The following is a 56543-nucleotide window of genomic DNA, read 5'->3' as shown; positions in this document are numbered from 1 at the left end:
CAGTAGCCACAGATAGCCGCGCAGCAACCATCCGCCCAGCGGCAAAAGGGGCAGCAACAACCAGGCGCCGTCTTCGATCCAGGTAGCGGCGGTCAGGTGCTGCGCCGAGGGATCTTTCTGTTCGTTGGCGGCCGCACGATGCCCGGATGTTTTCAGCAAGTAATCAATATCATGATCGTCGGCAGTTAACGTGGCGTAACGACCGCCATGATCGTCCGCCAGCTTTTTCAATGCGTCGGTGTCAAGACGACTGAGGACGATATCGCCCTGCGCGTCCTTGAAAAATCCACCGCCTGGAAGGGGGATCGGAGCACCGCTTGCGGTGCCGACCGCCAGAACATGCAGGCGCAAGGACGGCGGGAGATCGAGGGGGTCGTTCAGCGTCACCGCGTCGCTGATCAGCAGTAGCTCGCCGCGCGGCTGGCCCGCCTGGCGAAAAAGTTCCAGCGCCTTGGTCACGGCCCGGTCGGTGCGTGTCCCCTGGGTCGGCATCAGGGCACTATCGAGGGCCGTGAGTTGGGCAATAATTGTCCTCGTGTCGTCGGTGAGGGGGGTAACCACAAACGGTTCCGCCGCAAAGACGACCAGGGCGGTTTGCCCTTCGCGACGCTGGCGACAAATATCGATGATTTTGAGTTTGGCGCGGGTCAGGCGACTTGGCGCAACATCGGCGGCGTCCATCGAGCGTGACAGATCGAGGAGGATAACGAGAGCCGTAGTGGAGTGAAAGACCGGACGCGGTCGTTCGCGAAAGACCGGCCCGGCCAGCGCGACAACAAGCAGGACGATTGCCAGCGGGATGAAACGCCCGGACCAGCGCTCTGTCGGGCGTCCTGCGCTGAGCAGGTAGGGGATCAATGACGGATCGCAGACCTTCAGCCAGGCGCTGTTCCCTGCGCCGGGGCGACGGAAAAAATAGAGGGACAGCAACGGCGGCAGGGCCAGCAACCAGAGGGGGCGCAAAAAATGAAAGTTGCTTAAAAACTCGTTCAGCAAGGGGGTCATCCGCGCCTCCGGGGGAAGCGTGCCACAAGCAGCGAGGCAGCCAGCGCGGTGGTGAGCGGGTAGACAAAGAGGGCGGTCAGGGGGCGGTAGACGCGCGCATCCTGTGCCACCGGTTCGAGGCGATCGATAATGCGGTAGATCTCTTCGAGCTGAGCGGTGTCGCGGGCACGAAAGTAACGTCCCCCGGTTTGCTCGGCAATCGCGGTCAGGGTGGCTTCGTCGAGATCGGCAGAAGGGTTAACGCGGCGGTTGCCGAAGAATGAGCGCACGATCATCTCATCCGCGCCGATGCCGACGGTATATATTTTCAACCCTTCAGCGGCGGCCAGTTCTGCGGCCTTGAGCGGTGCGATCTCCCCTGCGGTATTGACGCCGTCAGTAAGGAGAATGAGGATTTTATCGCGCACGTTTTGCCCCTGGAAACGTTTAACTGCCAACCCGATGGCGTCACCGATGGCGGTTTCCTTCCCGGCCAGTCCGACCGCGGACTCATCCAGCAGGGTGCGCACTGTTGTGCGGTCGAAGGTCAGCGGGGTTTGCAGATAGGCTTGACGTCCGAAGAGGATGAGCCCGATGCGGTCACCGACGCGGCGCTCGATAAACTCTCCGGCAACCAGTTTGGTCGCTGTCAGTCGATCGATCATGGTATCGCGATACTGAAAATCCTCGGTGGCCATACTCCCTGACAGGTCGGCCGCCAGCAGCAGATCGCGTCCCTTGAGCGGCAGTTCGATCGGCGCGCCGATCCAGTGCGGGTTGGCGGCAGCGCCGACCAGCAGGAACCAGGCGAACAGCGCAACCAGCCGTCGCCAGCGTGGGGGCAGGCTGGTGTTGCCGGTCGCGAACGGGGTGAACTCCGGGGCATGCGGGATGCGCAGCGCCGCCTCAGCCCCGCCGTGCGGTCGTCCAAAAAAGAAGCGTAACAGCACCGGCAACGGTAAAACAAGGAAAACGTAGGGCCAGAAAAATTCGATCATCTGCAAACCTTTCTGGCCGGCAGTTTGCACAACCAGTCGCGACACAATGCCAACAGGTCAGCGGCTTCGCAATCAGCGCCGTTCGCCGGTCGGTAGGGCCCGGTCGCCAGAACCTGTCCCGCTCCCGCGGAGAAACCGTCAAGCTCGGTCGCCTGGTCGAGAAAACGCAGCCAGTTTGCGCCGGTCAGGGCAGCGCAATCGGTGCGCGGGAAACGGCTGATCGCCACCCGGCGCAGCAAGGTGGAGAGCTCGCGCAGTAATTGCTCGCGGTTCCGAGTACGGGAAAAAGTGTTTTCGATCCGGGTCAGTTCCGCCAGTGCAGCGGTTCGCCAGCGGCGTTGGCGGCGCATTTGCCGAAACAGGTAAATGAGCCCGGCAATGACAATCAGCAGCGCACCGAGCAGCCACCAGCCAGGGGCGGGGGGCCACCAGGGAAGAGCAGAGGGCGCGGGAAGGTGAATATCGCGCAGCGGCAGTTCGGCGGCGGGTCCAGCGGCGATCATCGCTGCCCCCGGCGCAGCAGTCGGTGCAGTGACTCCGCCGGTGCAACGGCGGTGGAGAGTGGCAGATAGAGTGCATCGTGACTGCGGCAAAAATGTTCAAGGGTGTGCTGGCGCTCGTCAAAGCGCGCGCGAAAGGCCGCGCGGGTGGCGGAACGGGTGCTGTCGAGACAGAAGACCGAGTCACGATCACGCAGCAGATAGTGCCCCGGTGGTGGCAGTTCCTGTTCGATCGGGTCGAAAATGTGTGCCAGGATCAGTTCCGAATGTACTGCCAGCCGACGCAGCAACTGGAGATCATCTTCGCTGAGGGTGCGAAAATCACTGAGGATAAAGAGGCGGCCCCCCGGTTTGACCAGGCGGGTTAACGGCGCAAAGTGGTCACGCACCGTACCGTTTGCCGGTACTTTTGCCGTACCAGCCCAGGCCGGGTGCCGACAGATTTCGCCGATCAGCCCGGTGACGGCTACCTTGCCACGCGCCGGACGCAGGATGCGGCTTGCTGCGGGGGTGAAGATCACTCCGCCAAGGCGGTCGCCACTGTGGAGCGCGTGCCAGGCGAGCAGGGCGGTGGTTTCGGCGGCCAGCACCGCCTTGTAGGCACGGCGGGTGGCGAAGAACATCGAGTTGCTCAGATCAAGCCAGAAGAGAACCGGGCATTCACATTCCTCACGAAACAGTTTGGTGTGGGGATGGCCGCTGCGGGCGGTAACGCGCCAGTCGATGGTGCGCACATCGTCCCCCGGCTGATAAGGGCGTACTTCGTCGAACTCCATCCCCCGCCCTTTGAAGGCGGAGAGATACTGGCCGCTCTGCCGTGCGCGAATTGGCCCGCTGCGCAGCGGCAGTCCTTCTCCCGCCGCCCGCAGGGCGATCAACTGGCTGACGGTGACTCTGGTTGGGTCGGTCAGGGATGCACGGTCGCCGCCAGGGCGGCGCATGCCGAAGGGGCGCATCACGGCACCGGCACCCGCGTCAGCAGTTCGCTGATCAATCGCTCGATATCCCAGCCATCGGCTTCTGCCGCGTAGGTGACCATGATGCGGTGGCGCAAAACGTCATGGGCAATCTCCTGAACATCTTCCGGCGACACATAATCGCGCCCCGCCAGCCAGGCGCGCGCGCGCGAACAGCGATCCAGAGCAATCGTCGCCCGGGGACTGGCACCATACTGCAACAACGTGGCAAGATCGTCGCCGTAGAGCTGCGGATTGCGCGTCGCCATCACCAACTGCACAATGTACTCTTCCAGCGGCTCGGCCATAAAAATATCAAGGACTTCGTCACGTGCGGCAAAGAGTGTCGCGGCAGGAACTTTCTTTGGCCGCTCATGCCTGGCGAAAAAATCCGCATGTGCTTCGCGCCGTGCCAGGTGCAGAATCTCACGTTCAGCGCTGATGTCCGGATAATCAATGCGCACCTGCATCAGAAAACGGTCGAGCTGGGCCTCGGGGAGGGGGTAGGTGCCTTCGTGCTCAATCGAGTTCTGCGTCGCCATAACGAGAAAAAGTTGCGGCAGCGGATAAGTCTGCTTGCCGACTGTAATCTGGCGTTCGGCCATCGCTTCGAGGAGCGCCGATTGCACCTTCGCCGGAGCGCGATTGATCTCGTCAGCGAGGATCAGGTTATGAAAGAGCGGGCCGTGCTGAAATGTGAAATCGCCAGTCTGCGGGCGGAAGATCTCGGTGCCGGTGAGATCGGCAGGAAGCAGGTCGGGGGTGAACTGGATACGATGAAAATCCCCGTCCAGCCCGTCGCACAGCACTTTTATCGCCCGCGTCTTGGCCAGCCCCGGAGCGCCTTCAACCAGTAGATGACCATCGGCCAGCAGGGCGATCAATAAACGCTCAATCAACTTGTCCTGACCGATAATCTGCGTTGAGATGTAGTTTTTGAGGTGGCAGATAATTTCTTGAGTGGACATGATAATTCCTCGCGGTTAGCAGATTAATGTCAGCGACAGGTTTATAGCAGGGTTTGAACATTTCCTCAAGGAGAGCTGCTGATAAGTGTCCGGGGATCAATATAATTCACACTCTTGCGATTTCAAGGGGCAGGGTGCGTTGCGGGGGGATAAATGCTGGTGGTATTGAAGTAAAGAATATGTTAGACCTACCAGAAGGTTACACTGAAGGCCGGATTCATATCTTTGCAGCTGTGCTTGATGATACGGGGATTATGCCATGACCAGATTGAATGCTGAAAAAAGATCGGGGCAAAAGGGTTTTACGCTGATCGAGTTGCTTATCGTCGTTGCGATTATCGGGATCCTTGCAGCGATCGCTATCCCCCAGTTTTCCGCCTATCGCATGAAAGCCTTCAACACCTCCGCCCAGAACGATCTGCGTACGATCAGAACTTATCTGGATGCATACTTTTCTGATAACTATCACTATCCCTTCTGAGCAAGCAATTCCCCCCCCTTGCGTTTGCGTACCGTGCGGTTTTTGAACAGCTTCTTCCGACAACAGGGCTCCCGTTCGCGCCCGGCCAGATAACACGGTCTGGTTTTTGATTCATTTCGAGCAGGTAACAACCGCAATGCACAATCGTGCTATAATCGCGAACAAAGGCAGCATTAATCCATGCAAGCGATAACATCGGAGGACAATCATGGCGACTCGAAGATGGCTTCTTCTCCCCCTGCTCGGCATCTGTTTCACTCTGGGCATACCGAACCTGACCGCCGCGGCGGAGAAGCAAACCTCAATTGAGAAGATCCACAAAGAGACGCGTAATCTTCTGCGGACGATCAAAACGTATACCGTCGAACAAAAAGAACAGGCTGTTCGCGAAATCGCAATCACCTTGCGACAACTCGACCGCCAGATTGAAGAGCTTGAAGCACAGCTTTCCGCCCGTTGGGACACCATGAGCGCGGTCGCGCGCAAAGAGACCCGCCAAAGCCTTGCCGCAATGCGGCAACAGCGTGACGAACTGGCCGCCTGGTCCAAGGATTTCCAATCGAGTTCCGCGGACAGCTGGGATCATATCAAGGAAGGATTTTCGAAGGCCTATCAAGCGCTCGACGAATCGCGGGAAAAAGCGCTGAACGACCTTCAGGGGGATTGATCACGCGGCAATGGAAGCCCTTGATGATCGCAGGACATTAACCTGCTGCCGCGTTTTACAACATGGCGATAATGAAGACATCGGGGGAACCCCTCCGGGAACGACACGAAAAGGAGTATTTATGCGATACGCACTTATCATAATCGTTCTGACACTGATGACGGCAACCGCCGACGCGGCCGTGGGACAAGCCGACCGACCGTTCGGCCTGGTACCCTGTAACCCATAGGATTTCGAGGGATTGCGCAGGGCTTTGACGTGTCAGCAAGGCGCGATTTCTGTTGCCTAGCCGTAGCTAAACAGCTGAAATCGGAACGTAGCTGACGCGACAAAGAACAAGCAAGATGTGAAAGATTATGGGTTACAGGGTACTCGGCGTGATCGTCGGCGAACCGACCGGCATCAGCGGGAAATACTGGCTCGACACGCGGCAGGCAATCGACTTCGCCGCCGCGTGGTCGTTTTCGGCCAACAATTCTTTTCAGTTTCATGCCGACTCTCTGCGCCACAACCCCGAGATGATTAAAACTCCGGAGCGCTGGCGCGGAAAATTCAACGCCTATTTTGGGGTCGGGGGCGTATCAAGCTGACAGAAGATCATAACGACAGCGGCCGCAACAACGATGACGACCTGCTCGGCGTCCGGGTACCGGGGGGCGTCACCTTCGTGTTCGATCAGGTGCCGGTGAAATTGTTTGTTGCAATCGCACCGGTGCTCGACATTGCGCCGGACACCGACCTCGACGTTAATGGCGCGACTGGAGCGCGTTTCTACTTCCATTGATGAGGCCGTGCCGTACCTTCGATGGAACTTCGGGGGGATTAGTTTATTTGAAATGCGATGGTTGCGTATACTGTCCACGGCACGTGCTTGGGGGAGAGAGGTCTTGAGCCGTCGGACGTAGCAAAAGGGCCTGACGTCTTCTCAGGCCCTTTTGCTAACGCAGAAGATATATTATTGTTGGTATAGTACCTTCGAACTGATTTCCACCGGGCCTTGTTTAGCGTCTAGTTCAGTTAACGTCATTGTCCAGGCCATAGCTGGTTGCACTTTCACATAGTAAGTTTTTCCACTAACAGTTGTCAGCGTCAGACTGTCTCCCTTGCCGAGCAATTTCTTATTGAATGCGGCCTTAATTTCCGTTGAGCCAGGAGTTACCTGAATCGGTAAGTAGGCATTGTTAACCAGCAAGTCCTGTTTGATGCCGTTGACGTTAATGCTAATCATTTCGCCTCTGGCAAAAGGACTGTTGGGGCGAAAGACATAAACTAGTGCTTTGTCTTGTTCGATGCTTGCCGGAGCAAAGGGGGTATGGCTGGCGCACCCTCCGAGCAGGCCAATTGTCAGTGTTGCCAATAGAAAAAAAGATACGCTGAATCCTTTCATTCTTGCCTCCTGATTGTTTTAGGCTAATAATTTGTAGGATTATACTTATATTTTCCCATTGATCAAACGAAAACTTAATTGCTCAGGATCAAAAAACAATAACGTTGTTAAGCTGGTAAACTTGCCATTTTCAAGTGACATTCCCACTTCAAATCAAGAGCAGGTCGAGAGGGGGCAGGGGGTACATTATAAATGGACAGGAGGGTCACAATTCTTGTCAAAATAATGAAGACTCTATCAGAGGTTGAGACGGGACCCTCCGCGTGCACTCTACCTTCCACCAAAGGCTTCGCGACAGGATGTCGCTCCCACAAAAAATATCATCATTGCTGCCCAGCCCCTGTGGGAGCGGCTTTCAGCCGCGAAAGATTTTGATTTAAGTCGATGGAGTCGTAGGGGTTATCAAAACAATAGAGGGACGTTGTTAAGCTGGTAAACTTGTCATTTTCAAGTGTGAGTTCCGGGGACAGTTTACTTAATTCACCGAGCCCCGAAATGTAGGGGTTCCCAGACAATCAGAATCCTTCAATGTGGCCAGATCGTTGCAGGTAGGATTAACATCCGGCTCGTAGCGATCGGGTTTGGTGACACCTGACTTCAGATTGTCCGGGATGATAATCGGAACGGGTGGACGATTTGCGTCGGAATCAGTGGCGGAATTGGCTCGGAATAGGCACACCTATCCGGTGCTCCACAAATTTCATCAGCCATTCCTGGTTGACGTTGTCGAAGAAGCCTTTGAGAAATAGGGACACTTCCCCTATTACTTATCCTTCCACCTCATCGCTCGATGGAAAACGGAAAATACAGAGCCACCATACCTATTCAACCCCCCAGCCCACCTCGATGTCAGGGCTCAAACGTGGGGATTGCGCGCCTCATGAACTCGTCAAACAAAGGAACAGTGAAAGCCACATCTCCGTATGATGGGCTATAGATCATTCCTTTTTTAATCAGGCCGGCACGCAACGGTCCCATGGTGCTTATCTTTATATGCAACTGGTCGGCAACGTCACTGGTACGACAAGCGCCACCACCAAGTTCGGCCATTGCTCGCAGAAACATTTTTTCGCGCGGGGTCAACCGGTCGAATCGCACCCTGAAAAAGTTTTCGTCCAGTCGCCTTGAAACCAAGGCACTGGCCTCCTGCACAATCTGTAAGGAAATGGGGGAGGCCAGTGCATGGTTCCAGACCTGATAGCCCCACTCTTGCAGGAAGTAGGGGTAACCTTGAGTCAACCTGAATATTTCCGCCAGAGCCTCGGGGGCAAATTCTTCGTGAGCGGCACGTACTGGATCTTGAAGCGCCTGATTCGCATCCGGTTCCGGCAGTGGACCAACCTCCGGGAAACTGAACAATCGCTCGGCGTACGATTTTGACTCCCCGGCCAGACCAGGCAGTATCGGCAGACCTGCGCCGATCAGCACCAGCGGGAGCTGATTTTGCTGCATCTTGTGCATGGCCATGATCAGGGCGCTCAGTTCTATAGATTTGAAATATTGAATTTCATCGATCAGCAGGGCCACAGCGACACCACGCTCTTGCGCTGCCTCTGCCACACTCGTGAAGAGGCTGGGGAGATCCACCTCAAGATCACCGCTGTCAGCCGCGCCCAATTCCGGCTCAATATCCAGACCGATGTCGAACTCTCCTACTGAAATCTTGATTGCACCGGCAAAATTTTTGAGTACGGCGAGACCCCGGCGAACCTTATCACCGGCGCCAGCAATCCGGTCGAGTTCGAACAGAAGACGCCGCAAATGGGGAGCCAGTAAAACCGCCAGCGACTTTCCCTCGTGTGCCTCAACCAGAATGGTGCGATACCCGGCGTGACTCGCCCTTCGCTCGATTTCATTGAGCAGCACTGTCTTCCCGACTCCGCGCAGGCCGGTGAGCAACAGGCTCTTTTCTGGCCGTCTTGCCCGTACCCGGCCCAATAGAACTTCCGCCTGCTCCAGGATGGTATTACGGCCAGCTAGTTCAGGTGGTGGAGAACCCGCTCCGGGGGAGAAGGGGTTTCTGATCTTATCCATGACGACCTCACTTCTATAAAGGTATAGTAGGTTATATCATAAAATCATTATAGGTGCGTATAAGTTTCTATCTGAAGTTTAGTTGAGTTCCGGGGACAGTTTACTTAATTTCCCGAGCCCCGAAATGAAGGGTTTCCCAAACAATCAGAATCCTTCAATACGCAGGGTGCCCGCAATTTTATCCCTCCACTTAGAGTCAACTCTGGCGTCCTCCGCATAATCCATCCAACGAGCAACAGCGCCCCGCACCTGCTCAAGGATTGTTTCGGCGCGACCGCGTTTCATGGAAGCCGATTCGGCACAGGCCCTGAAGTCGGCGAGAGTAAACCCGTCGCACTTTCCGTTCAGCGTCATCTGGTGGGTTGATGTCCACTTGCCGGTCGGCTGAAAACTGTAGGTCATATCAAAGGCCGGAGCAAGTGACCATTTTCCGGTTTTATCCATCAGGAAGGCAATGTTTTTGACATGATCGTCCTGGTTGCGGGCGATGATGTTAAACGCCATCCTTCTGAACATCTCTTCGATGTCGTCCATGGGCAGCCCTAATTGCCGAATAACCAGCAGCGCCTGCTCGTAAGAGTAGGCCCCCGGCAGGTTGTAATCGAAATGGGCCATCGCGCCGAGTGACTGCATGTGAATTTTGCCTCCGTCGCTGTTGCGATCAAAGCGGCGGGTCATGAAATTCCGCCGACCATTTTCTTCAAGCAGTTGGCATGGGTTCATGGTGATGCGGGCGTCCGTTGCCATCTTGTAATACGCATACTCAATGGCACCATACCCCTTCGGGTCGTCCATTTCCTTGTCCTTGTTGCCGGACACGCCGTCGAACTTGAGCAACCAATGTTCGAAACCCGGGTCTGCCCGCAGCTGGCCAGAGCGCACCTCGTTGGTTGCCGGATTCCAGGCAATGACGGCTTTGGCACGTGCCCCGCCGGCCGAGGTTCCGACCCGCAGAATATTCCGTAAAGCGTTTTCCTTGCTTTGGTCGTCACCGAATGACGCCTGCAAATTGTTGCGATGTGTCAGGATCTCGGAGACAAGCTCGACCAATGCGTCAATATCAATCCGGGTCGTTTTGCGCGCTTTCGGGCCGAGTCCCGGCGCGTATTCCAGGGCCCCCATGCCGCGTGTCCCGGTATAGCACAAGCGCTCAACCGCATCGAAGCTTTCCGGGGGTCGGCCTTCCGTCGCCAGCCATGCGTCGATCAGGGCATTGCCGAACCGGTCCGGCAGCGAGTCCGCAAGCAGGCCGGGCAGTCCGTGGAAAGTTCCTCTCGACAAGTTAGGGAAGGTATAAACACGACGATCAAGAGGCATGCGCAATGGCGAAATTTCGATACCGCTGCGGATAAATGCTTCATCATATTCGAAGGAAGCAATCCCTGTCCCTTCATCGAGAGCAACGGCACCGATGGTGCGGCCCCACAGATTAACCTGAGCGATGGCGCTCATCCTTCATCCCCCCATTGCCAATTGTCGTCAACAGGGTTTTTTTGCGTTTTTGATGATGCGCGTTGACGCTCTTTGCCGTGCAGTTTCAGCAGATTCATGGGACGCGGGCCGGAACTCGGGATGGCGGCATAGAGGGCGTCGAGGATATCAAGCGCCCGCATAACGCGAACCAGCGTCGAGCTCTGCGTTGATTCTCCGGCTTCGATGCGTTCGACGGTCCGCTTTGAGACCCCTGCTTCCCTGGCCAGGCTGGCTTGTGTGCGTCCACGTTCGATGCGAAGACGGCTCAGCCTGTGCCCGATTTCTTCCAATACGGTCTTGTCGCTCGCAGTAGTGTTCATGAGATTTATCGCCTCCTTTGACGACTTGTTGGCTAAATAATAGCTTATTTCGTCAAATATTGCGAGTTGTAATATGTATAAAATCATCTATATCTCTATATTTGTCGAATAAAAGCTGAAAAAAACAACAAGTCGCCAAGTTTGGCGACTTGTTGGTATGGTCATGAAGTTTTCGGGGGTTGAACTGATCAGCGGCAACTGCACGGCGGGGAATGAAAACAGGAAAATTGTGAAAATCAGCAGATTATCGACAGGGCGGGATCAGTGTTGCCGTCCGCCGGTCGCCCGCTTTTTGAACAGTTTCATCCGGTAATAGGTCTCCCGTTCACGCTCAGCCAGATAGTGGGTAATATCTTTGATCTCACTTTTTAATGCCGGTTGGACGCGTTCTTCCAGCACCCTGATCCGCCGTGTTACCCGCAGCAACTCGTCGCCGATCCGCCGGAACATCCCTTCATAACGCGCCATGGCCAGCATTTCCTCGATAATTGTTTCAAATAGATGCAGCGTTTCATCAAGACGGGGGGTGGTTGACGGGTAATCATAGCCACGCTCAACTAAAGTCCGGCGCACGCTTTCGACCTCCTGCAGATCGTAATAATGCAGCCCGAGGATGTTCGTCTGCGTTACCGTGACCCCCAGATGGCGTTGACTGATCAGTGCCAGCGAAGCAATATAGTCCTGCCCCTCCAGCCCGATCGAGGTTTGCAGTGCGTCGATTCCCTGCCCGTAATGCTGTCGGGTTTCCTCACGCGAGGTGATCAGGGGACGACCGATCTCCAGAAATTTTTTGATCAGTGCCTGACGCCGTCCCTTGAGGATTGTGGTGCAGTTGATCACCGCATGACGACGTTCTTTGAGCAGCAACAAATTCGTGCGAGTGGCCTGAATCATAGCGTTCCCCGTTTGTATTCGTTGAGTAACTCAAGTCCCAGATCAAGGGTTTGCAAGATGTCGCGGCGTTCTTCCCCCTGATGAACAAAACGTCGCTCGAACTCGTCGGCCATGTGCAGAAATTTCCGGTCTTCTTCAAGCAGTCCGTCCGTACCGACGACGGTAGCCAGTTTGCGCAGTTCCCGCCCCTTGGCGTAATTCTGGTACAGCTGGTTGGCGATGTCGCGGTGATCGGCGCGGGTCTGGTTGGCACCAATGCCGTGTTGCATCAGCCGTGAGAGGCAGGGGAGGACGTCGATCGGGGGGAATATCCCTTTTTGATGCATCTCGCGCGACAGGACGATCTGCCCTTCGGTAATGTACCCGGTCAGATCGGGGATCGGGTGGGTGATATCATCCTCGGGCATGGTCAGGACCGGGAGCATGGTGACTGAGCCTGGCCGGTCACGCAACCGCCCGGCGCGCTCGTAGAGTGACGCCAGGTCGGAATACATGTAGCCGGGATAACCGCGCCGTCCCGGCAACTCTTCACGTGAGGTTGAGATTTCTCGCAGCGCATCGCAGTAGTTGGTCATGTCACTGATAATGACCAGCACATCCATCTGATGATGAAACGCCAGATCTTCGGCAACGGTCAGCCCCAAACGCGGTGCCAGCAGCCGCTCGACGACTGGTTCCCCGGCCAGATTGAAGAAGGCGACAAACCGGTTCGGCATCTGTTCCAGGGTGTTGCGAAAAAAATTGAATTCGTTGAAATGCAGCCCCAGGGCGACAAAAACCACCACAAACTCGCCGGTCCCCGGCAGTCGTGCCTGGGAGAGAATCTGCGCTACCAGTTGCTGGGCGGGGAGTCCGGCAGAGGAGAAGATCGGCAGTTTCTGTCCTTTGATCAGGCTGTTGAGGCCGTCGATAGCCGTAATCCCGGTCTCAATCATCTCGCGTGGATAAGCGCGCGCCACCGGATTGATCGGTGCACCGGAAACCGCCTCCCAACGCTCCGGGATATACATCGGCGCACCATCGAGGGGCTCGAACGATCCGTTGAATATTCGTCCGAGACAGTGGCGGGAGAGTGGCGCGCGTTTGACGGTGTCATGGAAAGTGACGCTGGTCTTTTCAAGATCAAGACCGGAAGTTTCACCGAAGACCTGAATCAGCACCTGTTTGGTATCGATCTTCAATACTTCTCCCTCCAGCCGTTGACCGTTGGGAGCCACCAGGGTGACGGTTTCGCCGATTCGCGCTTCAAAAACCCGTTCGACAAAAACCAGTGGCCCACGAATGGCGTCAATCGAACGATAACAGTGCTCAGCCAGGCGCATTATTCTCTCCCTGAAGGATATCTGTCAGCAGATCACCCTGTTCGAGCCGTTTTACAGCCTGATCGTAGTCGGCAATAATCGCGGCAATGCGTTGTGCTGTTTGCTGTGGCGACGAAAATGCATCTGCGGTGAAACTGTTCTGACAGAGGAAGTCGCGCCGGATGCGCTCGGCGGCGGACATCAGCAACTGATCCCGGTCCTGCAACCCTTCCATGCCGACGACCTCAACCACTTCGCGCAGGGCACTTTCCTGTTGCAGAATATCGCGGCAGCGGTGTTGTAACGTTGGCCACTGCGCGTCAATCTCGCGGCTGAAATATGCGGTGCATTCTTTACTGAACAACGAATAACTGTGGTTCCAGTTGATCGCCGGAAAATGGCGACTGTGAGCGAGTGACGTGTCAAGCTGGTAAAAAGCTCCGGCGGCGCGCAGGCACGCCTGGGTGACCGGCTCGGAAAAATCGGCACCGGGGGGGGAGACCGCAAGGATCATGCTCAGCGAACCGAGTTTTCCGGTAGCGGTTTTGACAACCCCGGAGCGCTCGATAAATCCGGCCAGCCGCGAGCTGAGGTAGGTCGGGTAACCGTCTTCGCCGGGGATCTCCTCCAGTGCGGCGGAGATTTCACGCAAAGCCTCGGCCCAGCGCGACAAACTGTCGGCAAGAAAGAGGACATCGTACCCCATGTCACGATAATATTCCGCCATCGTCACCGCAGTGAAGATTGATGATTCCCGCGCGGCGACCGGCATGTTGGAGGTGTTGGCGATGATAATGGTTCGTTCCAGTAGCGGCTGCCCGGCTGCGTCGCGCAGTTCATCAAACTCACTCAATAAACCGGCCATTTCGTTCCCTCGCTCGCCGCAACCGACATAGACGACCACGTCGATATCGGTGAATTTGGCAATCGACTGCTCAAGCACGGTCTTGCCGGTGCCGAATCCGCCAGGAATAATAGCTACCGCACCTTTAACCATCGGAAAGAGAAAATCGATGCAGCGCTGGCCGGTGATCAACGGCACCTCGGCGGGACATTTTTCCCCTCCGGGGCGCGGTCGACGCACTGACCAGTCCTGAAAACCGTACAGCTGCTCCCCCCCCTGCAAGGTGACCAGCGGTTCGTTCAGGCGGATCGGCCCGCTGTGAATATGTTCGATTTTACCGGCGCAACGGGCAAAGAGCGGGTGTTCGATATGTCCCTCGATGACAACGCCGAAGATGTCACCGGCAGCCAGCACTGCGCCCACCTCTTTGCCGGGGGTAAATGGCCAGCGACGTTGCAGGTCGAGAGACGGAATAGTGCCGCAGTTTCTGATGAAGGCACCACTTTTTTGCTGTAATGCCGGCAAGGGGCGTTGCAGGCCATCGAAAACGCCGCCCAGCAAACCCGGACCGAGAGTCACCGTTAACGGTGCTTGTGTCCCCTCCGCAGGTTCGCCGATACTGAGACCATGGGTGTCCTCGAAGACTTGCACGGTGGTGTGATCTTTTTCAAGATGAACCACTTCCCCGGAAAGCCGGGCGTGACCGATATAAACCCGGTCGTAGAGTCTCAACCCGCGCAGATTGATCGTGACGGTTGCTCCGGAAATGCTTGTCACCACACCTTTCATAGTTGCAGCCTCACATGATAACCCAGTACCCGCCTGATCAGCCGTTGCAGATAATCTTCCTCGCCCCGGACATCTCTTTTTGGTGTCGGCAAGGTCACCAACAGCCCTCGCCAGTGTCTTTCGAGTTCGCTGAAACGTCTGGACTCAATCGACTGCACCAGTCGCTCGTCGATGACCACGACCGCCACGCTACTGTCGCCGATGGTTCGGCAGAGGAGCTCTTCTGCCTGTTCCGGTGCGGTTGTTAATTGTTGCGTGCCGGCCAGGCTGAACCCGTAGCGGGCATCATCGGCAGTGATAAAGACGACCTTGCTCATTGTACCCCTTGTCGTGGTTCATGGTGTGACGTCGCACCGCTCAGGGACCGCCCGCGATCTCTGGCGGCCATCCAGCATCTCCAGAGATAATCGAGAACCAGTCCGATCTGCAACGGTTCGCGACCGATGTGGCGCAGGCGCCGGGTTAACCCGCGCAACAGAAAATCTTCGCACCCGATCGTTTCAGGATCGCCCGGCAAGCCGGTCTGCTGCTGCATTAAGTCACCGACCTTGTGCAGGTCGCGGGTCGCCCAGATTTTCTCACACCCTGGTGCGCTCAACGTGCCACCGTTCAGAAACGGCGGGGGCGTTGTCACCTGCCAGTGCAGGTGTTTGTGGAGCGCCATCAGATTGCGCATATCAAGCAGGTAGACAAGCATTTCGCGGAGCGAATGGCAGCAATTGCGGGTGACCGCATGCTGGAGGCAACCACCGAGCAAAGCCTGCTCCAGTCCGCCCGGTCCCTGGCGCAGCCAGGTTGTCGATAATCCGGAAAAATATGGATAGCTATCAGCCAGCTGACGCTCAAGTGTGCTGATCGCCGTCGCGACGTGCGCGGCGTTGCGCACGATTTTTTTCAGTTGCGGACCGAGCAGGCTCAGGCGCAGCTGCGTTTCGACCGCCGCCGGGTCGTTGGCAGCCAGATAACGCAGGATAATCACCAGGGTGCGCAGCTCGACATATTCAAAAAACGGTAACAGCTGCTGACGCAGACGATGATTGAGTTGTTGATACACCCAGATATATTCGCCCAGCATGGTTTGTCGCGGCCCGCCGCGCCCCCCCGGTCCGCTGCTGTCAAGGGTTGCTCGCCGGTAACGAATCCGCGCAAAAAGATAGTCGCTGGGGTAGCCTGCGGTTGTGCTGTCAATCAAGAGGTTCATCGTCACCGGCGATCTGCCGCAGCTCATGCATCAGCTCAGCAAGAAGCTGCGGCCAAAGATGTTCAAGGCGTTTTCCCAGTGTGTTGCAGATATGAATTCTATCGTCGGCACTGACGACTTCCAGCCCACCGCTGATCTTTTCGTCGGCCATGATTTCAGCAGCTGGGAATATTTTGCGTGCCTGTTCCTGATCACGAGGATGAACCCTGACCTGCTGCCAGGGGTGGTCGGGAAGCTCGGCTGCCAGCGCTTCGAAAAGGGCGGAACCCTCAGCCCCTGCCAGTTCAGAGAGCAGTTCCAGGGCCAGTGTTTTCATGCGTCGCGCCACGGCATCCTCGGCGTGAAGTCGACAGTTCTGGGACTCCCTGCGGGCAACGGAAAGAGCTTTTTCATGCACCATGTTAGCCTCGCGTTGCCAGCGCACAACGGCCGTCTGCCGTTGTTGCTCAACGCTTTGGCGGGTGGCATCGCGCAGTTGTGAGGCCTCCATCTCAATGCGTTGCCAGATGGCGCGCGCCTGATCTTCCCCTTCGTGGCACAAGGCATTTTCAAGTTCTTGTTGGGCCATCGATTCAGAGCACCAGAATCATTGCCGCGACAACAAAACCAAGAATCACCATGGTTTCGGGAATCGCCAGCAGGATGATGATTGTTCCGGTCAACTCAGGTTTTTCCGCCAGGGTTCCGGCTCCGGCCGAGCCAATGCGTGACTGGGCCCAGGCGGTTGCCAGGGCGGGGAGTCCTACTGCCAAAGCGGCAGCAAAAGCCATCAATACTTTTTCCATAAAAATTCCTCCTTTGCAGGTTGATCTATTTATGTGAACCGCTGTTTTTACGGTGCAGCGGTTTGAACTGTTGTCCCCCCAGATCCAGAAACTTGCTGAAAAATTCGACATAGTGCAGACGCAGGGCATGTACCGTCGGAGCAAAGACCCCGAGCAGCAGGTTGAAAAAATGCAGGACCCCGGCGACCAGGATACCGGCAAAAACATTGCCGCTCATCCCGCCCAGCTGGTTGGCGATTTGTGCCAGCATCACTGAACACAGGCCGATGGCCATGATACGCACGTAGGAAACGATGTTGCCGAAGCTTTTCAGCAGCTCCAGGGGGGCCAGCAGACCGCCAACGACAATCAGCGCCGGCAGGAGCAACAGAATGGCGGTTAAAAGTGGCACCATCAGTTTGCCCAGGTCGAGGAACTGAAAACCGAGCAACCAGATCCCGCCAAGGATGATCAGCAGCAAAGTGATGCTTTTCACCAACGCCTCGCGTTGCAAATGACGTTTGCAGTCGTAGTGGATGCCGAGCGCCAGCCCGAACAGAATATGGGCGGCGCCGACGGAAATCGAAAAGGCGATCATCGGCACAATCGCCTGACTGCGTTCAAGCCACAACGGTTGCAGATGCCAGACCCGTTCGCCGAGATCACCGAACAACTCGCCGAACAACAGCCCGAACACCAGGGTATACGCGGCGGAAGCGCCGAGGATTTTCGCTCCGTCAACGACGTTGGGGTGGGTGGGACAAGAGTAAATCAGCAGCCCGGCGAGCAGCGCCAGCAGCGCACCGTAACCGATATCGCCGAGGATCATGCCGAACAGCAGTGGAAAAAAGAGACCGAGAAAAGGGGTCGGATCATAGGAACTGTACCTGGGCAAGGGCAACAGTCGGGCAAAGAGTTCAAATGGTTTAAAATAAAGAGGGTTGCGCAACAGCACCGGAACCCGATCAAGATCCTCCTGGCACATCTCCTTGACAGTCAACACAACTTCCCCGTGAAAGTGTTCGGTCAGGTGCTGCTGGAGCATTGCAACGTCTTCCGATGGCATCCAGCCGTGAACCAGAAAACATTGACGGGTCTCGTAAGCGCTGGCGGTCGATTGATAGAGGGCGATGCGTTCATCGAGCCAGTCGAGAGATTGCCGATAGATCGGCAGCCAGCGCCGCGCAAAGGTTTCTGTCTCGGCGGTGAGGGTGGTCAAGCGCTGCCGGGCCTGCTGATAGAGGTTGTCCAGGGCGGAAATTTTCTCCCGAAAGGGGAGCTCGGCCAGTTCTTCGGGCAGGGACAGCTCGGGAACCTGCTCTGACGCGAGTAATTTCCGTAAAGGTTCCTCCATCTCCTGGTCCGTGGTGATCAAACCGACAGTCGATTCATCATCAACGGTTGCGGTGGTCAGTCGGATCCGCCCCTGTGAGTGCTTTTCAAGCAGCGCTTGCAAAGCTGGAATCTCCGCCGGATTGCGTATCGTGATGCCGAAAAAGATCAGCTGGGAGTTGTCACTGACTTCAGCCACCAATGGTTCGAGTACCATCCAGAAACGTAACTGGCGCGAGAGGTTTTCGACCTTTTCCTGCAGCTGCTGCGATTCTTTCTGCCAGTTTTTACAGATCACCAGATGTTTCTTGACCAGTTCGTTCAGCACATCGATGATCGGCAGGGGGTGCAGGTAACTGGTGCGGGAGGGGATGTCGGGCAGACAGGCCAGCAAGGTGGAGATGCGTTCGTGCAATGATACAAAAAAAAGTTTTTCGCCAACGGTAGCTTCGTCGAGCAATAATTCCCTGATGTTGACTTCATCTTCACGCGAGACGAAGCTGTGAATATCAGCTTCAGGATGAAAAACCCCCTTGTCGCGTAACAGATCCAGGGTCGTCAGGAGGCGCTGCTTGGGCCCGACAATTTCAATTTTTGACATCTTGATGATCATCAGCGTACCCCGGTAAAATTTTTTGCAACTGGCGGCGTAATATCATCAGCACTGTCCGCTGATCAATTTTTTCCAGGCTTTGGCAATAGCGATTTTCGCGCTCGACCAGCGTCATTGCAGTTTGAGCGGATTTTTTTTGCGCAGCCAGTAACGCCTGTTCCTCTTCCCTGATCAGTTCATCTTTTGCATGTGCAAGCATTTTGTCCTGTTCGGCGCGTACCCCCTCCAGCCAGTGCTCGGCTTTTTTCTGCTCCGCTTGCAACTGCTGCTGGATGCACTTTTCCAGTTGAATTACGGAATTAAGGAGTTCATCGGTCATTGCTTTAATCCATCATTGGTGTCCATTCATGCCAGTATATCAAATGGATGGAGAATTGCGGTAGTGAAAGGCTGGATTGTTGATTTGCGCAGACGGCGTGAATATTTTGACGAATGGCGACGATGGGGGGAGAGGTTTAACGTAACAGTTGCAGCATAAAATGACTGCGGAGAAGTTCATGAAATTTATTGATTTCTTCAAAAGCCAGTTTCAGACGCCCTTTTTCCATGTGATTGAGTCTGCCGATGCTGATGTAATTGTTTGCTTCGCGACCGGCACGCAGAGCCTCGACCTGGCAGCGCAGGCGCAAAAAGACCAGAAAATTGTAACTGGCTTCGAGGTCATCGGCCACACTCTGCTTGAAAACACTTGCCTTGACCAACCCCTGAATGCGTTCGATCGTTCCCCCCTCCATAACCCCGGCCTCAAGAGCCAATGCCTTGACCCCCTCGGTGACAGTGAAAATGCCGGTTTTTTTGATATCGATTTTGCCCCGATGCTCTCCTTCACGTTCGACCTTGATCCTGCCGAAAAGGCCGACCGGCGTCCTGAAGCGGACGGCATTTGCCGCCGCATGCATAAGAAACCGCTTGTCTTTGCTGAAATGCGTTGCCAGCCACGCTTTGATCTCGCGCTCAAATCCGCGATCACCATAAACTGTGCGTAAATCAAAAAACATACTTCCGGTCAGAATGTTTTCAGGGGTCGGCATCTCCAGCCATTTTTGCAGAATGGCATTCCAGGCAGCATGACTGCGTCGCCAGAGATCGTTTTTCGCCATGATTCCGCCGGGACATGCGGGAACCCCGATATCGATCAGGGCATCGATCAAGGCATGTGAAAACAGTTTGACCTGGTCTACCTCTTCTGGAGTCAAGTCGTCCGCGTAAATAATGGCATTATCCTGGTCCGTGGTCAGCGTTTGCTCACGGCGGCCTTCGCTGCCGAGGACGATAAATGCAAAGCGATTGGTCACATTGGCAAACTTCTGGGTGCGCAGCAGGGTAATCAAACGCAGCAGCAACTGATCGTTGAGGTGGGCGATCATCGTCACCAGATCACGCGTGGGGACGCCGGTGCCGATCAGATGCAGCACCAACCCCTGAATCTGGCGGTGGCGCTCCTTCAGCTCATTGATCGATTGTGCCTCTTCAATGTCCCTGACCAGCTTTTGCGGTGAATGGGTCTGCAACTGCAAAATGTCTGAATCGGTAATGATTCCGACCAGGCGATGATCCTTGTCGACGACACAGACGCGGTGAATATTGTTGCGCGAAATGGTGTACAGGGCTTCAAAAATAAAAGCATCTTCCGGGACGGTGATTAATGGCTTGTTCATGATTTCGCCGGCGCTGAGGGTTGTCGGATCAATCCCCTCCGCCACAATTTTGTTACGCAGATCACGATCCGTAAGGATGCCGATCGGTTGCGACGCTTCACAGACGACCATGCTCGATATCTTCTGCTCACGCATGGCCGCAGCGACCTGCAATACAGAATCTGTATGCGCACAGCTTGCAACGGTATTGCGGCAGTAGTATTTGACAGGCTGAAAAAGCAGGTTCACTTCGGACATCAGACTCACCGTACCTTTCGTGCGGGTGACGAGCTACCGTCATTAACTTAACTTTGATCGGGCCGGCAGACAAGCAGAAAAGAATTTGCAGATATTTTCACTAGACGCACGGGGGCTTGACCGATACCATCAGACAGACATGAATTAAAAGGAATACGCCTTATGGAAGAGATTCTGAACCGTTATCAGCAGCTGCTCGAAACCGTCGACAGCTGGTTCGCCCGCTCCCAGGCGCGGGCCGCTGATCCCGCAGTTGTTCCGCCAGGGGTTAAATCGCCTGTGCTGTATGGACTTACACCATGTATGCGCCTCAGAACGGCGAACGTATCACCAACGACAATCAGGCCGTTTTTTGGAAAAGTCGTCTCTATTCGGCACAAAACGCTTGATTTTGGCAATCCATCAATGTAGTTTATGGAGGTTAATTTGCGGCTCTGCGTCCGGATTTCGGGTTTTCCGGAGTCCTTCGGACTTTTACTGAAATTATGATGAACGAAGGACGAAAGCTATGGATGAGAGATGGCTGACGGTTGATGACATTTGCAAATATCTGAATGTAAGCAACGAGACGGTCTACAAGTGGATCGAGCAACGGGCCATGCCCGGTCATCGTGTCGGCCGTCGCTGGATGTTCAAACAAGACGAAGTGGACGAATGGGTCCGCTCCGGCGGTGCGGCTGATAAATCCGATAAGCCGGGCACCGAGCAATAAGGAGCGACCATGGCCGAGCCGATTCACGACAAGATAAAACGATCCCTACAGGCAGCCGAAGGCTTGTATCACCGTCTGGTGTTGCTGGTGGGTGAGACCGGTTCCGGCAAGACCGGCGTTCTTCGGGATATTGCCGAGGAATTCGGCTCATCTGTCGTCAACGTCAATCTGGCGCTTTCAGGCGAACTGCTTGAGCTGACGGCAAAGCAGCGGTCGCTTCGGTTGCCGGGCATCCTCGATCAGATCGCGGACCAGGCTCAAGCACCGGTGGTGCTGGATAATCTCGAGATCCTCTTCGACAAGGATCTCCAGCAGGACCCCTTGCGCCTGCTGCAGTCCATTTCGAGAAATCGGGCCGTGGTGGCTTCGTGGAACGGAATCATGAATTCCGGGAGGCTTTTGTACGCCGAAACCGGCCATCCCGAGTACCGCAGCTATGACTCGGTCGATGCCCTGATTGTTGAAATCAGGGGCGAGGATTTAGGGACGAGGGGCGAGATATGAGTGTACAGAGTTACAAGGATTTGACAGTTTGGCAGAAGGCGCTGGATCTGGTGGAGATGGTTTATCAGGCGACCAAGGTTTTTCCAAAGGAAGAGTTGTACGGTTTGACGAATCAGTTGCGTCGCGCGGCCATTTCGATTCCCTCCAACATCGCTGAAGGCCATGCCAGAAGTTCAACAGCAGAATTTCTCCGTTTTTTGTCGATTGCCAAAGGCTCACTTGGCGAAATTGAAACTCAGCTGTTGATTGCCCAACGACTTGGCTATCTCTCGGAAGAGCAACTTACACCAATCCTGAATTTACAAGTGGAGATCAACAAAATGACCAATGGGCTGATGGCGAGGCTCGCCCCTAACTCCTCGCCCCTCACCCCTAAAGCGGAGCGCCCATGAAATACGGAGACCTTATCCAATTCGACCCGATTGAGTCGGTCGTTCAGTTGCGTGACGCGGACAAATCGAGCGCCGCGCAGCACCTGGTGAACACCTATGTCATTTCCGATGAAATGGCGGAACGGCTCACGCAGCTTGTCATTCCTCAGATGCAGTTCGACCAGCCGGTCGATAACAAGGGGCTGCTGGTCGTCGGTAATTACGGCACCGGTAAGTCGCACTTGATGTCGGTGTTCTCCAGCCTTGCCGCAGACGCCTCTCTGCTGGAAGGGTTGAATCACGCCGGTGTCCGCGATGCAGCCGCTCAGATTGCTGGGCGGTTCATGGTCATCCGTACCGAACTTGATGCCGTAACAATGCCTTTGCGCGATTATTTTTGCGCACAGATTGAGGAACATTTTGCAAGATGGGGGATTGAATTCGAGTTTCCCCCGCAAGATGAAACCTTGAGTCACAAGCGTGTCCTCGAAGATATGATGGATGCTTTTCTGGCCCGATTTCCAGATCAAGGCCTAATGTTTTTGGTCGATGAGCTTCTTGATTACATACGATCGAGAGATGACCATGCAATCATTCTAGATTTAGGGTTTCTTAGAGTTCTTGGAGAATTTTGCCAGGAGTCGCGCTTCCGCTTTATGGCCGGTGTCCAGGAAGCCATTTTCGATAGCCCGCGCTTCGCCTTTGTCGCCGACAGCATCCGCCGGGTGAAGGACCGCTTCGAGCAGATCCTTATCGCCCGCAGCGACGTGAAATTCGTCGTGGCCGAGCGCCTGCTCAAGAAGACCGCCGAGCAACAAGCCAAGATCCGCGACTATCTGATGCCTTTCGCCAAATACTACGGCGGGCTCAATGAGCGCATGGACGAGTTTGTCCGCCTCTTCCCGGTGCATCCCGATTACATCGACACCTTCGAGCGCGTAACCGTGGTAGAAAAACGCGAGGTACTCAAGACCCTCTCAAATGTGATGAAGTCTATCCTTGGTCACGATGTTCCGGAAATGGACTCGTCCCTCGCCCCTAACCCCTCGCCCCTGGCAAGCAACCCGCCAGGGTTGGTTGCCTTCGATAGCTATTGGGGTACCCTCAAGCAGAACGCTTCGTTCCGCGCCATTCCCGAAATCCGGGCAGTCATTGATTGCAGCCAGGTTCTGGAATCCCGCATCGAGAACGCCATCACCCGCAAACAATACAAGCCGATGGCGCTACGCCTGATCCATGCTCTGTCCGTCCACCGCCTTACCACTGGCGACATCTATGCCCCCATGGGCGCATCCGCCGAGGAGCTGCGCGACCGCCTCTGTCTGTTCGATCCGCTGATCGCCGAGCTGGGTAGCGACGAACCCGACAAGGATCTCCAGACCCATGTGGAAACGGTCCTGCGCGAGATCCACAAGACAGTCAGCGGCCAGTTCATCTCCTTCAATGCTGACAACCGCCAGTTCTATCTCGACCTGAAGAAGACCGACGACTTCGACGCCCTGATCGACAAGCGGGCCGAAAGCCTGGGTCAGGCTCAGCTCGACCGTTTCTACTACGAGGCGCTTAAGCGGGTCATGGAATGCCAGGACGCCACCTACGTGACCGGCTACAAGATCTGGCAGCATGAACTAGTCTGGCAGGAGCACAAAGCCGCCCGCTCCGGCTACCTCTTTTTCGGGGCACCGAACGAGCGCTCCACCGCCGTGCCGCAGCGGGACTTTTACCTCTACTTCTTGCCGCCGTTTGATTGTCCGAGATTTAAGGATGAGAAGAACGCTGATGAGGTCTTTCTGCGCCTGAATCTGAAAGGGGCGAGTATCGAGGGGCGAGGGGCGAGCAAAAGCAGTGCTTCTCTCGCCCCTAACCCCTCGCCCCTAACTCCTGAGGATTTCATGCACAGCTTGAAATCCTACGCGGCAGCCCTGGATCTTGCAGCCACCTCATCGGGCCATGCCAAGGCCACATACGAATCAAAGGCAAACGGCTTCCTGAAGAAGCTGGTCCAGTGGCTGCAGAAGCATATGAGCGATGCCTTTGAGGTCACCTACCAGGGCCGCGCCAAGTCCATGACCGAATGGGCCAAGGGCAAATCCATCCGCGATCTGTCCGGCCTGTCGCCTCACGAGACCATCAACTTCCGCGATCTGGTCAACACCATCGCCGGTGTTTGTCTGGCTCCGAACTTCGAGGATCAGGCCCCGGACTACCCGTTCTTCTCGGTCCTGATCACCGCTGGGAACAGAGCGCAAGCGGCCCAAGATGCCTTGCGCGGTATCGCGAATCTTGCCAACTCGTCCCTCGCCCCTCGTCCCTCGTCCCTAACAAAGCAGGCCACCGCCGTGCTGGACGCCCTGGAGCTGCTCGACGGCGAGAAGATCGACCCCTACAAGGCGAAGTTCATCAAGTTCATCCTCGATGCCGTCAAGGCCAAGGGCCACGGCCAGGTGGTGAACCGCAGCGAGATCATCCAGGACGATCACGGGCTCGAATACATGAACCCCGGTGGCACGCGGCTTGAGCCGGAATGGGTGACCGTCATCTTGGCTGCCTTGGTCTACTCCGGCGACATCGTGCTCGCCATCCCGGGCAAAAAGTTCGACGCCACCGGACTGCAGCAGCTTGCCGCGACCGGCATGGATGAACTGGTCCGCTTCAAGCACCTGGAGCAGCCGAAGGAATGGAACCTGCCCGCGCTCAAAGCGCTGTTTGAACTGCTCGGCATGACGCCGGGCATGGCCCAGCTCGTCACCCAGAGCAAGGACGAGCCGGTGCAGAACCTGCAGCAGGCGGTGGGCAAGATCGTCAAGCGCATCGTCATGACCCAGCAGACCCTGCGCGAAGGGCTCTCCTTCTGGGGATTGGATTTGGTTCAGCGTTCTGGGTTCGGAGTTCAGGGTTCAAACAACGCAGAACTAAAAACTCAGAACTCAGAACTGGAAGCCGCAAAGACTTTCTTTGAAAGTCTTCAGGCTTACTCCTCGCCGGGCAAACTGAAAAACTTCCGCTACAGCGCTCCCGAAGTGCTGGCCCACGAAAAGGCCGTGAAGGCGCTGGATGAGTTGGACGCCCTGCGCGAGTTCATCATGGACCACAGCCCGACGGCAGCTTGGCTTGCTACGGCGGAAGCCTCCGCAAGCCGCAGTTCCGAGTTCCGGGTTACGGGTTCCGAGTCAAAACCATCGGGACTGGATCTCTGGGTTGACCAAGTGAAAGCGATCAGGAGTGATGTTCTGGATTCCATTAACGCAGAACTCAAAACTCAGAACCCACAACTCGCGCATCTATCATCCAAAGTCGGCGAAAAACTTAAGAAACTCAAACGCGATTACATCAACCAATACATCTCACTTCACGCGCGCGCCCGGCTGGGGGTGAACGACGACAAGCGCAAGGCCGGACTGCTCAACGACCAGCGCCTGCAAACCCTGCTCAAACTGGCTGGTATCGACCTGATGCCCCGGCAGCAGCTCACCGATTACCAGAACCGCCTGGCTGGACTGAAAAGCTGCTTTGCCCTGACCGAGCAAAACCTCGACGCCTCGCCCATCTGCCCGCATTGCCAATTTCGGCCTGCGACCGAAATGAGTGCGGAGTACGGAGTGCGAAGTGCGGAAACCTCGCACCACGCACCACGCACCACGCACCACGCACTTGAGCAATGCCGCCGCCATGCTCAACGCACTGGACGACGAACTCGACAGGATGCTGGAAAACTGGACCAGGACGTTGCTCGCCAACCTGGAGGACCCGATCACCCAGGCCAATATGGATCTGCTGAAGATCGACGACCGCGAACCGCTGGAGGCTTTCATCAAATCGAAGGAACTGCCGGTGCCGCTGGACAGCAACTTCGTTCACGCCCTGAAGGAAGTACTCTCCGGCCTGGTTAAGGTCACCGTCAAGGCGCAGGAGCTGCAACAGGCCCTGCAAGTCACCGCTGGCCCGGCCACCCCGGCGGAGATGAAAAAACGCTTTGAGGAGTACATTGATCAACTCACCAAGGGCAAGGACCCGGCCAAGGTTCGGATTGTCGTGGAGTAAGGCATGACCCGAGAGGAACTGATCGCCCGGCTGAGGGGCTACGAGTGGACGGATTTCGAGTGCAAAAAAGCTCGATCAGAGGTACCCAAGGATGCCTATTCCACTGTCAGCGCCTTCGCCAACACGCAAGGTGGTTGGTTGCTGTTCGGCGTCTCGGAACAGGATGGCGAGCTCAAGGTCACCGGCGTTGATCCAAAGGCCTTTGACCGGGTGCAGGATGCCTTCCTGACCACCCTGCGCGGCGGGCAAAAGCTCAATCAGATCGTTCATGCCGAGCCCCATGTGTATGAGCTTGATGACAAGCGGATCCTGGCGTTTTTCATCCCGGAGGCCGGGCGTTACCAGAAGCCGGTGTATCTGAACCGCAATCCGCGAGACAGCTTTCTCCGCCGGGCGGCGCGCGACGAACGCATGACGGACAATGAGCTGCAGCGCTTCCTGCGTGATGCCGCCGAAAAATCATGGGACGGCGCTGCCTGTGACTTCAATCTCGAAAGGGACGTGGATCGGGAAACGCTGGACTGGTACCGGGAGCAGTTCTTCCGACGCAATCCGGAACAACGACAGATATCAAATCCGACGGAGTTCCTATTGGAGTGGAATTTTGCGGTGCACCAGTCGGGCAAACCGGCGCTGACCCGGGCTGCCATCCTGATGTTTGGCACCGATCGCAGCGTGCGAGCGCTGCTTCCCCGTCCTGTTTTGGATTACCAGCGCATCGATACCCGATTCGAAAGCTGGTCTGCCGATGAGCGCTGGCACGACCGCATGGTATTCGAGGAGAACCTGTTTAAGACCTGGCGCGGTCTGGTGGCCAAATACTCTCGCATTGCGGAGCACCCCTTCAAAGTCGATCCGACAACCCTGCGCCGCGACGACGACCCGCCCGACTACATCGCCTTTCGTGAAGCGGCGATCAACCTGCTGATTCATCAGGACTACGGCGATCACCACCGCAAGGCATCCATCAAGTGGTTCACCGACCAGACTCGGTTCTGGAATCCCGGCGATGCCTTCGCGACCACAGCACAACTGCTGGAATCCAACGAAAAGGAAATTCGCAATCCGTTGATCGTCAACGCCTTCCGGCGCATCGGCCTCAGTGACCAGGCCGGTACCGGAATTCGAGCCATTCTGCGGAACTGGCACGAACTGGGGTTCCGCCCACCGCAAATTCTGAACGACAAGTCAGCCAAGAGCTTTCAGCTGATCCTGAGTCAGGTGCCTCTGATGACGGAATCCATGCGGCGTTTCCAGGCCAGCCTCGGCGTGCGGCTAGCCCCGGAACAGGCGGAGGTGCTGGCGCTGGCGGCCGATCAGGAGAATGTGACAGTGGTCGACGCCGCGATGGCGGCCGGAGGCAACCTCCAAAAAGCGCACGAGGCAATCCGCTTCCTCATTGGCCAGCGACTGCTGGCGGCGCTCGACGACGATACGGCTACCCTAGCCGAGCCCATCAGGAAGCGTCTCGATCTACAGGAAAAAGAAGCTGCTGATGACGGCACCGGACAAGTCACCGGACAAGTCACCGGACAAGTCACCGGACAAGTCACCGGACAAGTCACCGGACAAGTCACCGGACAAGTCACCGGACAAGTCACCGGACAAGTCACCGGACAAGTGGAAGACTGGGTCATCGAGATCCTGTCCGCTTGTCTGGAACCGAAAAAAAGCGCTGAAATTCAACAAATAACAGGCATGAAGCATCGGGAAACCTTCCAGCGCAACTATCTCGACCGCTTACTGAACGACAGACTACTTGTCCGGACCATCGCGGAGAAGCCGCGAAGCCGATTGCAGGCGTACCGCACCACGGACAAGGGCGTGGCCTTACTAAAGGCGATTCAGAAATGAGCGTATTTCAGCGATTCGAGGACATAGAAGCCTGGCAAAAGGCCCGCGCACTGACCAAGGCAGTTTACGCCCTGTCAAACGACGGCCAATTTGCCCGAGACTTCGGATTGCGAGACCAAATCCGCAGAGCGTCGGTCTCTATCATGTCCAACATCGCTGAAGGCTTCGGCAGAGGCGGCAACAAGGAGTTCATGCAATTCCTTTCAACCGCCAAAGGATCAGCATCCGAAGTCCAAGCCCAGCTCTATGTCGCCCTCGACGCTGGCTACATAAACCAAGATCAATTCAAAAAACTCTATTCGGAAACCGAAGCAACGGCGCGGATGATCGCTGGACTGTTGCGGTATTTACAGAACAGCGATTTCAAGGGAGCCAAGTACAAATGAAACAGGACGAGCTTTTCAACTCAGAACACGGAACCCAGAACACAGAACCGCAACCGGTCACATGCCTGGGCATCGAATTCCCCAACGATGAAGCGCGACGCAAACACTTCACAGAACTCCTCCGTGAACGGTTGCGCGACCCGGAGTTTCGCAAGATTGAAGGCTTTCCCATCGGCAGCGACGAGGACATCCTGAATCTGAGTGATCCGCCGTATTACACCGCCTGCCCGAACCCGTGGATAGCCGACTTTATTGCCAAGTGGGAAGCGTGGAAAGAAAGTGACGAGGGACGAGTGGCGAGGGGCGAGAAAGAAGTCTCTAACCACTCGCCACTAACCACTCGCCACTATCACAGAGAGCCATTTGCGGCTGATGTTAGTGAAGGAAAACAAGATCCAATATACAACGCACATTCGTACCATACGAAAGTTCCTTACAAAGCCATCATGCGTTACATCCTCCACTACACGCAGCCGGGGGATATAGTATTTGACGGGTTTTGCGGAACCGGCATGACAGGTGTGGACGATGAGCTGTTGAAATTGAAGGGCAACTAAATAACCCGTTTTGTGGCATTCATGAGTCAGTAGTTGATGGCAAAGCATTACCATCATGCTGGTATCAATTATACAGGAATACGCCTTATGGAAGAGATTCTGAACCGTTATCAGCAGCTGCTCGAAACCGTCGACATCTGGTTCGCCCGCTCCCGGGCGCGGGCCGCTGATCAGGTGCGCTGCTCTCGCGGTTGTTCCGCCTGTTGCCGGGGGCTGTTCGACATTACCTTGCTCGATGCCCGGCTGCTGCAAGCCGGTTTCGCCCGGCTCTCCATTGCACAGCAGGAAATCGCCCTGGTTAAGGCGCGGGAGCGGCTGGCGCAGTTGCAAGACAAATGGCCCGGCTTCGACCATCCCTTTACCCTCAATCATCTCCCAGACGAAGAGTGGGTCGAGATGCCGGAAGATGATGAGACGCCATGTCCGTTGCTCGTTGCTGACCAATGTCTGGTTTACGAATATCGACCGCTGATCTGCCGTTCACACGGTATTCCGCATATTGACCACAGTGGCGAAGTCTTTGATGACAGCTGGTGTACGCGTAACTTTCCAGCGACCGACCCGCTGCTCATGACCGAACTGCGCTGGCATTTTCGCACCACCTATGCAAACGAAATCCAGCTTTTTCGGTGTTTCACGACGAAGTTGCTTGGTCACCCGGTGAGTGAGCTGGACACCTTTATCCCCGTCGCATTGCTGATCAACTTCGATGGTTTTGCTTAGCCATCCATTTTTTGGGCGATTACATCAAGTGGTGCAGAGCATAGCTGAACCCCGCAACCCGGAAAAAGGTTATGAAAAACGATCAATCGGCGCATCAATACTCACCGCGAGAAGAGAAAATCAATATTATTTCTCATGCCTTCGGCCTGATCCTGAGCTGCGGCGCAACAGCGTTATTAGTCACCGCTGCGGCGCTGTACGGTACAGTCTGGCATATTGTCAGTTTCAGCCTGTTCGGCGCAAGTTTGATCATCCTTTATGCGGCATCAACCTGTTATCACACCGCGACCAGTCGGGAACGGCGGCACCGCCTGAAGATTTTTGATCACGCGGCAATTTATGTGCTCATTGCCGGAACCTATACCCCCTTTACACTGGTCACTCTCAACGGCACAATCGGCTGGATTCTGTTCGGCGTTACCTGGGGCATTGCGCTGATCGGTGTCACCCTGAAGCTGTTTTATACCGGACGTTATGACATCATCTCGACCCTCATGTACATCCTGATGGGGTGGGTCATTGTTTTCGCGATCAAGCCGCTGCTGAGTAACTTCCCGTTTTCAGGCTTTCTCTGGTTGCTCAGCGGCGGTATTGCTTACACCCTCGGTGCGATTTTCTATAGCATCAAGCAGATAAAATTCAATCACGCACTCTTTCACCTTCTGGTTCTTGTCGGCAGTTTCTGTCATTTTATCTCGGTCTTCTTTTACGTTTTACCCCGGCACTGATTCACCGTTGCGGCGGTCGTGTTGATTTCAATCGAGTGTGCACCGGGAGACAGATTAAAACGGTTGCTGAAGCAGAATGGATTAGTGTCATGAAATACAGTCCTGATATCCACCATCGACGTTCTATACGATTGCGGGGTTACGATTATTCCCAGGCTGGTGCGTATTTCGTAACCATTTGCACCCAGAACCGGGAATGCCTGTTTGGGGATGTCGTGACAGGGAAATGCGGTTGAATGATGCGGGGGAAATGGTTGAAATGGTTTGGAACGCCATACCAGCGAATTATCCAGGTGTCAATATCGATCAAATTGTAATCATGCCCAACCAATCCACGGAATTAACGTGACCGTAGGGGCGGCCCCCTGTGGCCGCCCTGATTTAGGGCAACCACAGGGGGTTGCCCCGACGGGATTATCATTTCCGGACGTGGTACATCGGTTTAAAACCATGAGGTACGTTGACGGGCTGATTCCGTTGCACGGCGGATTAACCCCCCGCCTCAGCGCAGCAACGCCAGCGCCCAGCAACCAACCACCGTCAGCCAGCATCCTGCCGCCAGCAGTGTGTTGACTAAGGGGCTCGGTCGTTGGCGTTTTTTAAACCACAGGCCGACGCTGACCCCCAGCACCAGACCGCTGCCGAAGCCGAACAGATGCGCGCCGATATCGGTGGTTTCTTCCCCGACGCCAAGCATCGCCAAAAGCGCGCAACCGGCGGCAAAGGGAAGAAGTTGACGACTGCCGAGGTGGTGGCGGTAGCGCAGGAAATTGTATGTCGTGACGATGCCGAGAACGCCGAAGACGGCGGTTGATGCACCAACTGATCGATGCGCTGGATGTTGCAGCCAGGCGTTGAGCAGATTGCCCGTTGTCCCGACCAGCAGGCACAAGGTCCAGGCCAGACCGTTGCCGAATTCGCGGGCGAGCCAGAAGATGAAAATCCCGCCGACTATCACGTTGCCGAAGAGGTGCAAACCATCGGCGTGGAGGGTCAGTGCGGTTACGGCGCGCCACCATTCTCCGTTCATGATCAGGTCGGCGTGGGCATTGCCCAGACTGTTCCAGTGCACCGGATGATGCCCGGCAAGATTGATCTGCTGGAGAGTCAGGTCATAAAACAGGCCGACAAGGGTAAGTGTTGTCAGGGTGCCGAGGAGGGCCTCTGCCGGGGCCGCAGGAAGGGGCAGGGGCGGTGGCCAGCCACGATTTTCAGTGCTGTGAAGTTGCAGTTGCCGGAGTGCTTCAGCATAGTGTTCAGCCGGGACACGTAATTGATAGCCTTGCTCACAACGGTCGGTTGAGTGTGGAATCATTCGTGCGGAGAGAACCAGTACGCGCAGACGTGCCTGGCGGCGGGTGATGAAAGGGGAGCTGTCCTGGTGCAGAAGGTCGGCGGGAAGGGGGCGCCAGTTGGTGGTGTCTGGTGTGTCCATGAGTAGCGTCACGTGTTCCGGCGGCGATTCACGCCCCGAGGAGCAACAGGATCAACGTATAGCTGAACGCCGAAGCCAGGGTAGAGAGCATGATAATCGAACCAGAGAGTTGTGCGTCGCCTTTAAGTTGGTGGGCCAGAATGTAGTTGGCGGTGGCTGACGGTGTCCCGGCAAGGACGATCCCGACCGCCAGGTTGAGCCCCTCAACCCCGAGCAGCGTCAACAGAAAAGCGGCAAGGAGCGGGACACCGATCAACTTGAACAGTGTCGCGATTGATGCTGCAACCAGATCACCGCGCAGCCGCGCGGCAGAAAATGATCCGCCGATGGCGAGCAGTGCCAGCGGCAGCGTCATGCCGCCGACGATCCGCAATCCACCTTCAACCGCGACCGGCAGCGACCAGTTGAAAAAACTCCAGGCAATGCCGAGAAAAGAAGCGATGATCAGCGGGTTGAGTGCCAGTTGCCTGACCCAGAATATCGCCGGAGTGCCTGCTTCATTGCCGCGCTGTGGCAGCAGGAGAGCACTGATCGCGCAGAGGTTGAGGACCGGCACCAGAAAGCCCATCAGAATACCGGCGCGGGTCAGGCCCGGTTCTCCGTAGGCGTTAAACGCAATCGCCAGTCCGACATAAGCAAGATTCCCGCGAAACGCCCCTTGACTGAAAGCACCGCGCATTGCCGGGGCGTAGCCACGCAGGGTGGCATAGCCATAGGCAAGAAAGAAAGCCAGAACAATCGCCAGGGACGAGCCCAGAACCAGTCGCGCATCGAAATTTGCACGGAAATCAGCCGTTCCGATCTTGTAAAAGAGGAGCAGCGGGAGGGCCACATAAAAGACCAGCCGGTTGGTTTGCTGGAGAAATTCCTCGTTGATCAGACGCAGATATTTGAGCAGCGCACCGAGACCGATGACCAGAAAAACGGGGAGCACGATGTTGAGGATGGCAATGAAATTGGTCATTCACTTCCTCCTGAAGGTCTTCACAATACAATGGAAGCCTCACCCTGTCCATGCCAAATAACCGGTCACAAGTGAGTGATAAAACTTGAATGTCGAATCATCCGGTATTAGTATGAGCGGATGAATAAAGGGAATAATCTGCGCCTTGCGACGTTGGTCATGCTCGTCATCCTGATCTCGTCGCTGCACTATTTCACAACCACCCAGTTACCGCAGTTTCACGACGTTTATCGACGGCTTTACTATATCCCGATCGTACTCGGCGGGCTGTGGTTCGGTTTGCGCGGTGGTCTGGGCGTTTCTCTGGCGGCTTCCTTGCTCTACGCTCCCCATATCGTCTTCCAATGGGGGCACCATCCGGCATCCAGCCCCGAGAAGTTTCTTGAAATCATGCTCTACAATATCATCGGGGGGTTGACCGGTTTTCTGGCCGCGCGTGAACGCGAGCAGAAAATCAAATATCAACGGGCCGCACAGCGGCTGGAACACAGCTATGACAAGCTGCGCGAACAGGCGGACCAGATTCTCGATATTGAAGAGCAATTGCGTCGTGCTGATCGTTTGTCGGCGCTGGGTGAATTGTCGGCGGGAATGGCGCATGAAATCCGCAACCCCCTGGGGTCGATCCGCGGGACCGCTGAAATCTTGCGCGACGGGGTCAAGCCGGATGATCGTCATTACGAATTTGCGAACATCCTGATTCGTGAGGTCGATCGACTGAATCAGGTTGTCGGTGATTTTCTCAACTTTGCCCGCCCGCAATCAAGTGAGCGTGGTCATTTTGATCTGGTCAATGTGCTGCGCGAGGTGCTGGTGCTGACCGGTCAGCAGGCGCGGGCCAATCATGTCACGCTGAACTTCACGCCGCAAAGTCCGTGTCCCTTGCCGGGGGACGCCGAGCAGCTCAAACAGGTTTTTTTAAATCTGGTTCTGAATGCACTTCAGGCCATGCCGCAGGGGGGATCACTCGATATTGAGATTGACGTCAGGGAGGTGGTAACGATTCGCTTTCGTGACACGGGTCAGGGGATCCCCGTCGCTCATCTTGACAAGATTTTCAACCCGTTTTTTACCTCCCGCAGTGAAGGAACCGGCCTTGGCCTGGCGATCACCCATCGGATTGTTCAGGGGCATGGCGGGCGCATTGATGTCGCAAGCAAAGTGGGGCAAGGGACGACGTTCACTCTTGTTCTGCCGCTCAACACCAGCGACAAAGAACGGACATTATGAGCGAAAGCAAGGTGCAACCGGGACCGGTGTTGATTGTCGATGATGATGATTCGCTGCGGCGGGTTATGGAATACACCCTTACTGAAGCCGGTTATCGCATATTGACCGCAGCCAGCGGTGAACAGGGCCTGGACCTTTTTCACAGCGTCTATCCGTCAGTGGTCATCACCGATCTGCAGATGCCGGGGAAGAGCGGCTATGATGTCCTCAAGGAGATCAAGCATACTCGTCCGGAAACCCTTGTTGTGGTGATTACGGCTTATGGTACGGTCGATAAAGCGGTCGAAGCGATGAAACTCGGTGCCTATGATTTTCTCACCAAACCGTTCAGTCAGGATGAGTTGCGCCTGGTTATTGCCAATGCCAGCGCTTTTCGTGCGATGCGTGATGAAAATCGCAAACTGAAGGAAAAACTGGCGACCAGAATCGATTTTTCGCGTATTGTCGGCACGTCCACGGCGATGCGTGAAGTTTTTGATGTGGTACGGCGGGTCGCTTCAAGTGAAGCGACGGTGCTGATTTCCGGCGAATCGGGGACGGGCAAGGAGTTGATTGCCGCTGCGCTGCATCACGGCAGTGAACGTGCAGCGGAAGCTTTTATCCCTGTCAACTGCGCGGCAATTCCGGCAGAGCTGCTCGAAAGCGAACTTTTCGGGCATGTCAAGGGCGCTTTTACCGGAGCGATTCGTGATCGCCCTGGTAAATTCGAGTTGGCAAACGGGGGCACGTTGTTTCTTGACGAGGTCGGAGAATTGCCGTTGGTTCTTCAGCCCAAACTGTTGCGCGCCATCCAGGAGCGCGAAATCACTCCGGTCGGCGGGATGGCAAGGAAGGTTGATGTGCGGCTGATCGCCGCGACCAATCGAGATCTGGCTGCGGCGTGTGCTGAAGGTGATTTTCGCGAAGATCTTTATTATCGCCTGGCGGTTATTCCGTTGCATCTGCCTCCGTTGCGTGAGCGTCGTGACGATATTCCGTTGCTGGTGCGCCATTTTTTTGATAAACACGCCAAAGGCGTTGCGGTGTCGATCAGTGACGATGCGCTTGCCGAGCTGTGCGCGGCGAGCTGGCCGGGGAACGTTCGGGAACTGGAAAACACCATCGAACGGTTGTTGATCATGCGGCGTAGTGACCGCCTTGAACGCGCTGACCTGTCCGGTTCCAGAACGCAGTCGCGACATAAAACAGCCAGTGCGGTGCTCAACCTTCCCGATGACGGGTTCTCCCTTGAAGAGCTTGAAAAAATGGCGGTGCTCGAAGCGTTACGCCGCAATCACTGGAACCAGACCCGCGCGGCCGATTTTTTGCGTATTCCACGACATACGTTGATTTATCGCATCGAGAAGTATGCATTGAAAAGGAACGGAGAAGAGTAAATGCGCCGTCGCCAAAACAGGAGAACAGCGTGAGATATCTGGTCGATGAAAATCTTCCGCGGGTGCCGGATGAGGAGCAATTTACGTTGGATGGCTGGATCGATCTTGCCCCTTTCGAACGGCTGATTGGCCTTGTCATCGAACGGGCCGAAGCGGGGCAGGCCGTTTTGCATCTCCCTTTTACGGTCAAATTATCGCAGGGGGGCGGGGTGATGCATGGTGGAGCGTTGACGACACTGGCGGATACTGCCGTGGCGATGGCCATAAAATCGTTGTTGCCGGAAGGAACCCGCTTTGCGACCACCGAATTGAACAGTCGTTTTCTGGCCCCGCTTCTCGCTGGACGGGTCACTGCACATGCGCGGATCAGCGCCCCCGAAGGACGCACTTTTAGCGGTGAAGCAGTGTTGACAGATGAGGATGGTCGGTCAATCATGACCTTCAGCGCAATTTTCAGGGTGGCCAAAGGATCACCGCTGCCCGATAACATCTGACTTTATTTTTTTGAAAGGTCGATTGATGAAGCGATTTGTTTTTACTGCCGTTGTGATATTATTGCTCGCCACGATAACTCCGTGTCTTTCCGCTGAATTTGCAGTGATCGGCGCAGAAGCCCCGGATTTTTCACTCCTTAGTATGAGCGGCGAGAAGGTTGCTCTGCGTGATTATCGTGGCAAGGCCGTAGTCCTTAACTTTTGGGCGACCTGGTGTCCCCCCTGTCGCGCCGAAATGCCGTCGATGGAGGAGTTGAGCACGCTGCTGGTTGCTGAAGATTTTGTGATGCTCGCGGTCAACGTCGAACGTGACGGGCGTAACAAGGTCGCCGCGTTTCTGCGTGACCGCCCCCATTCGTTTCCCATCCTCCTTGATGAAGATGGCCGCGTCCAGCGCAGCTACGGTGTCTATCGTTATCCCGAAACCTTTATCATTCGGCGCGACGGGATTATTGCCGACAAGGTGATTGGGGCAATCGACTGGAGTGATGCGAAAATCGTTGAGTTCCTGCGTTTTTTGAGTAAAGGCTGAAGGACATGGAGACCGGTGCCGATATTACTGTCTGGATTGCTTTTACTGCGGGGGTGTTGTCGTTTTTTTCGCCGTGTGTCCTGCCGCTGATTCCGTCTTATATCACCTATATCACCGGTCTCTCCTTTGCCGAGGTCAATGCTGAGCAGCAGAGTCAACGGATTCGGCTGGTTATCTTTCTGCATTCATGCGTCTTTGTCATGGGATTTTCTGTCATCTTTATGACTCTGGGGGGGCTTGCCGGGTTCGCTTCAGCCAGATTTCAGGCGTATCTGCACGACGGGCTGACCTGGATACAGCGCGGCGGAGGTCTGCTGATCTTTCTCTTCGGGGTGCATTTGAGTGGACTTTTCCACTTTGGGGTACTGCTTGGTGACAAGCGCCTGCATTTACGTAACAAGCCCGGTGGATTTTTGGGGACATTCGTTGTTGGTCTCGCTTTTGCGGCGGGGTGGACACCGTGCATCGGGCCGATTCTGGGCAGTATTCTGGCGGTGGTTGCCGGATCCTCTCAAGGGGTCGGTAGCGGGATCGGTTTGCTGGCGGTTTATTCAGCCGGGCTTGGTGTTCCGTTTATTGTTTCCGGTGTTCTGTTCCATCTGTTTATCACGTTCTTTGACCGTTTTCGTCAACACATCCGGCTGGTGGAGATTTTTACCGGCGGGCTGCTGATGGTCGTGGGGATTTTGCTCTTCTTCGATTTTTTCAAAGCGGTCACCAACTATCTGCTGCGCTGGTTGCCGGTGCTGGGCTGAAATCGGGTGTTGCTGTCAGTCCTCGCTGGGGATGCGGAAGACTTCCAGAACACCCGCCAGCGATTTCAGCTCTTCAGCGGTAATTTGTGTTGCGTCACCGATGACACCGATAATAACCCGATTTGTCCCTGTCGATTGATGAAAATCGAAATCGCGATTGACCAGATATTCCTTGACACTGCGCAGTTCATTTTCAGCCACGTTTTTTTTCATAATAATCAGCATTGCTATAAACCTTTCGTACGCAGTCGTTCCAGGCGGCGGGATTCGTCGATAACGCGTTCAAAGAGACGAACAATGGCATCATTTTCCAACGGGCCACCGTTTGCCGCACTCATCGCTTCAAAGATGCGTTTCTCGCGTGCCGGGTCATAGACCGGCAGCCCCTTTTCTTTTTTGATCTCGCCGATAGCCAGCGCCAGCGCCGCACGTTCATTGAAAATGCGCAGCAATTCCCGATCAAGTTCATCTATGCGTTTGCGAACATCGTCAATCAACACAGCCTGCTCCTAGAAGGTTTTCCGAATCAGGGTATCCTTTTTACAACGGATGTCATCGGTTTCGGGATAGTCGATCGTATAATGCAAACCACGACTTTCCTTGCGGGTCAGGGCGCAACGGACAATGAGCTCGGCCACCGTGGTGATGTTGCGCAGTTCAATCAGGTCCGAAGTCACCTTGAAATCCCAGTAATAATCGTTGATCTCTTCCTTGACCATCTGGATGCGGCGGAGTGCGCGGACCAGCCGTTTGGTGGAACGCACAATGCCGACATAATTCCACATCGAACGACGAATTTCGTCCCAGTTGTGAGCCACTACCACCTCTTCATCACTGTCGACCGCACCGCCACTGTCCCAGGGATGGATCGAGGGGTAGGGGGGGTATTTCTCGCTGAGCCGTGACAATGTGCGTTGTGCGGCGCGATTACCGTAGACGGCACCTTCAAGCAGGCTGTTACTGGCCAGACGGTTGGCCCCGTGCAGCCCGGTACAGGATGTCTCGCCAATTGCGAAGAGATTGAAAATGTCAGTTTCGCCATGTTCATCAACGACGACTCCGCCGCAGAGGTAGTGGGCGGCCGGAACGACCGGAATCGGTTCCGTCGCCATATCGATGCCGAACGAATTGCAGGTTTCATAAATATTCGGGAAACGGTCTTTGATATAAGCGGCCCCGGCATGGGTGATATCGAGATAGACGCAGTCATCGCCATGCTTTTTCATTTCGCTGTCAATCGCGCGGGCGACTATGTCACGGGGGGCAAGATCTTTGAGCTGATGATATTCCGCCATAAATGCAGTTCCGTCAGCGCGCCGCAAGACGGCACCTTCACCGCGTACCGCTTCTGAAATCAGAAATGATTTGGCATGCGGGTGGTAGAGGGTCGTCGGATGAAATTGCATGAATTCCATATTGGCGATCGTTGCCCCGGCCCGGTACGCCATGGCGACCCCGTCCCCGGTGGCAACATCGGGGTTGCAGGTGTAGAGGTAAACCTTGCCGGCACCGCCGGTGGCCAGAGTTGTTGTGTGGGCACCAAACGTCACCACTTCACCGGTAGCGGTGTTGAGCACATAGGCTCCGAGGCAGCGATTCGGTTTCATGCGCCGCTGCAAGATCTTGGCTTCGGTAATCAGGTCGACGGCAATATGATTTTCGTACACAGTAATATTCGGGTGAGCGCGCACGGCCTCGACCAGCGCGCGTTCAATCTCTTGCCCGGTGACATCCTTGACGTAAAGGATGCGGCGATGGCTGTGTCCGCCTTCGCGGGTGAGATCGAAATGGATGCCGTCGGAACTGGAAAAACGCACCCCCCACTTGACCAGATCCTGAATTGCCTGCGGCCCGGCGGCGACGATCATTTTGACAATATCGTCGTGAGAAAGGAAGCACCCGGCCACCATTGTGTCGTGTTCATGCTCAGCAAAGGAATCGTCTTCGGCCGTAACGGCCGCAAGCCCCCCTTGCGCCATGGCGGTTGCGGTGATATCCATTGTTCGCTTGGTAATAATCGCCACGGTCGCGGTATCTGCAACCTTTAGTGCATAGGAAAGACCGGCAATACCGCTGCCGATAACCAGACAGTCTGCTGTGATTTTCATGATTGAATCCTGCTCGGGTTGATGTCGCTGTCATTCAAGAGTTCCGATTATCGGTCCGTATATCCGCGTTGTCAAGCACTCGTGGCAGCCTTACGGTTTAACTGATTGATATATTGGAAAAGTTTCGATATATTGTCAGTTTAGAGGAAGGACTTCAGGGATGTACTTGCGTGTTGCACCGATGATTCTGTGTTTTGTTGTTGTCTTCGCCGTCTCATCGGCAGGTGCGGATATCTACAAGTATGTCGATGCCAATGGCGTGGTTCACTTCACCGACTGTCCAACGACCAATCGTTTTCGTATGTATCGCCCGGATGCCGTCGATTCATTGCAGGCGGTGAGCCGTTGGGTGCGTCATTATGCTTCTGTCTATCGGCTCGAAGCGGCGCTGGTGCATGCTGTCATCAAGGCGGAAAGCAATTACGATCCCCAGGCGGTGTCTTCCAAGGGGGCGTGCGGCATCATGCAGATCGAACCGAAAACCGCGCGCCATCTCGGGGTGACCGATCCCTTCGACCCGCGCGAAGCGATTCGCGGCGGAAGCTCTTATCTGCGTCAATTACTCGACCGTTTCCAGGGCAATCTCGATCTGGCCCTGGCGGCGTACAATGCCGGCCCGACCGCTGTCACCCACTATGGTGGTGTTCCACCGTATCCGGAAACCCGCAATTACATCAAAAAAGTCAAGCGCTTTATGCGTGATTACAAGTCTGGCAAGGACATGGTTTTATGAATCTGCGTACCGGGCGCTTTAATTTGCCGAACCTGCTGACCCTGGCACGGATTGCTGCTGTCCCGGTGGTGGTCATCCTGCTCTTCTTTGACGGCCGTCAGAGCGGTCTGTGGGCAGCGGCGGTCTTTTCCCTTGCTGCCATAACCGACTGGCTCGATGGCTGGCTGGCGCGCAAATGGCAAGTGGTGTCGGTGCTCGGCAAATTTCTTGATCCGTTGGCCGACAAACTGATCGTCATGGCCGCTTTTATCATGATGATTCCGCTGGGACGTGTTCCGGCCTGGGCCGTTTTTCTGATTCTGGCGCGGGACATCATCGTTTCCGGCCTGCGTTCCATCGCCTCCTCCGAAGGGGTGGTGATCGATGCGAGTGACCTGGGCAAATACAAGACCATCTTCCAGATGGTCGCGGTAATCGGGCTGATGCTGCACTATGATTACTACTGGTTGTTCGGGTTGCGGTGGGAGATTTTTCATGTCTCAATGCACAATGTCGGAAGCTTTTTCTTCTATCTTTCGTTTATTATGACATTATGGTCCGGAATCGACTATCTGATTAAATTCTTTAAGATAATTGACCGTTAATGGTTTTTCTTGATGGGGAAACTTTTTGTTTGACTTGCCCAGGCCCATTTGTTATAAACGTCTCCGCTCGCACGATGGAGCACCCCCAGTACGCGGGAATAACTCAGTGGTAGAGTGCGACCTTGCCAAGGTCGAAGTCGCGGGTTCGAATCCCGTTTCCCGCTCCAACTATTAACCCCAGGACCACTGTCCTGGGGTTTTTTGCTTTACACGAAGGCCGCTATGAACACACTGCGTTTTTTTGCTTCAACGCCGAAACTCATCGAACAACTCCTTGCTGATGAACTTGAAACGTTTGGCGCGCAGGAGGTCCAGGCGACCACCGCCGGAGTCGCTTTCAGCGGCTCGCTGGAGGTCGCTTACCGGGCCTGTCTCTGGTCACGTTTCGCCAATCGTATCTTGCTGATTCTCAATGAGTTTGCCGCGCCCGATCCCGATGCCCTCTATGCCGGAGTCATGGCGATCGATTGGGATCAGCACCTTTCTCCTGCGCAGACCATGGCGGTCGATGGCGTGGTCTTTTCATCACAGATCACCCATGGCGGATTTGCCGCGCTGCGGGTGAAAGATGCTGTGGTTGATTACTTTCGCGAACGCTGCGACAGTCGCCCGACGGTCGATACTCAACGTCCCGATATCCAGTTGAATATCCGTCTGCGCCACGATCAGGCGGTGCTGTCGCTCGACCTGTCAGGAGAGAGTCTGCACCGGCGTGGTTATCGTCTCGGGCGTGGTGCGGCACCGCTCAAAGAAAATCTCGCCGCTGCGGTTCTGGCGCGTTCCGGATGGCCGGAAATCGCTGCCGCCGGAGGTTCTTTTGTCGATCCGATGTGTGGCGCGGCGACGCTGGTGCTGGAGGCCGCACTGATGGCGGCCGACATTGCGCCAGGCCTTGGGCGGGACTATTTCGGATTTTTAAACTGGCGCGGCCACGCTGCCGAACTGTGGGCGCGCTTGCGCGAAGAAGCACGGCAACGCCGCTGCCGCGGTTTGCAAACATTGCCGCTGATCCGTGGTTTCGATGCCGATGCTGCGGTGGTGCGTCGGGCGCAGACGAATGCGGCCCGTGCCGGGCTGGAGGGCGCGGTCAACTTTGAGCAACGCTCCATTCGCGAGCTGCATTCGGCTGATTTTTCCCTCCCCGCAAGCGGGTTGCTGGCGATCAACCCCCCCTACGGCAAGCGCCTCGGTGGCGAGGCGGCGGGGCTCGATGCCCTCTATGCCGACCTCGGGGCCTGCCTGCGCCGCGAGTTTACGGGGTGGCGCGCGGCGGTACTGGTGTTGAACCCCGAACTTGGTCACCGCATCGGCCTGCGGGCGGAAAAGGTTCACAGCTTTTTCAACGGAACCCTGCCGTGCAAATTGCTTCAGTTTCGTATTGAGTCCGACCGCTTTACGGTGGCTGCTGATGCCGGACGCGCTGACGGTGAAAGTGCCGAAATGCTGCGCAACCGGCTGCGCAAGAACCTCAAATCCCTGGTCCCCTGGCTTAAGCGCGAGCACACCAACGCCTATCGTATCTATGATCGTGATCTGCCCGAGTATGCCGTTGCGATCGACCGTTATGGCGACTGGGTGCACGTCCAGGAATACGCTCCGCCAAAATCGATTCCCAGCGCCAGGGCCGCCGCACGTCTGGCTGAAATTCAGGCATTGTTGCCGGAGACGCTGGGGGTGTCGGCGAAAAAAATCAGTTATAAAACCCGGCACCGGCAACGCGGCGAGACGCAGTACGAAAAGTTCAATGAGTCACAGAGTTATCAGGAAGTCTTTGAGGGCGATTGCACGTTTCTGGTCAACCTGACCGACTACCTCGATACCGGGCTGTTTCTTGATCACCGCCCGCTTCGGAAAATGATCGGTGAGATGGCTGCGGGGTGTCGATTCCTCAACCTTTTCGCCTATACCGGTGCGGCGACGGTGCATGCGGCAAAGGGTGGGGCGCTGACAACGACGACGGTCGATATGTCGCGCACCTATCTGGAGTGGGCACAACGCAACCTCGAGTTGAACGGTTTCAAGGTCGGTGACCAGCACGCGATGTTGCAGGCTGATTGCCTCATCTGGTTGCGGCAGCAGCGCCGCGAGTTTGACCTGATTTTTCTTGACCCACCGACCTTTTCCAATTCGAAACGGATGACCGAAACGTTCGATGTGCAGCGTGATCACGTCAATCTCATTCAACAGACCGCCCGTCTCCTCAGCCCCGATGGTATCCTGATCTTCTCGAACAACTTTCGTCAATTCAAGATCGATCACGCAGCACTTGCCAACCTGCGTATCGATGATATTACGTCCAGAACAATCCCCCAGGATTTCAAACGCAATCCACGAATTCATCATTGCTGGATGATCACGCGCACGTAGTTGACAGACCGGAGCAAAGGACGCAGCCTTGAAATTTGTTGATGTTTCGCAAGGTGCGTGGTAAAAAAAGCGTTGTTTTGCTGATTATGGGATGGTGGGGTGGAAATTTTTATAACTGACAATTGATGGCGTCGCAAAAAGTCCGCCCTACTGCGTTACGCTGGTTTTTCAGACCCTCGACCTACCTGATGTAGGCCTTCGCCCCTGAAAAACCACCAAGCCTTGTAGGACGAAATTTTTGCTTAGCCATCCTTCGAATTTTTGCGAGTGCATCACAATTGATAAAGGCATTTCGACTCAAAGATCGGGATGCCTTTTGTGTGTTCAGGTGAATTGCCTGACATTGAATGTATTGACGGGAGTGTTTGATGAGTGCCCAAAAGTTTTTACAGGAGCTTGAAAAGAAACTCTGGACCGCCGCCGACAAGCTGCGTTCCACCCTCGATGCGGCGCAGTACAAGCACGCCGTCCTCGGCCTGTTGTTCGTCAAATACGTCTCCGACGCCTTCGACATCCGCCGTCAGGAGTTGATCGCGCAGTTCAAGGATGCCGACAACGACTACTACCTCGACCTGGCTGACTACGCCAGCGATGCCGACTACCAGCTTGAGATCGCCGCCGAGCTGGAGATCCGCGACTACTACACCGAGAAGAACGTCTTCTGGGTGCCGCAGCTGGCGCGCTGGGAGACGCTGCAGAACCACTCCAAACTGCCACCCGGCACTGAAATTACGATTAAGAACGGCAAGGAGACCGTCTACACCATGCGCAGCGTCGGGCGGTTGATCGACGATGCGCTGGAGGCGATCGAGAAAGACAACCCCAAGCTCAAAGGGGTTCTGAATAAACAGTATGGCCGCTTGCAGATCGACCAGGCCAAACTCGGCGAGCTGATCGACCTGATCGCCACCATCCCTTTTATCCATGAATCGCTGCAGGCCAAGGATATCCTCGGCCATGTCTACGAATACTTCCTCGGCCAGTTCGCCCTCGCCGAAGGGAAGAAAGGCGGCCAATTCTATACCCCCAAATCGATCGTCACCCTCATCGTCGAGATGCTTCAGCCGTATCAGGGAAGGGTCTACGACCCGGCCATGGGTTCGGGCGGCTTCTTCGTGCAGAGCGAGCAGTTCATCAAAGAGCACGGCGGCAAGCTCGGCAACGTCTCCATCTACGGCCAGGAGTACAACCACACCACCTGGCAGCTGGCGGCGATGAACATGGTCATTCGCGGCCTCGATTTCAATTTCGGCAAGGAACCAGCCAACACCTTCACCAACGACCAACACCCTGACCTGCGCGCCGACACCATCATGGCCAATCCCCCCTTTAACATGAAGGAGTGGGACATCGGCGTGAAGGACGACGACCCGCGCTGGCAGTACGGCAAGCCACCATCCGGCAACGCCAACTTCGCCTGGCTACAGCACATGCTCTACCACCTCGCCCCAAACGGCTCCCTGGGCCTGCTGCTCGCCAACGGTTCGATGAGTTCCAACACCAACACCGAGGGGGATATCCGCCGGGCCTTGGTAGAGAATGATCTGGTCGAGTGCATGGTCGCCCTGCCGGGGCAGCTCTTCACCAACACCCAGATTCCCGCCTGCATCTGGTTTTTGACCCGCGATAAAAAGACGCGGGGGGATAAGGCAGACCGCAGCGGCAAGGTGCTTTTCGTCGATGCTCGCAACCTTGGCTACATGAAGGATCGCGTGCTGCGTGATTTCAAGCCGGAAGACATTGCCAAGGTGGCTGATACCTTTCATGCCTGGCAGAAAGGCATTGACCCCCCTCAGTCCCCCCTACTTCGCAGGGGGGAAGTTGACCTAGTCCCCCCTGTGCAACAGGGGGGAAGCGAGCCCAGCGAGCAGGGGGGTTGGTTGTCTGTGGAGCAGGGGGGTGCTTATCAAGACATCCCCGGCTTCTGCTATTCGGCCACGCTGGCGGAGATCCAAGAGTACGACTTCGTGCTGACACCGGGGCGCTATGTCGGCGCGGCGGACGAGGTGGAGGATGGCGAGCCGTTTGCCGAGAAGATGGCACGGTTGACGGCGCAGTTGCAGGAGCAGTTTGCGCGCGGTAGCGAGTTGGAAGGGGAGATCAAGCGGAATTTGGCGGGGCTTGGGTATGAGTGCTGAGTGGCCGCTAAAAACGTTAAAGGAATGCGCCACTTGGTATTCTGGGGGTACTCCAAGGAAATCAAATCCAGACTTTTGGAATGGGTCGATACCGTGGATTAGCGCAAAGAGCCTTACTGAGTTTTTTATTCAAGATTCGGAGGACAAGGTTTCAGAGCTGGGTGCATTGAACGGAACCCGATTGATGCCTGTCGAAACGATTCTGTTTATCGTTCGTGGGATGAGTCTGAAAAAAGAGTTCCGAGTAGGAATAACTAGCCGTCCCGTTACCTTCAATCAAGATTTGAAAGCATTGGTCGCTCGCGAAGAAATACTGCCTCTATACCTCGCGTACGCAATAAAATCTCGGACAAATGAGATTTTAGGGATGGTCGGCGAGGCTGGGCATGGCACAGGCGTGCTGCCAACAGACAGAATAGAAAGCTTGCTGATACCTGTACCGGAAATTGAAGAACAAAAGCGAATTGTTCACGTTATAAAAACGTTGGACGATAAAATCGAACTCAACCGTCAAATCAACCAAACCCTCGAACAGATCGCCCAGACCATCTTCAAAAGCTGGTTTGTCGATTTCGAGCCAGTCAAAGCCAAGATCGAAGCCAAAGCCGCAAACCGCGACCCGGAACACGCCGCCATGTGCGCCATCAGCGGCAAACTTGAGCCCGAACTCGATCAGCTTCCCCCCGCGCAATACCAACAACTCGCCGCCACCGCCGCCCTGTTTCCCGATAAGCTGATGGAGTCGGAGATGGGGTTAGTGCCGGTGGGGTGGGAGGTGAAGTCTCTAGCCGAGATGGTTCATTTGACTGGTGGCGGCACACCAAAACGATCGAATACTGAGTTTTGGGGCGGGGATATTCCGTGGTTCTCTGTGCAGGATGCCCCTGCAGATGGTGACGTATTTATCGTTGATACCGAGGAGAAGATCACGAAGGTTGGTTTGGAAAAAAGCTCCACACGGATTTTGCCGGTTGGTGCTACGATAATATCGGCTAGGGGAACGGTCGGTCGGCTTGCTCTGATTGGTGTTGAAATGGCTATGAATCAGTCATGTTATGGGATAGGCGGTGCAGAAGGAATAGGTCCATATTTCAATTACTTCAATCTTAAAGACACAGTGGGCACTCTTCAGCAAAATACGCACGGTGCTGTTTTCGACACAATCACTCGTCAGACCTTTGGAACGGTTTCATGCGTCAGACCAACAAAGTTGATGCTGGAAGAGTTTGAAAATATCCTGGCCCCGCTTATGAAGATGATTTGCAGTAATGTTCATGAGCGTAGAACTCTCTCCACCCTCCGCGACACCCTGCTCCCCAAGTTGCTGAGCGGCGAACTGCGACCCGCTTCAATCTCCTCTGCTGAAAGGGGCACATTTCCCCCGTGTGACGCAAGCAAAAGGTTGAAACTATGGTCCTGAAAAAGAAAACCGACGCGTACGCAGATAAAATCCACGAAGAGGCGTCGGGCGTATTGACCGTAAGTATAGGCATTCTCAGTTTCTTTTCAATGCAATTTTTTGGTAGTAAATAGCGAGGGAGAAACCTGCTATGAAGAGCGACGAACCATTGATCCCGCCGCACGGCGGCTACCGCAAGCTGAAGAGCTTTCAGGTGGCGCAGCTGGTCTTTGATGTGACGGTGCGCTTTGTTGAAGCCTACATCGACCGCTTCAGCCGCACCCGCGACCAGATGGTACAGGCGGCGCGCTCGGGGGTGCAGAACATCGCCGAGGGCTCGCAGGCCTCGGCGACCTCGAAGAAGACCGAGTTGAAACTGACCCAGGTCGCGCGGGCGAGTCTGGAGGAGTTGAAGCTCGATTACGAAGATTTTTTGCGCCAGCGTGGGCTGGCGCGGTGGGAGCGCAAGCATCCGCTGCGGCAGGAGCTGATTGACCGGCGCTTGCAAAGCGCCGACGAGGTGGCGCGTTGGGTGGGGGAAGTTGGGAAGCGGGGGTTAGCAAGTGGACAGGGTGGACAGGGTGGTACAATGTCCGCGTCGTCCACGGCGTCCACCAAGTCCACTCTCACAACCAGGGTCTACCCCGAGCTCGCCGCCAACGCCGCCCTGACTCTGCTCGCCGTGGCCTGTGCCCTGCTCGATCGCCAGGTGGCGCGGCTGGCTGAAGACTTTGAAAGCAAGGGCGGCTTTACCGAGCGCTTGTACCGTACGCGTAAGCAAAAACGGGGGTTTTGATGAGTATCACCGAAGACCAACTCGAACAACTCTGCCTCGACTGGTTTCGCACCGGCGGCTACGCCACCGCTTACGGTCCCGACCTCGCCTGTGATGGCGACTCGCCGGAGCGCAGCGACTACCAGCAGGTGGTCCTGACCAGTCGCCTGCTGAGCGCCCTGCAAAAGATCAACCCGCACATCCCGCTGGCTACCCTTGAAGAAGCCGCCCTGGTCGTCACCAAACCTGAATCGCCGGTGCTGATCCACAACAACCGTGCCTTTCACAAACTGCTCCTCGAAGGTATTCCCGTTGAGTATCGTAACGGAAACCCTCTAACCAGCCCACTTCCAAGGGATGAAGGGGCAAAAGCGCCGGCAGATTCAAACCCTCGCCCTCTGGGAGAGGGTGGCCAAAGGCCGGGTGAGGGTGATCGCAATGACGAAGTCATCAGCGATCATGTGCAACTGATCGACTTCCACAACGTCGAGATGAACCAGTTTCTGGTCGTCAACCAGTTCACCGTTAAGGGGAGCAAGCAGCTGCGTCGCCCTGATATCGTCGTCTTTATCAACGGCCTGCCGATCGCGGTGATCGAGCTGAAGAACCCCGCCGATGCCAATGCCGATGTCTGGAGCGCCTACAATCAGATACAAACCTACAAAAATGAAATACCCGATCTATTCGTTTGCAATGAAGCCCTGGTGATATCAGACGGCTTAAATGCTCGCATCGGTTCACTGACAGCGAACAAAGAACGTTACCTGCCGTGGCGTACGATCAGAAATGAAGACGACAAGCCGCTGTTCGAATACGAGCTGGAGAAGGTGGTCAGAGGATTCTTTGACCGCGAACTGCTGCTTGATTACCTGCGTTACTTCATCCTTTTTGAGCAGGACGACGGCACCACCATCAAGAAGATTGCCGGCTATCACCAGTTTCACGCCGTGCGCGAGGCGGTGCGGGTGACGCTGATCGCTTCGGCTCCCGCTCGGGAATATGAAATATCCGACCAACGCGCCACTTGGGGCAAAGAGGTGCAGCCTGGTTCACGCAAGGCCGGGGTGGTGTGGCATACGCAGGGCTCGGGGAAGAGCATCACCATGTGCTGCTACGCCGGAAAGTTGCTGCAACAGCCGGAGATGAATAACCCGACCATCGTCGTCGTGACCGACCGCAACGATCTCGACGGCCAGCTCTTTGCCACCTTCAGTAATGCGCGGGAGTTGCTGCGCCAGACCCCGGTGCAGGCCGACAGTCGCGACGAGCTGCGTGAGCTGCTGGCGGCGCGGCAGTCGGGGGGGATCATCTTCACCACGGTGCAGAAGTTCTCCCTGATCGGGGACGAAGACGCCCATCCGGTGCTGAGCCAGCGCTCCAATGTCGTTGTTATCAGCGATGAAGCGCATCGCAGTCAGTATGGATTCAAAGCCCGGCTCGATACCAAAACCGGCCAATACATCTACGGCTACGCCAAGCACATGCGTGACGCTATCCCCAATGCCTCTTTCATCGGTTTCACCGGCACCCCAATTTCAACGGAAGATAAAGACACCCGCGCGGTGTTCGGCGATTACGTCAGCATTTATGATATTCAGGATGCCGTCGAAGATGGAGCGACAGTACCGATCTACTATGAATCACGGCTGGCGAAACTCGATATCAACCGCGACGCCATTGAAGCATTGAATGGTGAAGTTGAAGAGATCATCGAGGATGAAGAGGATTCACGTACCCGCGAACAGACCAAAAGCAAATGGGCGGCTCTTGAAAAGCTCGTTGGTTCCGAGCCACGGCTCAAGGAAGTCGCTGAAGATCTGGTTCAGCATTTCGGGATGCGCCTCTCGACCCTTGACGGCAAGGCGATGATTGTCTGTATGAGTCGCGAAATATGCGCCCAAATGTACAACGCAATCACCGAATTACGTCCGGAATGGCATGACACCGACCCCGAAAAAGGAGTCATCAAGATTGTGATGACCGGTTCTGCAGCTGACCGGTCTTTGCTCCAACCGCACATCTACAACAAGACAACCAAGAAAAGGCTGGAGAAGCGATTCAAAGACGCCAGGGACGATCTCAAGCTGGTGATTGTGCGTGATATGTGGCTGACCGGTTTTGATGCCCCAAGTTGTCACACCATGTACGTCGACAAGCCCATGCGCAGTCACAATCTCATGCAGGCTATCGCTCGGGTTAATCGCGTTTTCAAGGATAAGCCGGGTGGTTTGGTGGTTGACTATATCGGTATCGGTAATGAACTGAAGAAAGCGCTGAAGATTTATGCTTCTTCTCAAGGAAAGGGAGCACCGACCCTCAACGTCGAAGAAGCCTTATCGATTCTGCTGGAAAAAATGGATGTCGTACGAGGACTGTTTCACGGCTTCGACTACAGTGATTATCTGACCCGCGCCCATCATATTCTGGTTTTGGCAGCAAACCATATCCTCGGTCTTAAAGATGGCAAGAAGCGCTTTCTCGATGTTATGGCGGCGATCAACAAATCATTTGCACTGTGTGGAACTCTCGATCAAGCGGCTGCACTCCGTAAAGAGATCGCCTTTTTCACTGCCATCAAAGCAGCTATTGTCAAACACACCACCATCGACAAAAAACTGACCGAAGAACAAAAAAATTCAGCGCTCAAACAAATTCTCGATAATGCCGTCGAAGCACAAGGTGTTGCTGACATCTTCGCCATGGCCGGTCTGGATAAACCAAATATCGGCCTGCTCTCCGATGAATTTCTCGAAGACGTCCGCAATATGCCCCAACGAAACCTGGCCCTTGAATTACTGGAAAAACTTTTGCGCGACGCCATCAAAGCCCGCACGCGCACGAATATAGTTCAAGAGCAAAAATACAGCGAACGGCTGTTGGCAACATTGAACCGCTATCATGCTCGCGCCATTGAAACCGCCCAGGTCATCGAAGAACTGATTCAAATGGCACGGGATTTTAAAGCCGCCATCAAACGCGATGAAGAGTTAGGGCTAGAGCCTGATGAAATCGCTTTTTACGATGCTCTGGCCAATAACGAAAGTGCTGTGCGTGAGTTGGGTGATGATACCTTGAAAAAGATCGCCGTAGAGATCACCGAGAAGCTGCGTAGCAGCACCTCGGTCGACTGGCAGGTGCGCGAAAGCGTCCGCGCCAAGCTGCGCAATCTGGTGCGGCGCTGCCTGCGCAAGTGGAAGTATCCGCCGGATAAGCAGGAGGATGCGGTGGCGCTGGTGCTGAAACAGGCGGAAGTGCTTTGTGCGGGGTGGATGTAAGATGATGCGAGTGTTTGTTTGTTCGTTAAATTCCGGGTGTATGTTGGGGCGTGTATGTTGGGGCGTGTATGTTGAGGCATAAGTATGGCCAAACCCCGCATTCTAGTGTAGAATGTAAAACGAACGATGTGGAAAGTGTCCAGTGGCAATCCCCTTTTGGCTGTCATTTATAAGGAGTTTAGTGATGAAATGTCCGTTGTGCAAAAGCCGAAAACATGTGGAAATTGATCTTCATGCGGAAGGGTTTTCTCAAGATGCGCGCGAATGTGGCAACTGCGGGGGGATCTGGACTTTCCAGAATGACGCTTTGAAAATCATCAAGGGCCGGGTGAAAAAAAAGCAGATTGTCAATACCGATTTTGTCTGTCCCACCTGCCGCTTTATGGTGAGTTATGAGACGGACCTGAATGCGTTTCAGTTTCATGAAGAACTTTTTGAATGCAAGGTTTGCGGTACGGTCTGCTCGGTAGCTCACGACAAGGTTGTTGTTATCAAAGACTCACAGAGTGCTTCTTTCCTTGATGCTTCCGGCGACATAGTTGAATCTGACGACTATTCAACCATGTAGGTGTGCGAGCAATACGACCCAAAAATATTCGCCTGCGAACTGGGTACCACCGGTTACGCAGGCGTTTTATTTGATGGCGCGACGGTTTTGATCATCGGAATGATGTCAGCACTCACAAGCGAATTGATTTTTATACGTCGATAGGCTACATTTTGCCCTCTCTTCACTCCCATAGAGTAAAAGGAGCCACCGATGGCGAATAACCTTGCTGATCTGCGCCAACATATTGACAAGCTTGACGACGAGATTCTTGACTTGTTGAATCAACGCGCGCAGGTCGCGATCGAGGTCGGCAAAACCAAAAGCGGTGAACAGTGTGAATATTTTGTGCCGAGTCGTGAAACGGCGATATTCGACCGTTTGACGGCCACCAATAAAGGGCCGTTTCCGACGGCGGCGATCCCCCGGGTTTTTCGGGAAATCATCTCCGCATCCCTGTCGCTCGAACAGCCGCTTAAGGTTGCGTTTCTCGGCCCGCAGGCAACGTTCACCCACGTTGCGGCAATGCGTCAGTTCGGCATGTCCGCACAGCTGGTGGCACTCAAGAGCATCCCCTCCGTTTTTGAAGAAGTTGAACGCGATCGCGCCACATACGGGGTGGTGCCGGTCGAGAATTCGAATGAAGGGGCGGTTTCGCACACGCTTGATATGTTTGTTGCTTCTGATCTCAAGGTGATTGCCGAAGTGTTGCTCGAAATTTCCCACGACCTGCTCTCCGCTTCGGGGGAACTGAGTGATATTCGCAAGGTCATTTCTCATCCGCAGGCGCTGGGTCAATGCCGCAGCTGGTTGGATGAGAACCTCCCCGACGCCACCCTGGTCGATGTCGGCAGTACCGCACGGGCCGCGCAGATGGTTGTCGATGACCCGGCGGCGGCGGCGATTGCCAGCGAAATGGCGGCGAGTCTGTATGGTCTGCAGGTGGTTAAAAAGAAAATCGAGGATAATCCCCACAACTTCACCCGATTTTTGGTGATCGGCAAGAATACCCCCGATCCTTCGGGGAAAGACAAGACCTCAATCATGTTCAGTATCAAGGATGAACCGGGTATTCTGTTCCGCATGCTCGAACCATTCAGCAAACGCAATATCAACCTGAGCAAGATCGAGAGTCGCCCGATGAAATCAAAGGCCTGGGAATATGTTTTTTATCTCGATATGGAAGGGCATATTCAGGAAGCCAATGTTGCGGCGGCAATCGAAGACCTGCGTGGCTACTGCCAATTTCTTAAAATCCTCGGTTCCTACCAGAGTGCCCGCTGATGGCAGCGCACCCTTGCTGTGACAATGAGTATCCGCATTATGAATGATTTTTTTATTACCCGGCTGGCCGTTGTCGGGGTCGGGCTGATCGGAGGGTCGCTGGCGTTAGCGCTGAAAGAGGCCGGTGCGGTCGGCTCGGTCGTTGGTATCGGACGCGGGCAGGAAAATCTTGCTCTGGCGCTGGAACTCGGGGTGGTCGATGAAATAACCCGTGACGGGGCCGCCGGGGTCAAGGATGCAGATGTGATCTTTCTGGCGACACCGGTACAATCGTTGCCTGATGTGGCGTTGGCGCTGGCACCACATTGCAAACCGGGAGCGATCATCACCGATGGTGGCAGTGTCAAGGCGTCGATCATCGCCGGTATCGAACCGAAGCTGCCGGCGGGGATCCATTTTGTGCCTGGGCATCCGATCGCCGGGACTGAGCATTCTGGCGCGGCGGCGGCCTTTTCGACCCTCTATCGCGAGCGCCGGTGTATTCTCACCCCCACCCCACGCACCGCTGCTGCCGCGCTGGAGACAATTCGGCGTATGTGGGAGGTGGTCGGCAGTGACGTGGTGGTGATGGAAGTCGAAAAACATGACCGGATTCTGGCCGCGATCAGTCATCTGCCGCACATGGTTGCCTATGCGCTGGTTAATGCGGTGGGCAGTTATGATCGCTATGAAGAAAATATTCTTGAATACTCTGCCGGCGGGTTCCGTGACTTTACCCGCATTGCGTCGTCCGATCCGGCAATGTGGCGCGACATCGCCCTGACCAACCAGTCGGCACTGCTGGAGATGATCGAACGGTTCGAAGCTTCTCTGCAGGAGCTGAAAACGGACATTGCCGACGCTGACGGGAACAGTTTGTTCGCGTTCTTTGCCCGTTCAAAGAAGAGCCGTGACGCGATACGATAATAATTTTGAGCTTTTTTCGAGGCGGGATTCAATGACAAAATCACGAGAAATATCAGCGGCTGGCGGATTGCGCGGGGAGATCACGGTTCCCGGCGACAAGTCGATTTCGCATCGCTCGATCATGATCGGAGCTCTGGCCGCAGGGAAAACCAGGGTGCAGGGTTTTTTACGTGGTGAAGATAATCTTTCGACCCTCAACGCATTTCGTCTGATGGGGGTAGAAATCGAGGAATGTGATAATGGTGAAATCATCATTCACGGACGGGGGCTGAAGGGGCTGGATGAGCCGCTCGATGTCATTGATTGCGGCAACTCCGGCACGACGATGCGGCTGATGACCGGTCTGCTTGCGGCACAACCTTTTTTTTCAGTATTGACCGGTGATAAATATCTGCGGCGTCGACCGATGAAACGGGTGGTCGGTCCGCTGACCGAGATGGGGGCGCGGATCTTCGGTCGCGATGGTGGTGACAAAGCTCCGCTAGCGATTGTTGGCGGTGGACTGCATTCACTGACCTATCATTCCCCCATCGCCAGTGCTCAAGTGAAATCATCCCTGATGCTGGCGGGGCTTTTCTGCGACGGTGAGATGACGGTCTATGAACCCCATCTGTCACGGGATCATAGTGAACGCATGTTGAGTTATTTCGGTGCCGAGATCAAACCGTTTTCCGGCGGGGTCACGATTGTCGGTCATCCTCAGCTTGAAGCGCGCGACATCCTGGTGCCGGGCGATATTTCCTCGGCGGCGTTCTTTCTGGTCGCCGCGCTGATCGTTCCCGGTTCGGAATTGCTGGTGCGTAACGTTGGTATGAATCCCACGCGCAGTGGAATCGTCGATATTCTGCAACAGATGGGGGGCACCATCTGTGTCCTCAATGCCCGCGAAACCGCCGGTGAGCCGGTCGCTGACCTGTTGGTCAAAAGCAGTGATCTGCACGGGATTGAGATCGGCGGTGAACTGGTGCCACGTGCCATTGATGAGTTGCCGGTGGTGAGCGTTGCGGCGGCATTCGCGCAGGGCACAACGCTCATTCGCGATGCCCATGAGCTGAGGGTTAAAGAGACCGACCGGATTGCGTCAATGACCGCAGAATTGACCCGGCTGGGGGCAAGGGTCACGGCGCTGGACGATGGGATGCGGATTCATGGTGGCGATCCTCTCGCGGGAGGTTCCGTTCGTTCACACGGCGATCACCGGGTTGCCATGAGTATGGCGGTGGCGGCTTTAGCTGCGACGGGTCCGGTGACGATTGAGGATATCGGCTGCACGGCGACCTCGTTTCCTGATTTCTGGACACTGCTCGATACGTGTCGGTCGGAGCGTTAAGTGATGCGTGAACCGATTATCGCCATCGACGGGCCGTCCGGTGCGGGGAAAAGTACGCTGAGCAAGCTGCTGGCGGCTGAGTTCGGCTACCTGAACCTGGATACCGGGGCGATGTATCGTACGGTAGCCCTGGCCGCCGCGCGTCAGGGGGTAGCAACCGATGATGCTGCCGCGCTGGCGCGCTTGTGTGCCGAGATTACGATTACTTTTCAGCGCGACGGGGGAGGGGAGCGGGTGCTGCTTGATGGCGCGGATGTCACCACGGCGATTCGCACCCCACAGATCAGCCAACTGACCGCAGTGGTGGCCGCCTGCCCGGAAGTCCGGGCGGCGATGACGGCTCAACAAAGAAAAATTGCCGCCGCCGGAGGGGTGGTGCTGGAAGGGCGTGATATCGGCACGGCGGTCTTTCCTGATGCCGAAGTGAAGTTTTTTCTCAGTGCGTCAGCGGCGGAACGTGGTCGGCGACGTTATAACGAGTTGCGGGATAAGGGGGGTGCGGTTGACCTGGCACAGACGGTGCGTGAGATTGAAGAGCGTGATGCGGCAGACAGTGCCCGCACGCATGCTCCGCTGGTACAGGCCGCCGATGCCATGGTTATCGACAGCTCCTCCCTTGACATTGATGCGGTGTTGCAGGTGATGGTCGGTGAAGTTGAGCGTTGGCGTGCTCATTGTGGTGCCGTTGCTCCTTGATGATCTTTCAGCGCGCGGTGCATATGCCGCACTTTTGTGCATAGCTGCGGAAAAGATGCTGCGGACTTCCCTCCCGTGCACCGGCACCAGTGCCCATAATCGACTAAAAGTGCTGTTAAATAACGTTTGTTTTTTAAAATTCTTTATGTTATCGTCCCGACCCATGACAAAACGTCACTCGTCGTCGAACGACGGGAAATTCGCAGGGGGTAGTCTCTTAAATGGTGGAAAACAACGCAACAACTAACGAAGCACAGATTGACGAACTGGAAAATGAAGAGCTTGGTGAAATGGAAGAAAGTTTCGCCGACATGTTCGAGAACAGTCTCAAGGAACTCAACTACGGCGATGTCGTTACCGGTACTGTCGTGCAAATCGCGGGAGACGCAGTGGTGGTTGACGTCGGGTTTAAATCCGAAGGGGTCATCCCGCTCCGCGAGTTCACCGATGAAGGCGTTCAGATTGATGTCAAGGTCGGTGATACCTACGATGTTATGTATGAAGGGACCGAGGCTGATAGCGGGCTGATCTGCCTGTCGAAAGAAAAAGCCGATCGTCAAAAAATCTGGAACATGCTCGAAGAGGATGCCGTCGTTGATGGCCGCATCGTCGCGCGGATCAAGGGCGGCTTGTCCGTCGATATCGGCGTGAATGCCTTCCTGCCCGGATCGCAGGTTGATCTGCGGCCAGTACGTAATCTTGAAAAAATGATTGGTGAAACCTACCAGTTCAAAATTATCAAGTTGAACAAGCGGCGCGGGAATATCGTTCTCTCCCGCCGGGTTTTGCTTGAAGACCGACGCGAAGGGATGCGTAGAGATACCCTGGGCAAACTCGAAGAAGGTTTGATTATCGAGGGGGTTGTCAAGAACCTGACTGACTACGGTGCATTTATTGACCTGGGCGGTATCGATGGGTTGCTGCACATTACTGACATGTCCTGGGGACGGGTGACGCATCCTTCCGATATTCTTAATGTGGGCGATAGTATCAATGTTCAGATTCTCAAGTATGACCGTGAGAAAGAGCGTGTTTCGCTCGGCCTGAAACAAATTGCTCCTGATCCCTGGTTGGCTGTGGCAGACAAGTATGTTATCGGCAATCGGGTTACGGGTAAGGTTGTCAGTCTGACCGAGTACGGCGCATTTATCGAACTTGAAGAAGGTGTTGAAGGGTTGATTCATGTTTCGGAAATGAGTTGGACCAAGCGCGTTAAACACCCGAACAAGTTGCTTGCCGTTGGTGATGAAGTCGAAAGCGTGGTTTTGGCGCTTGACGTTGACAACCGTCGCATTTCTCTGGGGCTGAAGCAGGTTGATCCGAACCCCTGGGAGGTTA

57 protein-coding genes, 1 tRNA gene and 1 pseudogene (2 of these 59 cut by a window edge) are annotated in these 56543 nt (G+C 55.4%); 34 read left to right on the top strand and 25 right to left on the bottom strand.

Going from position 1 to position 56543, the window contains the following annotated elements; all coding sequences use genetic code 11:
* The 5 genes in view from K0A93_03095 to K0A93_03075 are tightly spaced (each overlapping or abutting the next) and all read right to left on the bottom strand, a layout consistent with a single transcriptional unit that may run on beyond the window.
* Window positions 1–1005: the 5' portion of a VWA domain-containing protein gene (locus K0A93_03095; protein MBW6511092.1), read on the bottom strand. It extends 858 nt beyond the left edge of the window; 1005 of the gene's 1863 nt are visible here — the first part of the coding sequence; it begins with the start codon at window positions 1003–1005; its stop codon lies beyond the left edge, outside the window.
* Entirely contained in the window at window positions 1002–1982 is a 981-nt protein-coding gene (locus K0A93_03090; protein MBW6511091.1) for a VWA domain-containing protein, read from the bottom strand. Before K0A93_03090 ends, K0A93_03095 begins: the two co-directional genes overlap by 4 nt.
* Entirely contained in the window at window positions 1979–2485 is a 507-nt protein-coding gene (locus tag K0A93_03085; GenBank protein ID MBW6511090.1) for a DUF4381 domain-containing protein, read from the bottom strand. The genes K0A93_03090 and K0A93_03085 overlap by 4 nt, the downstream gene beginning before the upstream one ends.
* Window positions 2482–3438: a DUF58 domain-containing protein gene (locus tag K0A93_03080; protein MBW6511089.1), complete on the bottom strand. Its 957-nt coding sequence runs from the start codon at window positions 3436–3438 to the stop codon at window positions 2482–2484. The genes K0A93_03085 and K0A93_03080 overlap by 4 nt, the downstream gene beginning before the upstream one ends.
* Window positions 3438–4406, bottom strand: a complete 969-nt coding sequence (locus tag K0A93_03075) for a MoxR family ATPase (GenBank protein MBW6511088.1) — start codon at window positions 4404–4406, stop codon at window positions 3438–3440. Before K0A93_03075 ends, K0A93_03080 begins: the two co-directional genes overlap by 1 nt.
* Window positions 4407–4665: 259 nt before the next feature.
* Between K0A93_03075 and K0A93_03070 the strand changes: the two genes are divergently transcribed.
* From K0A93_03070 to K0A93_03060, 3 genes are all read left to right on the top strand, one after another.
* A complete protein-coding gene (locus tag K0A93_03070; protein ID MBW6511087.1) occupies window positions 4666–4887 on the top strand; it encodes a prepilin-type N-terminal cleavage/methylation domain-containing protein in 222 nt (73 codons plus the stop codon).
* A gap of 208 nt (window positions 4888–5095) precedes the next feature.
* Window positions 5096–5554 (top strand): hypothetical protein, encoded by a 459-nt coding sequence (locus K0A93_03065; protein MBW6511086.1) that lies wholly within the window; start codon window positions 5096–5098, stop codon window positions 5552–5554.
* Between the two features lie 356 nt (window positions 5555–5910).
* Window positions 5911–6144, top strand: coding sequence for a hypothetical protein (locus tag K0A93_03060; GenBank protein MBW6511085.1), 234 nt, complete (start codon window positions 5911–5913; stop codon window positions 6142–6144).
* On the opposite strand, the gene K0A93_03055 is transcribed toward K0A93_03060, so the two are convergent.
* From K0A93_03055 to K0A93_02985, 15 genes are all read right to left on the bottom strand, one after another.
* Window positions 6114–6335, bottom strand: coding sequence for a hypothetical protein (locus K0A93_03055; protein ID MBW6511084.1), 222 nt, complete (start codon window positions 6333–6335; stop codon window positions 6114–6116). The two genes, K0A93_03060 and K0A93_03055, sit on opposite strands and share 31 nt — an antisense overlap.
* A gap of 174 nt (window positions 6336–6509) precedes the next feature.
* Window positions 6510–6941 carry a DUF2846 domain-containing protein gene (locus tag K0A93_03050; GenBank protein MBW6511083.1) on the bottom strand — a complete coding sequence of 144 codons (432 nt, stop codon included), beginning with the start codon at window positions 6939–6941 and terminating at the stop codon, window positions 6510–6512.
* 849 nt (window positions 6942–7790) lie between these two features.
* A complete protein-coding gene (locus K0A93_03045; protein ID MBW6511082.1) occupies window positions 7791–8975 on the bottom strand; it encodes an ATP-binding protein in 1185 nt (394 codons plus the stop codon).
* A 144-nt stretch (window positions 8976–9119) separates the two neighbouring features.
* Entirely contained in the window at window positions 9120–10427 is a 1308-nt protein-coding gene (locus K0A93_03040) for a type II toxin-antitoxin system HipA family toxin (protein MBW6511081.1), read from the bottom strand.
* On the bottom strand, window positions 10424–10768 hold the full coding sequence (locus K0A93_03035) for a helix-turn-helix domain-containing protein (protein ID MBW6511080.1): 345 nt from the start codon (window positions 10766–10768) through the stop codon (window positions 10424–10426). Before K0A93_03035 ends, K0A93_03040 begins: the two co-directional genes overlap by 4 nt.
* Window positions 10769–11029: 261 nt before the next feature.
* Window positions 11030–11662: a V-type ATP synthase subunit D gene (locus tag K0A93_03030; protein ID MBW6511079.1), complete on the bottom strand. Its 633-nt coding sequence runs from the start codon at window positions 11660–11662 to the stop codon at window positions 11030–11032.
* Entirely contained in the window at window positions 11659–12984 is a 1326-nt protein-coding gene (locus K0A93_03025) for a V-type ATP synthase subunit B (GenBank protein ID MBW6511078.1), read from the bottom strand. The genes K0A93_03030 and K0A93_03025 overlap by 4 nt, the downstream gene beginning before the upstream one ends.
* Complete coding sequence (locus K0A93_03020; protein MBW6511077.1) at window positions 12971–14596, bottom strand: V-type ATP synthase subunit A; 1626 nt, start codon at window positions 14594–14596, stop codon at window positions 12971–12973. The genes K0A93_03025 and K0A93_03020 overlap by 14 nt, the downstream gene beginning before the upstream one ends.
* The gene (locus K0A93_03015; GenBank protein ID MBW6511076.1) at window positions 14593–14913 is read right to left on the bottom strand and encodes an ATPase; all 321 of its coding nucleotides are present in this window, start codon (window positions 14911–14913) and stop codon (window positions 14593–14595) included. Before K0A93_03015 ends, K0A93_03020 begins: the two co-directional genes overlap by 4 nt.
* Window positions 14910–15824, bottom strand: coding sequence for a hypothetical protein (locus K0A93_03010; protein MBW6511075.1), 915 nt, complete (start codon window positions 15822–15824; stop codon window positions 14910–14912). The genes K0A93_03015 and K0A93_03010 overlap by 4 nt, the downstream gene beginning before the upstream one ends.
* Window positions 15781–16365, bottom strand: coding sequence for a V-type proton ATPase subunit E (locus K0A93_03005; GenBank protein ID MBW6511074.1), 585 nt, complete (start codon window positions 16363–16365; stop codon window positions 15781–15783). The genes K0A93_03010 and K0A93_03005 overlap by 44 nt, the downstream gene beginning before the upstream one ends.
* A gap of 4 nt (window positions 16366–16369) precedes the next feature.
* Complete coding sequence (locus K0A93_03000; GenBank protein ID MBW6511073.1) at window positions 16370–16582, bottom strand: ATPase; 213 nt, start codon at window positions 16580–16582, stop codon at window positions 16370–16372.
* Between the two features lie 25 nt (window positions 16583–16607).
* Window positions 16608–18494: an ATPase gene (locus K0A93_02995; GenBank protein MBW6511072.1), complete on the bottom strand. Its 1887-nt coding sequence runs from the start codon at window positions 18492–18494 to the stop codon at window positions 16608–16610.
* Window positions 18481–18825 (bottom strand): hypothetical protein, encoded by a 345-nt coding sequence (locus K0A93_02990; GenBank protein MBW6511071.1) that lies wholly within the window; start codon window positions 18823–18825, stop codon window positions 18481–18483. Before K0A93_02990 ends, K0A93_02995 begins: the two co-directional genes overlap by 14 nt.
* Window positions 18826–18961: 136 nt before the next feature.
* Entirely contained in the window at window positions 18962–20401 is a 1440-nt protein-coding gene (locus tag K0A93_02985; protein ID MBW6511070.1) for a CBS domain-containing protein, read from the bottom strand.
* A 162-nt stretch (window positions 20402–20563) separates the two neighbouring features.
* Between K0A93_02985 and K0A93_02980 the strand changes: the two genes are divergently transcribed.
* The 11 genes from K0A93_02980 (at window position 20564) to K0A93_02930 (ending at window position 30277) form a co-directional block, all read left to right on the top strand.
* A complete protein-coding gene (locus K0A93_02980) occupies window positions 20564–20812 on the top strand; it encodes a hypothetical protein (GenBank protein MBW6511069.1) in 249 nt (82 codons plus the stop codon).
* A gap of 97 nt (window positions 20813–20909) precedes the next feature.
* Window positions 20910–21113, top strand: a complete 204-nt coding sequence (locus K0A93_02975) for a helix-turn-helix domain-containing protein (protein ID MBW6511068.1) — start codon at window positions 20910–20912, stop codon at window positions 21111–21113.
* A gap of 9 nt (window positions 21114–21122) precedes the next feature.
* Window positions 21123–21617, top strand: coding sequence for a BREX-3 system P-loop-containing protein BrxF (gene brxF, locus K0A93_02970; GenBank protein MBW6511067.1), 495 nt, complete (start codon window positions 21123–21125; stop codon window positions 21615–21617).
* The gene (locus K0A93_02965) at window positions 21614–22009 is read left to right on the top strand and encodes a four helix bundle protein (protein ID MBW6511066.1); all 396 of its coding nucleotides are present in this window, start codon (window positions 21614–21616) and stop codon (window positions 22007–22009) included. The genes brxF and K0A93_02965 overlap by 4 nt, the downstream gene beginning before the upstream one ends.
* On the top strand, window positions 22006–25878 hold the full coding sequence (locus tag K0A93_02960) for a hypothetical protein (GenBank protein MBW6511065.1): 3873 nt from the start codon (window positions 22006–22008) through the stop codon (window positions 25876–25878). Before K0A93_02965 ends, K0A93_02960 begins: the two co-directional genes overlap by 4 nt.
* Window positions 25820–26029, top strand: a complete 210-nt coding sequence (locus tag K0A93_02955) for a hypothetical protein (protein ID MBW6511064.1) — start codon at window positions 25820–25822, stop codon at window positions 26027–26029. The genes K0A93_02960 and K0A93_02955 overlap by 59 nt, the downstream gene beginning before the upstream one ends.
* Before the next feature lie 3 nt (window positions 26030–26032).
* Window positions 26033–27883, top strand: a complete 1851-nt coding sequence (locus K0A93_02950) for a putative DNA binding domain-containing protein (protein ID MBW6511063.1) — start codon at window positions 26033–26035, stop codon at window positions 27881–27883.
* Entirely contained in the window at window positions 27880–28269 is a 390-nt protein-coding gene (locus K0A93_02945; GenBank protein MBW6511062.1) for a four helix bundle protein, read from the top strand. Before K0A93_02950 ends, K0A93_02945 begins: the two co-directional genes overlap by 4 nt.
* Window positions 28266–28826, top strand: coding sequence for a site-specific DNA-methyltransferase (locus tag K0A93_02940; GenBank protein ID MBW6511061.1), 561 nt, complete (start codon window positions 28266–28268; stop codon window positions 28824–28826). Before K0A93_02945 ends, K0A93_02940 begins: the two co-directional genes overlap by 4 nt.
* An 87-nt stretch (window positions 28827–28913) precedes the next feature.
* Window positions 28914–29549: a YkgJ family cysteine cluster protein gene (locus tag K0A93_02935; protein MBW6511060.1), complete on the top strand. Its 636-nt coding sequence runs from the start codon at window positions 28914–28916 to the stop codon at window positions 29547–29549.
* Between the two features lie 71 nt (window positions 29550–29620).
* Window positions 29621–30277, top strand: a complete 657-nt coding sequence (locus K0A93_02930; protein ID MBW6511059.1) for a hemolysin III family protein — start codon at window positions 29621–29623, stop codon at window positions 30275–30277.
* Between the two features lie 502 nt (window positions 30278–30779).
* Here the strand turns inward: K0A93_02930 and K0A93_02925 are convergent.
* Entirely contained in the window at window positions 30780–31712 is a 933-nt protein-coding gene (locus tag K0A93_02925) for a rhomboid family intramembrane serine protease (protein MBW6511058.1), read from the bottom strand.
* A 28-nt stretch (window positions 31713–31740) separates the two neighbouring features.
* Window positions 31741–32676: an AEC family transporter gene (locus tag K0A93_02920; GenBank protein MBW6511057.1), complete on the bottom strand. Its 936-nt coding sequence runs from the start codon at window positions 32674–32676 to the stop codon at window positions 31741–31743.
* Between the two features lie 120 nt (window positions 32677–32796).
* Between K0A93_02920 and K0A93_02915 the strand changes: the two genes are divergently transcribed.
* From K0A93_02915 to K0A93_02895, 5 genes are read left to right on the top strand one after another with little or no spacing between them, the layout of a single operon-like run.
* A complete protein-coding gene (locus K0A93_02915) occupies window positions 32797–33906 on the top strand; it encodes a sensor histidine kinase (protein MBW6511056.1) in 1110 nt (369 codons plus the stop codon).
* On the top strand, window positions 33903–35282 hold the full coding sequence (locus tag K0A93_02910; protein ID MBW6511055.1) for a sigma-54 dependent transcriptional regulator: 1380 nt from the start codon (window positions 33903–33905) through the stop codon (window positions 35280–35282). The genes K0A93_02915 and K0A93_02910 overlap by 4 nt, the downstream gene beginning before the upstream one ends.
* Window positions 35283–35320: 38 nt before the next feature.
* Entirely contained in the window at window positions 35321–35776 is a 456-nt protein-coding gene (locus K0A93_02905) for a PaaI family thioesterase (GenBank protein MBW6511054.1), read from the top strand.
* A gap of 25 nt (window positions 35777–35801) precedes the next feature.
* Entirely contained in the window at window positions 35802–36308 is a 507-nt protein-coding gene (locus K0A93_02900) for a TlpA family protein disulfide reductase (protein ID MBW6511053.1), read from the top strand.
* A gap of 5 nt (window positions 36309–36313) precedes the next feature.
* Complete coding sequence (locus tag K0A93_02895) at window positions 36314–37063, top strand: cytochrome c biogenesis protein CcdA (GenBank protein ID MBW6511052.1); 750 nt, start codon at window positions 36314–36316, stop codon at window positions 37061–37063.
* Between the two features lie 15 nt (window positions 37064–37078).
* On the opposite strand, the gene K0A93_02890 is transcribed toward K0A93_02895, so the two are convergent.
* Genes K0A93_02890 through nadB form a run of 3 tightly spaced genes read right to left on the bottom strand, consistent with a single transcriptional unit; the run spans window position 37079 to window position 39171 of the window.
* Window positions 37079–37288, bottom strand: a complete 210-nt coding sequence (locus tag K0A93_02890) for a hypothetical protein (protein MBW6511051.1) — start codon at window positions 37286–37288, stop codon at window positions 37079–37081.
* 2 nt (window positions 37289–37290) lie between these two features.
* Window positions 37291–37563 (bottom strand): chorismate mutase, encoded by a 273-nt coding sequence (locus K0A93_02885; GenBank protein ID MBW6511050.1) that lies wholly within the window; start codon window positions 37561–37563, stop codon window positions 37291–37293.
* A gap of 9 nt (window positions 37564–37572) precedes the next feature.
* The gene (nadB, locus tag K0A93_02880; protein MBW6511049.1) at window positions 37573–39171 is read right to left on the bottom strand and encodes an L-aspartate oxidase; all 1599 of its coding nucleotides are present in this window, start codon (window positions 39169–39171) and stop codon (window positions 37573–37575) included.
* Window positions 39172–39331: 160 nt separating this feature from the next.
* Between nadB and K0A93_02875 the strand changes: the two genes are divergently transcribed.
* From K0A93_02875 to K0A93_02805, 15 genes and pseudogenes are all read left to right on the top strand, one after another.
* Entirely contained in the window at window positions 39332–39904 is a 573-nt protein-coding gene (locus tag K0A93_02875) for a lytic transglycosylase domain-containing protein (GenBank protein MBW6511048.1), read from the top strand.
* Entirely contained in the window at window positions 39901–40488 is a 588-nt protein-coding gene (gene pgsA / locus K0A93_02870; GenBank protein MBW6511047.1) for a CDP-diacylglycerol--glycerol-3-phosphate 3-phosphatidyltransferase, read from the top strand. The genes K0A93_02875 and pgsA overlap by 4 nt, the downstream gene beginning before the upstream one ends.
* A 92-nt stretch (window positions 40489–40580) precedes the next feature.
* Window positions 40581–40655: transfer RNA gene (locus tag K0A93_02865), tRNA-Gly, on the top strand.
* Between the two features lie 55 nt (window positions 40656–40710).
* On the top strand, window positions 40711–42855 hold the full coding sequence (rlmKL, locus tag K0A93_02860) for a bifunctional 23S rRNA (guanine(2069)-N(7))-methyltransferase RlmK/23S rRNA (guanine(2445)-N(2))-methyltransferase RlmL (protein ID MBW6511046.1): 2145 nt from the start codon (window positions 40711–40713) through the stop codon (window positions 42853–42855).
* Window positions 42856–43223: 368 nt separating this feature from the next.
* Entirely contained in the window at window positions 43224–44993 is a 1770-nt protein-coding gene (locus K0A93_02855) for a type I restriction-modification system subunit M (GenBank protein MBW6511045.1), read from the top strand.
* Entirely contained in the window at window positions 44983–46413 is a 1431-nt protein-coding gene (locus K0A93_02850) for a restriction endonuclease subunit S (protein MBW6511044.1), read from the top strand. The genes K0A93_02855 and K0A93_02850 overlap by 11 nt, the downstream gene beginning before the upstream one ends.
* A gap of 130 nt (window positions 46414–46543) precedes the next feature.
* Window positions 46544–47188 (top strand): four helix bundle suffix domain-containing protein, encoded by a 645-nt coding sequence (locus K0A93_02845; GenBank protein MBW6511043.1) that lies wholly within the window; start codon window positions 46544–46546, stop codon window positions 47186–47188.
* Window positions 47188–47499: pseudogene (locus tag K0A93_02840) on the top strand (DEAD/DEAH box helicase). Before K0A93_02845 ends, K0A93_02840 begins: the two are co-directional and overlap by 1 nt.
* 117 nt (window positions 47500–47616) lie before the next feature.
* On the top strand, window positions 47617–50442 hold the full coding sequence (locus K0A93_02835; GenBank protein MBW6511042.1) for a type I restriction endonuclease subunit R: 2826 nt from the start codon (window positions 47617–47619) through the stop codon (window positions 50440–50442).
* 184 nt (window positions 50443–50626) lie between these two features.
* Window positions 50627–51010 (top strand): hypothetical protein, encoded by a 384-nt coding sequence (locus K0A93_02830; protein MBW6511041.1) that lies wholly within the window; start codon window positions 50627–50629, stop codon window positions 51008–51010.
* 192 nt (window positions 51011–51202) lie between these two features.
* Entirely contained in the window at window positions 51203–52273 is a 1071-nt protein-coding gene (gene pheA / locus K0A93_02825) for a prephenate dehydratase (protein ID MBW6511040.1), read from the top strand.
* Between the two features lie 39 nt (window positions 52274–52312).
* A complete protein-coding gene (locus K0A93_02820; protein MBW6511039.1) occupies window positions 52313–53179 on the top strand; it encodes a prephenate dehydrogenase/arogenate dehydrogenase family protein in 867 nt (288 codons plus the stop codon).
* Between the two features lie 31 nt (window positions 53180–53210).
* Window positions 53211–54509, top strand: coding sequence for a 3-phosphoshikimate 1-carboxyvinyltransferase (aroA, locus tag K0A93_02815; GenBank protein ID MBW6511038.1), 1299 nt, complete (start codon window positions 53211–53213; stop codon window positions 54507–54509).
* A 3-nt stretch (window positions 54510–54512) separates the two neighbouring features.
* A complete protein-coding gene (gene cmk, locus K0A93_02810) occupies window positions 54513–55205 on the top strand; it encodes a (d)CMP kinase (protein MBW6511037.1) in 693 nt (230 codons plus the stop codon).
* Between the two features lie 221 nt (window positions 55206–55426).
* A protein-coding gene (locus K0A93_02805; GenBank protein MBW6511036.1) for a 30S ribosomal protein S1 crosses the window boundary here: on the top strand, window positions 55427–56543 show its 5' portion. The gene runs 632 nt beyond the window's last position; only the first 1117 of its 1749 coding nucleotides appear in the window; the start codon lies at window positions 55427–55429; its stop codon lies beyond the right edge, outside the window.

The sequence above is a fragment of the Desulfuromonadaceae bacterium genome (assembly GCA_019429445.1).
Taxonomy (GTDB): Bacteria; Desulfobacterota; Desulfuromonadia; order Desulfuromonadales; family JAHYIW01; genus JAHYIW01.
This window is presented reverse-complemented; position numbering and strand designations above follow the sequence as displayed.

Coding starts and splice junctions, on each gene's coding strand:
- pheA (MBW6511040.1), top strand. CDS start 51,203: ATGGCGAATAACCTTGCTGATCTGCGCCAACATATTGACAAGCTTGAC.
- K0A93_02950 (MBW6511063.1), top strand. CDS start 26,033: ATGACCCGAGAGGAACTGATCGCCCGGCTGAGGGGCTACGAGTGGACG.
- K0A93_03035 (MBW6511080.1), bottom strand. CDS start 10,768: ATGAACACTACTGCGAGCGACAAGACCGTATTGGAAGAAATCGGGCAC.
- K0A93_02830 (MBW6511041.1), top strand. CDS start 50,627: ATGAAATGTCCGTTGTGCAAAAGCCGAAAACATGTGGAAATTGATCTT.
- K0A93_02965 (MBW6511066.1), top strand. CDS start 21,614: ATGAGTGTACAGAGTTACAAGGATTTGACAGTTTGGCAGAAGGCGCTG.
- K0A93_02975 (MBW6511068.1), top strand. CDS start 20,910: ATGGATGAGAGATGGCTGACGGTTGATGACATTTGCAAATATCTGAAT.
- K0A93_02900 (MBW6511053.1), top strand. CDS start 35,802: ATGAAGCGATTTGTTTTTACTGCCGTTGTGATATTATTGCTCGCCACG.
- K0A93_02930 (MBW6511059.1), top strand. CDS start 29,621: ATGAAAAACGATCAATCGGCGCATCAATACTCACCGCGAGAAGAGAAA.
- K0A93_03045 (MBW6511082.1), bottom strand. CDS start 8,975: ATGGATAAGATCAGAAACCCCTTCTCCCCCGGAGCGGGTTCTCCACCA.
- K0A93_02890 (MBW6511051.1), bottom strand. CDS start 37,288: ATGCTGATTATTATGAAAAAAAACGTGGCTGAAAATGAACTGCGCAGT.
- K0A93_03075 (MBW6511088.1), bottom strand. CDS start 4,406: ATGTCCACTCAAGAAATTATCTGCCACCTCAAAAACTACATCTCAACG.
- K0A93_03030 (MBW6511079.1), bottom strand. CDS start 11,662: ATGATTCAGGCCACTCGCACGAATTTGTTGCTGCTCAAAGAACGTCGT.
- K0A93_02960 (MBW6511065.1), top strand. CDS start 22,006: ATGAAATACGGAGACCTTATCCAATTCGACCCGATTGAGTCGGTCGTT.
- K0A93_03070 (MBW6511087.1), top strand. CDS start 4,666: ATGACCAGATTGAATGCTGAAAAAAGATCGGGGCAAAAGGGTTTTACG.
- aroA (MBW6511038.1), top strand. CDS start 53,211: ATGACAAAATCACGAGAAATATCAGCGGCTGGCGGATTGCGCGGGGAG.
- K0A93_03080 (MBW6511089.1), bottom strand. CDS start 3,438: ATGCGCCCCTTCGGCATGCGCCGCCCTGGCGGCGACCGTGCATCCCTG.
- K0A93_02910 (MBW6511055.1), top strand. CDS start 33,903: ATGAGCGAAAGCAAGGTGCAACCGGGACCGGTGTTGATTGTCGATGAT.
- K0A93_03015 (MBW6511076.1), bottom strand. CDS start 14,913: ATGAGCAAGGTCGTCTTTATCACTGCCGATGATGCCCGCTACGGGTTC.
- K0A93_03000 (MBW6511073.1), bottom strand. CDS start 16,582: ATGGAAAAAGTATTGATGGCTTTTGCTGCCGCTTTGGCAGTAGGACTC.
- nadB (MBW6511049.1), bottom strand. CDS start 39,171: ATGAAAATCACAGCAGACTGTCTGGTTATCGGCAGCGGTATTGCCGGT.
- K0A93_02945 (MBW6511062.1), top strand. CDS start 27,880: ATGAGCGTATTTCAGCGATTCGAGGACATAGAAGCCTGGCAAAAGGCC.
- K0A93_02990 (MBW6511071.1), bottom strand. CDS start 18,825: ATGACCGATGAACTCCTTAATTCCGTAATTCAACTGGAAAAGTGCATC.
- K0A93_03060 (MBW6511085.1), top strand. CDS start 5,911: ATGGGTTACAGGGTACTCGGCGTGATCGTCGGCGAACCGACCGGCATC.
- K0A93_02895 (MBW6511052.1), top strand. CDS start 36,314: ATGGAGACCGGTGCCGATATTACTGTCTGGATTGCTTTTACTGCGGGG.
- K0A93_02845 (MBW6511043.1), top strand. CDS start 46,544: ATGAAGAGCGACGAACCATTGATCCCGCCGCACGGCGGCTACCGCAAG.
- K0A93_02850 (MBW6511044.1), top strand. CDS start 44,983: ATGAGTGCTGAGTGGCCGCTAAAAACGTTAAAGGAATGCGCCACTTGG.
- K0A93_02995 (MBW6511072.1), bottom strand. CDS start 18,494: ATGTCAAAAATTGAAATTGTCGGGCCCAAGCAGCGCCTCCTGACGACC.
- K0A93_02920 (MBW6511057.1), bottom strand. CDS start 32,676: ATGACCAATTTCATTGCCATCCTCAACATCGTGCTCCCCGTTTTTCTG.
- brxF (MBW6511067.1), top strand. CDS start 21,123: ATGGCCGAGCCGATTCACGACAAGATAAAACGATCCCTACAGGCAGCC.
- K0A93_03005 (MBW6511074.1), bottom strand. CDS start 16,365: ATGGCCCAACAAGAACTTGAAAATGCCTTGTGCCACGAAGGGGAAGAT.
- K0A93_03020 (MBW6511077.1), bottom strand. CDS start 14,596: ATGAAAGGTGTGGTGACAAGCATTTCCGGAGCAACCGTCACGATCAAT.
- K0A93_02980 (MBW6511069.1), top strand. CDS start 20,564: ATGGAAGAGATTCTGAACCGTTATCAGCAGCTGCTCGAAACCGTCGAC.
- K0A93_02925 (MBW6511058.1), bottom strand. CDS start 31,712: ATGGACACACCAGACACCACCAACTGGCGCCCCCTTCCCGCCGACCTT.
- K0A93_03050 (MBW6511083.1), bottom strand. CDS start 6,941: ATGAAAGGATTCAGCGTATCTTTTTTTCTATTGGCAACACTGACAATT.
- K0A93_02855 (MBW6511045.1), top strand. CDS start 43,224: ATGAGTGCCCAAAAGTTTTTACAGGAGCTTGAAAAGAAACTCTGGACC.
- K0A93_03085 (MBW6511090.1), bottom strand. CDS start 2,485: ATGATCGCCGCTGGACCCGCCGCCGAACTGCCGCTGCGCGATATTCAC.
- rlmKL (MBW6511046.1), top strand. CDS start 40,711: ATGAACACACTGCGTTTTTTTGCTTCAACGCCGAAACTCATCGAACAA.
- K0A93_03090 (MBW6511091.1), bottom strand. CDS start 1,982: ATGATCGAATTTTTCTGGCCCTACGTTTTCCTTGTTTTACCGTTGCCG.
- K0A93_02985 (MBW6511070.1), bottom strand. CDS start 20,401: ATGTCCGAAGTGAACCTGCTTTTTCAGCCTGTCAAATACTACTGCCGC.
- K0A93_02940 (MBW6511061.1), top strand. CDS start 28,266: ATGAAACAGGACGAGCTTTTCAACTCAGAACACGGAACCCAGAACACA.
- K0A93_02935 (MBW6511060.1), top strand. CDS start 28,914: ATGGAAGAGATTCTGAACCGTTATCAGCAGCTGCTCGAAACCGTCGAC.
- K0A93_03040 (MBW6511081.1), bottom strand. CDS start 10,427: ATGAGCGCCATCGCTCAGGTTAATCTGTGGGGCCGCACCATCGGTGCC.
- K0A93_03055 (MBW6511084.1), bottom strand. CDS start 6,335: ATGGAAGTAGAAACGCGCTCCAGTCGCGCCATTAACGTCGAGGTCGGT.
- K0A93_03010 (MBW6511075.1), bottom strand. CDS start 15,824: ATGAGCTGCGGCAGATCGCCGGTGACGATGAACCTCTTGATTGACAGC.
- pgsA (MBW6511047.1), top strand. CDS start 39,901: ATGAATCTGCGTACCGGGCGCTTTAATTTGCCGAACCTGCTGACCCTG.
- K0A93_02915 (MBW6511056.1), top strand. CDS start 32,797: ATGAATAAAGGGAATAATCTGCGCCTTGCGACGTTGGTCATGCTCGTC.
- cmk (MBW6511037.1), top strand. CDS start 54,513: ATGCGTGAACCGATTATCGCCATCGACGGGCCGTCCGGTGCGGGGAAA.
- K0A93_03065 (MBW6511086.1), top strand. CDS start 5,096: ATGGCGACTCGAAGATGGCTTCTTCTCCCCCTGCTCGGCATCTGTTTC.
- K0A93_03025 (MBW6511078.1), bottom strand. CDS start 12,984: ATGCGCCTGGCTGAGCACTGTTATCGTTCGATTGACGCCATTCGTGGG.
- K0A93_02875 (MBW6511048.1), top strand. CDS start 39,332: ATGTACTTGCGTGTTGCACCGATGATTCTGTGTTTTGTTGTTGTCTTC.
- K0A93_02820 (MBW6511039.1), top strand. CDS start 52,313: ATGAATGATTTTTTTATTACCCGGCTGGCCGTTGTCGGGGTCGGGCTG.